The sequence below is a fragment of the Polyangiaceae bacterium genome (assembly GCA_016715885.1).
Lineage (GTDB): Bacteria > Myxococcota_A > Polyangia > Polyangiales > Polyangiaceae > Polyangium.
Map to the genome: position 1 here is coordinate 173,015 of JADJXL010000022.1, position 57,671 is coordinate 230,685.

Annotated in this window: 45 protein-coding genes and 1 pseudogene (1 of these 46 cut by a window edge); 30 read left to right on the plus strand and 16 right to left on the minus strand. The window is 61.2% G+C overall.

Going from position 1 to position 57,671, the window contains the following annotated elements; genetic code table 11:
* From IPM54_32830 to IPM54_32840, 3 genes are all read left to right on the plus strand, one after another.
* Window positions 1-2,463 carry the 3' portion of an AAA family ATPase gene (locus tag IPM54_32830; GenBank protein MBK9264558.1) on the plus strand. The gene continues 1,005 nt to the left of window position 1, outside the view, so only the last 2,463 of its 3,468 coding nucleotides appear in the window; its start codon lies beyond the left edge, outside the window; the stop codon is at window positions 2,461-2,463.
* 117 nt (window positions 2,464-2,580) lie between these two features.
* A complete protein-coding gene (locus tag IPM54_32835) occupies window positions 2,581-3,933 on the plus strand; it encodes an NAD-dependent malic enzyme (protein ID MBK9264559.1) in 1,353 nt (450 codons plus the stop codon).
* 18 nt (window positions 3,934-3,951) lie between these two features.
* Window positions 3,952-4,350, plus strand: coding sequence for a hypothetical protein (locus IPM54_32840; protein MBK9264560.1), 399 nt, complete (start codon window positions 3,952-3,954; stop codon window positions 4,348-4,350).
* A 13-nt stretch (window positions 4,351-4,363) separates the two neighbouring features.
* Here IPM54_32840 and IPM54_32845 read toward each other — a convergent pair whose 3' ends face one another.
* Window positions 4,364-4,864, minus strand: coding sequence for a hypothetical protein (locus IPM54_32845; protein ID MBK9264561.1), 501 nt, complete (start codon window positions 4,862-4,864; stop codon window positions 4,364-4,366).
* A 94-nt stretch (window positions 4,865-4,958) separates the two neighbouring features.
* Here IPM54_32845 and IPM54_32850 point away from each other — a divergent pair, with 94 nt between their 5' ends.
* Both IPM54_32850 and IPM54_32855 read left to right on the plus strand, forming a co-directional pair.
* Window positions 4,959-5,756 carry a hypothetical protein gene (locus tag IPM54_32850; protein ID MBK9264562.1) on the plus strand — a complete coding sequence of 266 codons (798 nt, stop codon included), beginning with the start codon at window positions 4,959-4,961 and terminating at the stop codon, window positions 5,754-5,756.
* 81 nt (window positions 5,757-5,837) lie between these two features.
* Complete coding sequence (locus IPM54_32855) at window positions 5,838-7,163, plus strand: hypothetical protein (GenBank protein MBK9264563.1); 1,326 nt, start codon at window positions 5,838-5,840, stop codon at window positions 7,161-7,163.
* Window positions 7,164-7,182: 19 nt separating this feature from the next.
* On the opposite strand, the gene IPM54_32860 is transcribed toward IPM54_32855, so the two are convergent.
* On the minus strand, window positions 7,183-8,001 hold the full coding sequence (locus IPM54_32860) for a metal-dependent hydrolase (protein MBK9264564.1): 819 nt from the start codon (window positions 7,999-8,001) through the stop codon (window positions 7,183-7,185).
* Window positions 8,002-8,227: 226 nt separating this feature from the next.
* Between IPM54_32860 and IPM54_32865 the strand changes: the two genes are divergently transcribed.
* The 6 genes from IPM54_32865 (at window position 8,228) to IPM54_32890 (ending at window position 18,171) form a co-directional block, all read left to right on the plus strand.
* Window positions 8,228-9,055, plus strand: a complete 828-nt coding sequence (locus tag IPM54_32865) for a Uma2 family endonuclease (GenBank protein ID MBK9264565.1) — start codon at window positions 8,228-8,230, stop codon at window positions 9,053-9,055.
* A 120-nt stretch (window positions 9,056-9,175) separates the two neighbouring features.
* On the plus strand, window positions 9,176-10,699 hold the full coding sequence (locus tag IPM54_32870; protein MBK9264566.1) for a M20/M25/M40 family metallo-hydrolase: 1,524 nt from the start codon (window positions 9,176-9,178) through the stop codon (window positions 10,697-10,699).
* A gap of 91 nt (window positions 10,700-10,790) precedes the next feature.
* Window positions 10,791-11,714 (plus strand): hypothetical protein, encoded by a 924-nt coding sequence (locus tag IPM54_32875; GenBank protein ID MBK9264567.1) that lies wholly within the window; start codon window positions 10,791-10,793, stop codon window positions 11,712-11,714.
* A 332-nt stretch (window positions 11,715-12,046) separates the two neighbouring features.
* Window positions 12,047-12,943, plus strand: coding sequence for a DUF58 domain-containing protein (locus tag IPM54_32880; protein ID MBK9264568.1), 897 nt, complete (start codon window positions 12,047-12,049; stop codon window positions 12,941-12,943).
* The gene (locus IPM54_32885; protein MBK9264569.1) at window positions 12,944-15,016 is read left to right on the plus strand and encodes a VWA domain-containing protein; all 2,073 of its coding nucleotides are present in this window, start codon (window positions 12,944-12,946) and stop codon (window positions 15,014-15,016) included.
* A 128-nt stretch (window positions 15,017-15,144) separates the two neighbouring features.
* Window positions 15,145-18,171: a VWA domain-containing protein gene (locus IPM54_32890; GenBank protein ID MBK9264570.1), complete on the plus strand. Its 3,027-nt coding sequence runs from the start codon at window positions 15,145-15,147 to the stop codon at window positions 18,169-18,171.
* 15 nt (window positions 18,172-18,186) lie between these two features.
* Here IPM54_32890 and IPM54_32895 read toward each other — a convergent pair whose 3' ends face one another.
* Both IPM54_32895 and IPM54_32900 read right to left on the minus strand, forming a co-directional pair.
* Window positions 18,187-19,287, minus strand: coding sequence for a PHP domain-containing protein (locus tag IPM54_32895; protein ID MBK9264571.1), 1,101 nt, complete (start codon window positions 19,285-19,287; stop codon window positions 18,187-18,189).
* Between the two features lie 81 nt (window positions 19,288-19,368).
* Window positions 19,369-19,893 (minus strand): hypothetical protein, encoded by a 525-nt coding sequence (locus IPM54_32900; GenBank protein MBK9264572.1) that lies wholly within the window; start codon window positions 19,891-19,893, stop codon window positions 19,369-19,371.
* Between the two features lie 149 nt (window positions 19,894-20,042).
* Between IPM54_32900 and IPM54_32905 the strand changes: the two genes are divergently transcribed.
* Window positions 20,043-20,648 carry a hypothetical protein gene (locus IPM54_32905; protein ID MBK9264573.1) on the plus strand — a complete coding sequence of 202 codons (606 nt, stop codon included), beginning with the start codon at window positions 20,043-20,045 and terminating at the stop codon, window positions 20,646-20,648.
* Between the two features lie 288 nt (window positions 20,649-20,936).
* Entirely contained in the window at window positions 20,937-21,173 is a 237-nt protein-coding gene (locus IPM54_32910) for a hypothetical protein (protein MBK9264574.1), read from the plus strand.
* 62 nt (window positions 21,174-21,235) lie between these two features.
* Here IPM54_32910 and IPM54_32915 read toward each other — a convergent pair whose 3' ends face one another.
* Window positions 21,236-21,679, minus strand: coding sequence for a universal stress protein (locus IPM54_32915; protein MBK9264575.1), 444 nt, complete (start codon window positions 21,677-21,679; stop codon window positions 21,236-21,238).
* 527 nt (window positions 21,680-22,206) lie between these two features.
* Here IPM54_32915 and IPM54_32920 point away from each other — a divergent pair.
* Window positions 22,207-22,683, plus strand: coding sequence for an RNA-binding protein (locus tag IPM54_32920; protein MBK9264576.1), 477 nt, complete (start codon window positions 22,207-22,209; stop codon window positions 22,681-22,683).
* 105 nt (window positions 22,684-22,788) lie between these two features.
* On the opposite strand, the gene eno is transcribed toward IPM54_32920, so the two are convergent.
* Window positions 22,789-24,063, minus strand: a complete 1,275-nt coding sequence (gene eno / locus IPM54_32925) for a phosphopyruvate hydratase (GenBank protein ID MBK9264577.1) — start codon at window positions 24,061-24,063, stop codon at window positions 22,789-22,791.
* A gap of 128 nt (window positions 24,064-24,191) precedes the next feature.
* Between eno and IPM54_32930 the strand changes: the two genes are divergently transcribed.
* The 3 genes from IPM54_32930 (at window position 24,192) to IPM54_32940 (ending at window position 27,156) form a co-directional block, all read left to right on the plus strand.
* On the plus strand, window positions 24,192-24,827 hold the full coding sequence (locus IPM54_32930; protein ID MBK9264578.1) for a DotU family type IV/VI secretion system protein: 636 nt from the start codon (window positions 24,192-24,194) through the stop codon (window positions 24,825-24,827).
* Entirely contained in the window at window positions 24,827-25,912 is a 1,086-nt protein-coding gene (locus IPM54_32935) for a hypothetical protein (protein MBK9264579.1), read from the plus strand. The genes IPM54_32930 and IPM54_32935 overlap by 1 nt, the downstream gene beginning before the upstream one ends.
* A gap of 71 nt (window positions 25,913-25,983) precedes the next feature.
* Window positions 25,984-27,156 (plus strand): hypothetical protein, encoded by a 1,173-nt coding sequence (locus IPM54_32940; protein ID MBK9264580.1) that lies wholly within the window; start codon window positions 25,984-25,986, stop codon window positions 27,154-27,156.
* 6 nt (window positions 27,157-27,162) lie between these two features.
* On the opposite strand, the gene IPM54_32945 is transcribed toward IPM54_32940, so the two are convergent.
* On the minus strand, window positions 27,163-28,017 hold the full coding sequence (locus tag IPM54_32945) for a thioredoxin domain-containing protein (GenBank protein MBK9264581.1): 855 nt from the start codon (window positions 28,015-28,017) through the stop codon (window positions 27,163-27,165).
* A gap of 81 nt (window positions 28,018-28,098) precedes the next feature.
* Here IPM54_32945 and IPM54_32950 point away from each other — a divergent pair, with 81 nt between their 5' ends.
* From IPM54_32950 to IPM54_32975, 6 genes are all read left to right on the plus strand, one after another.
* Window positions 28,099-29,598, plus strand: coding sequence for a hypothetical protein (locus IPM54_32950; GenBank protein ID MBK9264582.1), 1,500 nt, complete (start codon window positions 28,099-28,101; stop codon window positions 29,596-29,598).
* The gene (locus tag IPM54_32955; protein MBK9264583.1) at window positions 29,595-30,974 is read left to right on the plus strand and encodes a hypothetical protein; all 1,380 of its coding nucleotides are present in this window, start codon (window positions 29,595-29,597) and stop codon (window positions 30,972-30,974) included. Before IPM54_32950 ends, IPM54_32955 begins: the two co-directional genes overlap by 4 nt.
* Before the next feature lie 233 nt (window positions 30,975-31,207).
* On the plus strand, window positions 31,208-32,023 hold the full coding sequence (locus IPM54_32960) for a hypothetical protein (GenBank protein ID MBK9264584.1): 816 nt from the start codon (window positions 31,208-31,210) through the stop codon (window positions 32,021-32,023).
* Between the two features lie 131 nt (window positions 32,024-32,154).
* Window positions 32,155-32,643, plus strand: a complete 489-nt coding sequence (locus IPM54_32965) for a GNAT family N-acetyltransferase (protein ID MBK9264585.1) — start codon at window positions 32,155-32,157, stop codon at window positions 32,641-32,643.
* A gap of 106 nt (window positions 32,644-32,749) precedes the next feature.
* Entirely contained in the window at window positions 32,750-34,339 is a 1,590-nt protein-coding gene (locus IPM54_32970) for a hypothetical protein (protein ID MBK9264586.1), read from the plus strand.
* Between the two features lie 371 nt (window positions 34,340-34,710).
* The gene (locus IPM54_32975) at window positions 34,711-35,211 is read left to right on the plus strand and encodes a hypothetical protein (protein MBK9264587.1); all 501 of its coding nucleotides are present in this window, start codon (window positions 34,711-34,713) and stop codon (window positions 35,209-35,211) included.
* 2 nt (window positions 35,212-35,213) lie between these two features.
* Here IPM54_32975 and IPM54_32980 read toward each other — a convergent pair whose 3' ends face one another.
* Together IPM54_32980 and IPM54_32985 are read right to left on the minus strand one after the other, a co-directional pair.
* Window positions 35,214-35,636 (minus strand): hypothetical protein, encoded by a 423-nt coding sequence (locus IPM54_32980; GenBank protein ID MBK9264588.1) that lies wholly within the window; start codon window positions 35,634-35,636, stop codon window positions 35,214-35,216.
* A 63-nt stretch (window positions 35,637-35,699) separates the two neighbouring features.
* Window positions 35,700-38,054, minus strand: coding sequence for a hypothetical protein (locus IPM54_32985; protein ID MBK9264589.1), 2,355 nt, complete (start codon window positions 38,052-38,054; stop codon window positions 35,700-35,702).
* A 120-nt stretch (window positions 38,055-38,174) separates the two neighbouring features.
* On the opposite strand from IPM54_32985, the gene IPM54_32990 reads away from it, so the two are divergent.
* The 4 genes from IPM54_32990 (at window position 38,175) to IPM54_33005 (ending at window position 43,054) form a co-directional block, all read left to right on the plus strand.
* Window positions 38,175-38,912, plus strand: coding sequence for a hypothetical protein (locus IPM54_32990; GenBank protein MBK9264590.1), 738 nt, complete (start codon window positions 38,175-38,177; stop codon window positions 38,910-38,912).
* A 134-nt stretch (window positions 38,913-39,046) separates the two neighbouring features.
* The gene (locus tag IPM54_32995; GenBank protein ID MBK9264591.1) at window positions 39,047-39,382 is read left to right on the plus strand and encodes a hypothetical protein; all 336 of its coding nucleotides are present in this window, start codon (window positions 39,047-39,049) and stop codon (window positions 39,380-39,382) included.
* Between the two features lie 63 nt (window positions 39,383-39,445).
* Window positions 39,446-40,699 (plus strand): saccharopine dehydrogenase NADP-binding domain-containing protein, encoded by a 1,254-nt coding sequence (locus tag IPM54_33000; protein MBK9264592.1) that lies wholly within the window; start codon window positions 39,446-39,448, stop codon window positions 40,697-40,699.
* Between the two features lie 300 nt (window positions 40,700-40,999).
* Window positions 41,000-43,054 (plus strand): OmpA family protein, encoded by a 2,055-nt coding sequence (locus tag IPM54_33005; GenBank protein ID MBK9264593.1) that lies wholly within the window; start codon window positions 41,000-41,002, stop codon window positions 43,052-43,054.
* 87 nt (window positions 43,055-43,141) lie between these two features.
* Here the strand turns inward: IPM54_33005 and IPM54_33010 are convergent, their stop codons facing one another.
* The 4 genes from IPM54_33010 to IPM54_33025 form a co-directional block, all read right to left on the minus strand.
* Window positions 43,142-43,948: a hypothetical protein gene (locus IPM54_33010; protein MBK9264594.1), complete on the minus strand. Its 807-nt coding sequence runs from the start codon at window positions 43,946-43,948 to the stop codon at window positions 43,142-43,144.
* Between the two features lie 58 nt (window positions 43,949-44,006).
* Window positions 44,007-44,771, minus strand: coding sequence for a GNAT family N-acetyltransferase (locus IPM54_33015; GenBank protein MBK9264595.1), 765 nt, complete (start codon window positions 44,769-44,771; stop codon window positions 44,007-44,009).
* A gap of 17 nt (window positions 44,772-44,788) precedes the next feature.
* On the minus strand, window positions 44,789-45,736 hold the full coding sequence (locus IPM54_33020; protein MBK9264596.1) for a hypothetical protein: 948 nt from the start codon (window positions 45,734-45,736) through the stop codon (window positions 44,789-44,791).
* 76 nt (window positions 45,737-45,812) lie between these two features.
* Window positions 45,813-47,855, minus strand: a complete 2,043-nt coding sequence (locus tag IPM54_33025) for a cation:proton antiporter (GenBank protein MBK9264597.1) — start codon at window positions 47,853-47,855, stop codon at window positions 45,813-45,815.
* Window positions 47,856-47,974: 119 nt separating this feature from the next.
* On the opposite strand from IPM54_33025, the gene IPM54_33030 reads away from it, so the two are divergent.
* Window positions 47,975-49,126, plus strand: a complete 1,152-nt coding sequence (locus IPM54_33030; protein MBK9264598.1) for a dipeptide epimerase — start codon at window positions 47,975-47,977, stop codon at window positions 49,124-49,126.
* A 204-nt stretch (window positions 49,127-49,330) separates the two neighbouring features.
* On the opposite strand, the gene IPM54_33035 is transcribed toward IPM54_33030, so the two are convergent.
* Window positions 49,331-50,515 (minus strand): FAD-binding oxidoreductase, encoded by a 1,185-nt coding sequence (locus IPM54_33035; GenBank protein ID MBK9264599.1) that lies wholly within the window; start codon window positions 50,513-50,515, stop codon window positions 49,331-49,333.
* Between the two features lie 96 nt (window positions 50,516-50,611).
* On the opposite strand from IPM54_33035, the gene IPM54_33040 reads away from it, so the two are divergent.
* Window positions 50,612-52,138 carry a DUF533 domain-containing protein gene (locus IPM54_33040; GenBank protein MBK9264600.1) on the plus strand — a complete coding sequence of 509 codons (1,527 nt, stop codon included), beginning with the start codon at window positions 50,612-50,614 and terminating at the stop codon, window positions 52,136-52,138.
* Window positions 52,139-52,315: 177 nt separating this feature from the next.
* Here the strand turns inward: IPM54_33040 and IPM54_33045 are convergent, their stop codons facing one another.
* Both IPM54_33045 and IPM54_33050 read right to left on the minus strand, forming a co-directional pair.
* Window positions 52,316-52,945, minus strand: coding sequence for a class I SAM-dependent methyltransferase (locus IPM54_33045; protein ID MBK9264601.1), 630 nt, complete (start codon window positions 52,943-52,945; stop codon window positions 52,316-52,318).
* Window positions 52,942-54,540, minus strand: coding sequence for a lipopolysaccharide biosynthesis protein (locus IPM54_33050; protein MBK9264602.1), 1,599 nt, complete (start codon window positions 54,538-54,540; stop codon window positions 52,942-52,944). Before IPM54_33050 ends, IPM54_33045 begins: the two co-directional genes overlap by 4 nt.
* 863 nt (window positions 54,541-55,403) lie before the next feature.
* On the opposite strand from IPM54_33050, the pseudogene IPM54_33055 reads away from it, so the two are divergent.
* Window positions 55,404-56,618, plus strand: a pseudogene (locus IPM54_33055) (FkbM family methyltransferase).
* Window positions 56,619-57,671: the final 1,053 nt, after the last annotated feature.

A 57,671-nucleotide genomic window follows, 5' to 3' on the forward strand; every position in this document is an offset into this window, starting at 1 on the left:
GATCATGCATTGCTCCGACTTTTAACGGCTCCCTTGCCGCTTCCCGGGACATTGGCCGAGCGAGTGAGCGTCATCGTTCGGCATTTTGGCATTCACGCGCTCGTGCCTCTGTTCCGTAACCTCGGCGAAATGGATGGCCCCTCGATTCCGCCCGGGAGCGCGTCCAAGTTTGTCGCGGAACTTTTCGAGTATTGCCGTGACGCACTCGATGTCGCATCGACCATGGATCGTTGCCGGCTTCTTTCATCCTTGCGTGAAGTTTGTATTGATGAACCCGCCGGAATGCTCGAATTGGTCGAATTTGCGCTACAATTGCCACCGCTCACCGATACCGCGCCGAAGTCCCGCGTGCTTTTGTCGGAAACGAGCGTGACGAACGAGTTGTCGCCGATATTGCAGCGAATTGCATTGCATCGGCAACATCTGCCCGAGGCGGTCGATTCGCTGTGGGCGCTCGGTCGCGACGATGTGCGGCTGCAAAGCCCGCATCCGGATCACCCCATGCGCGTGCTACGTGAATTCGCGTCACGAGCGCATACGTTGCCCGTCGGGTTTCACGAGGCGCTGCTCGATGCCGTCGAAAGGTGGCAAATGGTGCCCCATGCCCACGATCACCAGCATTCGCCGCTCGATGTGATCGACACGTTTCTCGCCGAATCGGATGCGCCCATCAGCGACGACGCATTGGCGAGCAGGCAGCGCAGGCTCCGCACGCGAGCGCTCGAATCGCTTGCGCGTGCAGCGGGATCATCCAATCGGCGAGCGGCTCTTGCAGGCGTGCGAGGTCTCGAAGGCGTGCTCACCGATATGGCGACGCATTCGTCTGCGGGGTTTCCCGAGGCGGATTGGCGCGACGGCGAGCGGCTCGAAGTGATTGAAATGCTTCGCAAAACCGCGACGAGTGCCGCCGATCCGGTGGTTCATTTCGCCGTTGCGGACGTACTCCGGTGGGCCGCGCACCGAACGCCGAATGATACCATTTGCATTGCTGCGGAACTGGCGCTCGCTGACGTGCCGGATTCATCGGAACGCCGGCTGTACGAAGCGCTGACGCAAAGGCCGCCCGCACAACGCGCCGGACTCGACCTCGATGCGCCGCCGTCGTCGAGGCTTTTGCCCGAAACGAGGAACAACGAGCCTCGCGGGGCCGAAACTGCGCGAATCGTCATTGATGAATGGATGGCCAAGGGGCCATTGCCCGCGGCATTCGTTCAACAAACGGCCGAAGCGCTGGATACGCTCTCTCTTGCGGGCAAATCGGGTTCACCTCGCGTGCTTTTGCAGGTGCTTTCTCTGAAGCATCCGGAAGCTGCTGCGAAAGCGTGCGAGGTCATCATGCAATCGCCCGATGGGCCTCTCGGGCCGCATGTTGCCGCGCTCCTGCACACATTGCGAGAATCGGCTCCCGAGCGGGCGGCCGGCCTCGTGCAGAATATCGTGACCGGCAGTAATGCGACGCTTTGTGCATCCCTTGCGCAGGCATTTCCTCGCTGGGTCGATAAACCTCGAAATGGTGACCGCGAAGCATTACGCGCGCTCCTTGGGCATCCGGATGGCTTCGTGCGTCGAGCTGCGCTTGGCGTATTGCGTACGCTTGCAAAGACGGCGCCGCACGATGCCGTGGCATTGGCGGTCGAGGTCGATCTTTCCGAGGGGGCCGAGGCTGTCGAAACGCTTTTTGGGGCGCTCGATGGCGGAAAACTTTTCGTCGGCGATGCTCTTTCCGTGGAAGAAATCGTGGCATTTCTGTCGCGTCTTTCCGCTGCGACGAACCTGGAAGGGCACTCCACGATTCGTTTTTTGCACTTTGCGGGAAAACGTTTGCCCGAAGAAACCGCACTCTTGCTCATCGAGCGTATCGAGCGGCTCGTGGGGCCAGGCGTTTTGGCCATCGAGAACTTCGTGGCGCTTCCATCCGAAGGGCTGGGATCGATTTTGGCCCGTCTTCCCGAATCGCCCGAGTGGGTCGCCATTTTGCGGCGTATTCGTCAGCTCGCCCGGTCACGTTCGAATGTGGTGCGGACGCAAGCGGCCCGGCTTTTTCAGGCGGCATCGAAGAATTATTCGCCCGTCGCCATGGACGTATTGTCGGAATGGCTCGAAGCTGCGCGCGCCGAAGAGCTCGAGGCGGTGTCGGCGCTGCTCGAAGAAGCTCCCGCGTCGCTACTTTTCTCGCACGTGAATCTCGTGGCGACACTCTTGCGAAATAGCCACGCATTGGGAGGCGCTCTTTTCGATACCGTGCAAAATGCACTCTTGCCCGTTGCGATGGGGCAGGGGCGAATGCGTGGGAACGGGCCCCAAATGACCGATGCAGCGCTTCGCACGCAAGCGCGTGAGGCCGCGGCAAAACTCGCACCCCGTTCGCCCGAACGCCGATTTTTCGAGGCCATCGTGAAACACACCGAAACGCTCATCGCCGAGGAAACTGCGGCCGAGCACGACGACCTCTTCGACCTGTAAAACACCGAGCAAGGTCGGGCGTCATCACCACGGCTGACTTCGCCGCGTTGCGTCACTTTCTTTTTTGAAACGGAATGGTGTTGCCTGTCTGCATTTCGTGGTAATGTGCCGACCCCCATGCGGAAAACGAGCCTCGATACGGTACTTCGCCTCAAATCCAAGCATCGCGTGGGCCAGCTTGCCCGGCTGGCGACCGCCATTGCGGAACAAGGTGGGCTTCTTGGTGACATCACCACATTGCGTGGCGGCGAGACCGACTCACTGCGCGAAGTCACCATCGAAACGGACGATGAAGAGCATCGCGATCGAGTGATCGAGGCCGTACGCAAGGTCGACGGGGTCGAAGTGCTCGACACGATCGATCGCGTTTTCGATCTGCACCGTGGTGGCAAGCTTCATTCGACGAGCCGCATCGAGCTGCGTCATCAGCGGGATCTGCGATACATCTATACGCCAGGGGTTGCGCGTGTGGCGCGGGCGATTGAGCGCGAGCCCGAGCGAGCGCGACATTTGACGACAATTGGTAATTCGGTTGGTATTTTTACAAATGGCACGCGCGTCTTGGGGTTGGGCAACGTGGGCCCGCTTGCCTCGTTGCCGGTCATGGAAGGCAAGGCCGTTCTTTATGACAAGTTCGTGGGAATCAGCGCCACGCCGATTCTCGTCGATACGCTCGATGTAAACGAGTTTGTCGAAACGGTATCGCGTTTGTCGCTCACGTTTGGTGGGATTCATCTCGAGGACATTCGCATTCCGGATTGTTATCGCATCGAGGAAGCGCTCATCGATCGGTTGGAGAAGCCGGTCATGCATGACGATCAGCATGGAACGGCGACGGTAGCGCTCGCGGCGCTTCTCAATGCGTGCAAAATGACGGGCGTTGCGATCGAAAAGGCGCGCGTTGGTCAGATTGGGCTCGGCGCGGCGGGAAGCGCAATTGCGCGGCTCATGATGACGTACGGAGCGCGGGATGTGCTCGTATGCGACAAGTCCGAAGAATCGATGCAATGGCTGGCGAAGTTTGGAGCGCGCCCCGTGGACCTCGTGACGCTGATGCGCGAAGCGGATATCGTCATTGCTGCGACGGGCAGACCGGGGCTCATCGATCCGAAGTTGATTCGCCCGGGGCAGGTCATTTTTCCCCTTTCGAATCCGGATCCGGAGATCGAGCCTGCGGATGCAATGGCAGCCGGTGCGGCATTCTGCTCGGATGGTCGCAGCATCAACAATGCTCTTGCATTTCCGGGGCTTTTCCGCGCGGCGCTTGCCGTCGAAAGCCGAGCGATCACGCCGGGTATGCGCATTGCCGCGGCGCGTGCCATTGCGTCGTGTGCCGAGCCGGGCGAAGTGGTGCCTTCGCCGCTATTGCGCAACGTGCACGAAGCGGTCGTTGCGGCCGTGAGCGAAGCGGCTCGTGCCGAGGGACTCGAATCGACGGCGCGCCTCACGCGTAGCCGCCCGTCCGTTTGATTCGTTTTCGAGGAACGCATGGCGGCCATCGAGGTTTTTCGTAGCGAGTATACGACGATCTCCATGGATCCGAGAGGGCCACTCGTTCGAATGGTTCGATCGGACCTACAATTCCAATCCCTCGACGCGCTCGAGCGATGCGTCGCAGAGATGATTCGCACGCTCGACTCCATTGGTCGAGATGGCCGCGTGTTGTTCAGTGATTTGCGCGCGGTTCAAGGAAGGAACGATCCCGCGTTCGAGGAGCGCATGGCCAAACTGCGTCCTCGGCTCTACGAAGGGTTTGTCCGCGTTGGTATTCTCGTGAGAAGCTCGGTGGGGGCGCTGCAAATCAGGCGATTGGTCATGCAAGACGGAAGGGCGTGCATGGTCATGACGGACGAGGCGGCGCTGCTCGAGTATTTGTTATACGGGTGATATACCGGCCTTATCAAGGATCGCTTTCACTCGTCACCGCCACGACCACAATGGAATGCGGCTGCACTTTGTAAAGCAATCGCCGCGCGTCTATCCGAAGCTGCATGTGATCGTCTTTGCGACGATGTAATGCGGACGACCCGCGTGGTGCTGGATCGAACGCCAATGCGTCGATTTCGAGCGCAATCTCTTCACGCGTCGCAGCATCGAGCTTGTCGAGGTCTCGTTCGGCTCGCTCGAGCATCCACATTTCACGCACGTCGCGCCCTCGTGCCCGCCGACTTGCCCGAGCGGTTTCCCCGCGCCACGGACGAGGCGGTCGCGTGCCTTGTTCGGCCCATGCCGCAGCCACGGCTTCTTCATCGATGCGTAGCTCCAGCTCTTCGGCGACGCGGGACATCAGATCGGCGGGCAGAAGCTCTTCGCCTCGAGACATGCGCGTTGCGAGCGCCTGCAAGATGCGCGTCTGTCGCACTCGAACATCCGCTTCCGTTTCGAGCGACGGGGTGTTCATCGACGCGATGATAGCAGATGTCGTTCACCGTTTGGCGCGCCGATGGATGCCAAAAAATTTACTTTGGATCAGTCGGCGTGTTACGCTTCTTTTCGTGCGTATTTCATGGGTACTCCTCACGGTGGGGGCGCTTTTCGTGCGCCCGGCGCTCGTATTGGCCGATCCGTCCGTCGCCGAAGCTACGACGACGCCAAACGACGTGAAAGCGGAACGAAGGTGGTGTGCTCCGGAGCTTTTGACGCTACCAAACGAGGTATGTGCGTTTATACCGGACCAACCTTCGGCGGGTCCGCGGACGCTGATCATTCATTTGCATGGCGTGATCCAGCCGGACACGACATCGCAGTGGAATCAGCAGCGAATGGCGGCCAAAGCGGGTGCCGCCTACGGGTTTACGGTGATCATGCCGCGCGGTCGAAAAGGCATTGGGCCGACGGGGACCGAGCATTGGTGGGCATGGCCGACGAACATGGATACTCGTGCCAAGTTTGAAAAGGCGTTGATAGCCGAATGGATGACGGCCAAAGGCGCGCTCGAACAAAAGTTCGGTGCGCCCTTCGAAAGGACGTACGTATTCGGGTTTTCGAATGGCGCCTATTACGCGACGTCGCTCGCGATGCGCGGGCGGATCGACGTGAATGGGTATGCGTTGTTTGCCGGCGGGTCGGGTGCGCCGTATCACGAATACGAGGGGAAAAAGACGAAGAACAGGGTGCCCATTGCGGTGGCCTGGGGTGCGAGGGATCCATCGCATGACAAGCAGGAGGAATTGGTGAAGCTGCTTCAGCGCATGCGCTGGCCGTCGATATCGCTGGGGCACGCGTATACGGGGCATACGATGACGGACATTCAGGTGGCCGAGGCCGTGGGGTACTTGGGGGCGAAGCAGTGAGCACAAAGTTCTCGGAATCAGCCTTATCCGATTTCTGAGAACACATTTTTACCCTCCCGCCCCTTCGCGTGTCTCACCCTCATGCGAAGCACATCCTTCACGTTACACGTAACTTGTGGCCTATTCATTTTCGCGGCCGTTGCCTGCGAAACCGGCAATGTAAAAGATGACCCCGTCAATTCCAGTGGCGGCGGCGGATCCGGCGCCGGCACCGCAAGCGTCGTCGATCCCATGTGCGGTGTCGAAGCGACCGTCGATTCGACGCCGACATATGCCGAAGTCGTTGCACCCATCATCATGAAAAATTGCGCCAATTGCCATCGTGATGGTGGCATTGCGCCATTTACACTGCTCACGTACGAAGAAACCAAGCTGCTCGCGGGCCTCATCAAGGATCGCACGACCGCGCGCGAAATGCCCCCATTCAATCCGAACAACTGCGGCCATTGCAATACATTCCAGGATGCTCGGTGGCTCACGCCTGAAGAAATCGCCATCCTTGCTGCGTGGGCGGATGCCGGAGCGCCCTCCGGCGACTTGGCCAAAGCACCTTCGCCTCCTGCGCCGCCGCAAGGTTTGACCGAAGCGAATGCAACGTGGGACATGGGCGTCGCGTATACGCCGGACGCCAAACTTGCAGACGATTACCGATGTTTCCTCGTCGACGCGCAAACCGCGACGGACAAGTTCCTCACCGGATTCGAAGTGCTGCCTGGCGACGCACGCGTCGTGCATCACGTGATTGCGTACACGCTCGATTCAGACGCTGCGCAGACTCAGGCCGAGGCGCTCGATGCCCAAGATCCGACCCCCGGATACCGATGTTTCGGAGGCGCCGAGGTTGCCAGTCGATTTACCGTCGGCTGGGCGCCGGGCGGTGGTCCGACTCGATTTCCCGCGGGTACGGGATTGCGAGTTCCTGGCGGCCGCAAAATCGTCATGCAAGTTCATTACAACTTGGCGAGCGGCGCGCTCCCGGATCAAACCAAGATCAAAGTCAATCTCGTAGACAAAGTCGACAAGGAGGCGACCATTTCCCAAGTGGGCACCAGCAATATCTTTTTGCCTCCCGGACAACCTCTGGTCGAGGTTTCCCATGAAGAGACGATCCCTTCGCAGGTGCCAACCGTGACCATTTGGGGCGTCGCGCCGCACATGCACGGCGCTGGAAAAACGATGCGCGTCACGACGCAATCGGGTGGGCAATCGCAGTGCCTGATCGACGTGACCAACTGGGATTTCCACTGGCAATCGTTCTCGATGTACGAAACGCCCCTCAAGGCAAGCGGCGGCGATTTGGTCAAGCTGACCTGCGGCTACGATACCACCGGACGCGATGCCGTCACGACGTTCGGCGAAGGCACCGAAGACGAAATGTGTATTGCGTTTTTCTACGTCACGCTGTGAATGCGCCTAAACGATGTAGTTAGGCCATTCCTTTTTGAGCAAGCCATTCTCGAGCGAGCTCGTCCATGTCGTCCATCTGCAAAGGATGGAAATCGGGTCGCAGGTATGCCTTGACCATGCGAAACAGCCTGCGAGGGCGGACGCCAATCGTTTTGAATTTCGCGAAATCGGCGCTGAAGTTCGTGGACTGCCCCCGCGTGTCTTGCCGAATCAGCGTAATCATGGCCGCTGCCCAAAATGCCCCGAGCAGCAATGTGGCCATGGCAAACCCTGCCATACGCAAGCCATAACCAGGAGCAACCTTGTTCAGCACGTCGAAGGCGACCGCGCGGTGCTCGATTTCTTCAGACGCATGCCAATTGAGCAAGTCGCGTAATGCAGGGTGCGCCTTGTCGAGCAGCTTGTAGCGCAAAGCGCTGTGAGCAAGCGCCGCCGTGTAATGTTCCAATGCGGCGGTCGTCGCGAGGCGAAATGCGGCCGGGGCGTTCGGCTCGATGTACTCATAACCGATTTTCTCGTATAGCCGCAGAAATTCACGAATCTCGTACCCTTGCGCTTCCATGCATGCGAAAAAATCTTCGTGCGCGCGGGCGTGACGGCCTTCTTGGCCAAAGAATCCGCGCACTTGCTTTTTCAGCTCGGGGTCTTCGAGTTTGTCCAAGTAATGATGAACGCTGCGGACGAAAAACCGTTCGCCTGCAGGGAAAAGCAAATTTACGCCATTGACCATGTGGCTGGCGAGCATGCTATCGGCGAACCAGTGCTTGGGGATGGTCTCGTCGAAAACGAGGTCCGGATTGCGAGGCTTGATCGCGGGGCGGCTGGCAACGGTTTGCATGGGGAACCTCGATAAGAAGCGTAACGAAAATGCCTTCGCGCGTCAACCGTTTTGACGCACGAGGTCAATGGCGCTCGTGCAATGCAATGGAGGGAGCTGCCGGTTGAGACAAACACTTGGTGTTCCAACGAATTGGCTTAGCTTGTTGAATCCGCTGCGCTGCGAAGCACAAAAGTTTGTCACTACCCACTTTCCTTGCCCTCCGTCGCGTGCTAACTTCGAACGCATGACCGTGCTGCACACGCACATTCCGCGGAGCACTGGACCGATCGAGCTGCGCGATCTCGGGCCGAATGGCAGGCCGCTCGGTACGCGTGCCGATTGTTACGACGGCAGTCCTTGGGAGCTTCATCGCGGAGAGCTGGTTCGGCAGATGAGCAGCAACGGTATCCACTCGATCCTCATGTTTTTGCTTGGAACGCTGTTTCGCACGCATGCGCGAGACGGTCATGACGTCATGGGTGACGTCTATTGCGAGCTCATCGATCCTGACGAGACGTTGTCGATACGCGCTCCGGATGTCGTGCTGGCGCGCTCCGTAAAGCGGCTGAAGGACGGGCCCTTCCAGGGGATCCCAATCGTCGCCGTCGAGATTCGTGCGACGCAGTCGAAAAAGCAGCTCGAGGAAAAGGTCAAGCTGTACCTCGAACACGACTGGCCTTGCATTTGGCTCGTGCACGCGGAGCGCCGAGAGATCGAGATCGTTACGCCGGACGCAGCCCCCGTCGTGTATCGCCATGGCACCGACGTGCCGCTCGTGCCGGAGCTCGATAAGTATGAGCTCAAACGAATTCCCGTCGCAGCGCTGTTCGACAAGGAGAAGTTCAAGTCGTTCTGCGATGGATGGGTTCATCAATTGGCCGCAGCTCGCGCACACGCGCGATCACTCCGCAGCGTGCTCGATGCGCGCAAGTTTGTCGTGGCCACGGACGTGTACCAGCGCATCGTGACCACCAAGGACATCGAAGCGCTCGAACGATGGCTCGTCTTGGCGGCAACCGCGACATCTGCGGAAGCTTTCGAACGAAGCGTTCAAGCGGACGCGCACGCCTAATCTGCCAGCTCGAACCGGGAAACCGGTGACCTTGCGCAGTTCTGCATGCGCTGCGCCAAGTGTATTTTGTCCCGACGCACGTTGGAATCCGCCGCGATTTGCGCCAAACTCGACGGCGCGATGCAACTTCGTTCACCGTTTCTTCTCACCGCCCTCGCTCTCGTGTCGTGCTCGGCGCCCACTGCGCAACCTCGCGCGTCTTCATGTGCGCCATGTCCGCCATGTGCTGCGGCAAGCAATGCGCCGCAGCCCGCAGCGATGACGGGAAGCTCGCCCAACGCCGACCCTTCCGCGGACAAACCCCAAGCGCCAAGCGATCCCATAACGGACAAACTTCAGACGCTCGCGCGCACCGAGTCGCGTGCGTACGACCTCGTGCGATCGCTCGTGGACGAAGCAGGATCGCGTTTGTCCGGGTCAAAGGGGGACAAAGCAGCGGTCGCGTGGGGCGTGCGCACGATGAAGGAGCTCGGGCTGCAAAACGTCCGGGCCGAAAAGGTGATGGTTCCGCATTGGGAACGAGGCGCGGAGAGCGGGAAAATCGTGTCTCCCTCGTCGCATACATTGGTGCTGACGGCGCTCGGAGGAAGCGTATCGACCAAAGGCAAAGGAATCGAAGCCGAAGTCGTCATGGTCGATTCGATGGAGGCGCTGGAAAAAATCGAGGAATCGAAGGTCAAAGGCAAAATCGTCTTTTACTCGACGCGCATGAAGCGATCGAATACGGGTGAAGATTATGGTCGAGTAGGGCCGATTCGAGCGTATGGGGCGATTGCGGCGGCGAAAAAAGGTGCCATTGCGGTGGTCATTCGTTCCGTGGGTACGGATCACGATCGATTTCCGCACACGGGGGGCATGAGGTACGAAAAGGGCGTGCCGGAGATTCCTGCTGCGGCGCTTGCGGTGCCGGACGCCGAGCTTCTCGAGCGATTGGTTTCTGCGGGCAAACCCGTGCGAATGGCGTTATCGCTTGCCAGCAAAACATTTCCGGATGCGGAGAGCGCGAACGTCGTGGGGGAGGTTGTTGGCCGGGAAAAACCCAACGAAATCGTACTTTTGGGTGCGCATCTCGATTCGTGGGACACCGGCGTGGGTGCCGTCGATGATGGTGCGGGCTGTGCGGCAATCATCGAAGCCGCGCGGCTCATGACGACGCTCCCCACGCGTCCGAGGCGCACGGTGCGGGTGGTGCTCTTTGCAAACGAAGAAAATGGGCTTCGCGGGGCCAAGACGTATGCGGTGGACCATGCAGCCGAAATCGATGCGCATCAGCTCGCGGTCGAAATCGATTTGGGATCCGGACGAGTGCATGCATTGAGGTTTTTGGGGGCCGACAGCGCATCTACGATCTTTTCTCGCATTGCAGGCCTCGTCGCGCCGCTCGGGATTACCTACGAGCAAGATCCTGCGAGTGGTGGTGCGGATTTGATTCCGCTAAGGCCGTTCGGCGTGCCCATGGCCGATTTGCAGCAAGATGCGACGAAATATTTCGACGTTCATCACACGGCCAACGACACATTGGCGCAGGTCACGAAGGAGGACCTCGACCAAATCGTAGCGGCTGTGGCAACGGTTGCTTGGGCGGCCGCAGATGCCCCGGATTTTTTGGCGCGCGTGCCCGAGCAGCGGCGCAAGCGCAAATGAAACCACGCGCACGCCCGATATGCATCGCGTTGCGCTATGCACCGACAAATCCCTCTCGACACGCACATGACGTTGCGTTATGAGGCGACTCATGAGAACAGGACAAGCGTTTTTCGTCGTGCTTGCATTGGGTGCTGGCGTGGCTGCCTGCGGTGGCGAATCGACGCCGGATACAAAGACACCGGTCGCGACCACGACACCTCCGGCAGATTCGGCCGTGGCCGCGACACCTCCGCCGGCGGAAAAAAAGGCGCCACCTCCGGTCGTCGAAGACATGAAGCCGAGCGACGACCCGACACCGCTGCCGTCGGTCAAAATCACGTCCCCGAAGAATGACGCATCGGTGGGTGATTTGGCCAAAGCCAAAGACTTCGAAGTGAAGCTCGACGTCAAGGATTGGGCGACGGTCGAAGGCGGCCCTCACGTGCATTTGATTCTCGATGGGCTTCCCTACAAGCCCATTTACGACACGGCGAAGCCCGTGAAGCTTTCCGAGCTTTTGATGGGCACCGAGCTTGCCGAAGGCGAACACACGCTCGTGGCATTTGCGAGCCGAGCGACGCATGAATCGGTCAAGGGTGCCGGGGCGCAGGCGCTCGTGACGTTTTGGGTGGGCAAGAAGGGCAAAGCTGCATTCGATCCGAAAAAGCCGCACTTGGTTTACAGCCGTCCCAAAGGTGAGAACAAGGGGTCGATGGCGCAGGAGCTGCTGCTCGATTTCTACTTGTTCGGCACGAAGCTCGACAACGGCGAAAAGGTGAAATACTCGATCACGGGTGGGGGCCTCGAGGCACCGCTCACGGGTGAATTCACGACTTGGGCGCCGAAAATCGCAAAGCATCTTCCGAAAGGCGATTACGAAGTCACGGTCGAGCTGGTCGACAAGGACGGCAAGGCATTCGAAGGGCCGTTGACGAAGACGACGCGCAAGGGAATCAAGCTGGATCCGGAAGGCGTGGCGGACATGGGGCATGGCGGAGCGCATGGCGCGCCGGCTGCTCCGGAAAAGAAGTAGCAGCGCACGCTTTCCCACGGCCTACTCCATTTGGTTTGTCTTTCGGAAACCATATGGAATGCGACATGTGCGCGTGCTGCACCGCTCGGTGCGCGCATGGAATTGCTCACGTCAATGGCCACATGAATTCGTCATCGCATTGATCATTTACCAATGCGTAGGAAAAACCATTGCAACGAATTCGGCTGGCGATTCCTGGGGTTCGAACAAGCCATTCGTATTGTCTGTTGAATGCTCGGAAATGAAATGTAACCGACCCGTGACGAAATCGGAACGCGACTCGTTCGTCGGATCTCGACGCCGGCGCTCCCCTGGGCCAAAAGTACCCGTCGATGCAAGAGGCACGCTCGGAGCTCGCTTCCAAGCTTCTCGATCCCAAGTTCGTCCGTGAGCTCGAAGTCCTTCGGCGAAGGCTCGAAGTGCGCGCACGATCGGGAGCTTCGGGCGAACACACCGCACGACGCCGCGGAGGCTCCGCGGAATTCCAAGAACATCGCCCGTACAGTCCCGGCGATGACTTGCGCCGCATCGATTGGGCCGCCTATGCGCGCACGGACGAACCCGTCCTGAAACTCTTTCGCGCCGAAGAAGACGTCATCCTCCGCATCGTCGTCGATGCTTCCGCGTCGCTCGATTTCGGAACGCCACCGAAGTTCGAAGCAGCAAGTCGTTTGGCAGCCGCGTTCGGATACATGGCGCTTGCGTCGTCGGAACGCGCGCAAGTCGTTGCGGCCGGCGAAGGCATCGTGCGAGAAGAAACGCCCGTGCGCGGTCGAAATGGCCTCTTGGGGCTACTTCGCGCCCTCGCCGCCATTACCCCGCGTGGTGGAACGGACTTGTCTCGAGCGATCGATACGATCGTTCGAAAAAGCAAGCGCCCAGGCATGATGCTCGTCGTTTCCGATTTTTTCGACGGTGGCCCACTCGTGACCGCAATCAGCCGCGCCGTGGCCGCCGGTCACGATGTGTCCCTCGTTCAAGTCGTCGCTCCCGAAGAAATAGAACCGGTTTACGATGGCGATTGGGCGCTCGAGGATGCCGAGTCAGGAGCAATCGTGGAAGTGACGATGGACGCCGAAGCGCTCGAAGCCTACGCCCTGCGATTTGCCGGTCTTTGCGAAGAATTGCGACAAGTTGCGCGCCGTCATCGAGCCACCTACGTGCGCGCTCGTACGGACGAACCGCTCGAAGGTGTCGTTCGTCGAATCGTATCGAGGAGCATCGACTGAATGAGCCTCGAACGTTTCGACGCGTCGATCGCGGCCCCGACAAACCTTTCCGAAGCGTCGCTTTTTGCGTCCGCGTCGAGCTCGGGGGCACCACTCGACTTGCTCGCGCCCAAAGGCCTTGCGCTGCTTGGACTGCTCGCTCCGCTCATCCTGCTCTACATCCTGAAGGTTCGTCGCAAACGACTGCGCGTCGCATCGACATGGCTTTGGGCTTCGGCCAAGCGAGATCTCATTGCTCGCTCGCCGTGGAAAAAACTCATCACCCAAGTGCCGCTCGTGCTCCAAGCATTGGCCCTCTTGCTACTTGGTCTCGCCCTCGCACGACCTGCGACGCGAGGGCGCGCGATCATGGGCGATCACGTGGCCATCATCATCGATGCGAGCGCGTCGATGTCGGCGGAAAACGTTTTGGATGACAAACCCGCCACGCGTATCGAAATCGCGCGGCGCGTAGCCAAAGACATTCTATCTGCGATGTCGCCCGGCAGTGACGCCATGCTCCTCGAAGCTGGGCGCGAAGCTCGCGTCGTCACACCGCTCGACCGAGACGTCGTGCGCCTCAAAGCCGCGCTCGATACCGTGCGCGCCTACGACGTCGAAGGAGACCTTGGCGCCGCTATCGCACTTGCGGTCGATCGCCTGAAGCAGCTCGGTGGATCGCGACGCATCGTGATCGTGACCGATGGCAACCTCGCATCGCCAGCGGCGCTGAACGGCGTGTCGTTGCCGGTCGAAGTGATCACCGTTGGTACGCCCGTCGAAAATGCCGGGATCGTGCGCGTGGACGTGCGATCGGGGATCGAACCGACGTTGAAGCGCGAGCAAGTCCAAGCGTTCCTCGTCGTGGCGAACTTCGGTGCGTCTCCGCGCGAGCTTTACGTGACGATGCGCGAAGACAACGCCTCCGACGTACTCGCTTCGCGCAAGATCCTGGTTGGTCCGGGCGAACGTCAGCCCGTGGTGCTGGATTTTTTGCCGGCTCCCGGCGATTACCGACGCGGGCTCATCTTCGACATCGCGCCGCACGACAAGATGGAGGTCGACGACATGGCGTATGCTCGCGTGCCCGCCGGGGACAAACTTCCCGTCGTGTATGCGGGTCCGGATCCCGAAAAAGTATCGCCCTGGATCGAACGAGCGATCGTGAGTGATCCTGCCACGACGCTCAAAAAGGTTGCGCTCACGGAGCTGACGAATCCGGGCGTCGTGGAAATGGACGCTTTCGTCGTCGTCGAGGGCGCGTGTCCTTCCGTCATTCCGGGCGGCGATTTGCTCGTCCTCGCTCCTCCTCCCGGACCTTGTTTCGGAACGCTCGTTGGCCGAACGCTCGAACATCCCGCCATCACGTCGTGGGAGAGCGGCGACCCGCGCATGCGATTCTTGTCGCTCGATGGAGTCAGCATTGCGCGGGCCACCGCGCTTGCTCCGGAAGGCCCCACGCAAGAGCTGATTCGTACGCAAGAAGGAACCATCGCGACCGACATTTCCACGCCCTCGCGCACGGCGACGCTGCTTGGATTCGACGTGGGTGATAGCGATTGGCCGCTCAAGGCAAGCTTCGTTTTGTTCATGCGCAACTTGCTCGAACAGGCGCGTGTTCATCGCGCGTTTGGCGTGACCGGGCCTGCTCGTGCGGGGGAACCGCTCCGCGTTCGTCTGCCTGCATCGGCGAAAGACGTCGAAGTCGTCGGGCCCACGGGGGACAAACTCGACGTGTCGATTCGTGCGGGGCTCGCGGTCGTGCCGGAGACGTCGAAGGTGGGTTTGTACAAGTTTGCGTGGACGGGTCCCGAAGCAGGATCGCTGATTGTCCCGGCAAACCTCACGAGCGCACTGGAGAGCAACGTCACCGCCGCGATCACGACGGCTGGCCCTGTGCAAAGCGGGAACGTGGAAGTTCGAGCGGCCGCAGACGAACCGGATGCGCACAACGAATGGACCTGGGTCCTTGCCCTTTGCGCGCTCGGGTTTGTCTTGGCGGATGTTTGGTACGTGACGCGTAGGCCCAGGCAAGCGAACATCGAGCCTTCGATGCCGCGCAAACCTCCTGCACCCGAAAGGAGGGCGGCCTGATTCCCACCGAAGTTCGTCCCTACTTGCCGTTTGTCGCGGTCGCCCTTGGCGTGATCGCCGTCGTCGTGCTCTTTCGATGGGTGATTCTGACGGCAGGCTTGCGGCGCCGCCCCGTGCTGCTCGTCGCCATGATTCTTGGCGCGTTGCCCGCGCTGTACATCGGCCTTGTCTGGACGACGCTCGTGCCGGGCGGTTACCTGCGGCTTGCACGGCCCTGGATGACGCTCGTGTGCATTGCGGCCATGGCGTTCATCGCGCTTCGTTTGGGTACGGGCTTTGCCAATCAGGGACCATGGCGCACGCGCCTCACCGATGCGCTCGCGCAGCTCGCAGCGTTTGTCGCGGCACTCGCTGCTGCGGGACCCGAGCTTGGACGGCCGCTCGATAGGCTCACGGTGCTCGTGGCGATCGACCGCAGTCGGTCGATCGATCTCGTTCCGAACGCCGAACAACGCATCAAGCAAGAGCTCACCGTTGCGGAGCTCGGCATGCGCGACGAAGACCGCATTGGGACGATCATCTTCGGCGCGGACGCTGCGACGGAAGATCCTCCGCGGCCGAAGTCCGACTTGCCCGCACCGCAGCGAGTCAGCGTTGGTCGCGATGGAACGGATCTCGGTGCGGCCATTCGTCGAGGGCTCGCGGAAGTCCCTGCCGACAGTGCTGCGCGCATCGTTCTCTTGTCGGACGGCGTTGCAACGCGCGGCGATACGATGTCCGCCGCAGCCGCAGCCGTTGCAGCGGAAATTCCGGTCGATGTCGTGACGCTCGAACAGCGATCGATCCCCGACATTCGTGTGGTGGCTCTTCGCGCGCCCACGCGAGCGGACGAGGGTGAGCCCATCGATTTGCGGCTCGTGACGTCATCACCGAGTGCTGCGGCGATCGAGGTGCGGCTCTTCCGGGACGGCGATCTCATTGCGAAGGCGGGCGCGAAAATCGCCGCTGGCGAGGATGTGCTGCGCATTCGCGAAAAGGCGCCCGGGCCAGGGTTTCACCGGTACGACGTGGAGATCACGGCTGCCGATCCAGCGCTCGATCAGTCGCCGGAAGACAACGCGGGCAGCGCGTTCATGCGTGTGCGTGGACAAGCCGCGGCGCTCGTGATCGATGGTGACCAGGGCAAGACGGCATTCGTCGCTCGGGCGCTGGAAAACGCTGCGTTTCGTGTCACCGAAGGCAGCACGAGCAGCGTGCCTCATGATCTGGCGGGACTCGTGGGCTTCGACTTGCTCGTGATGGGTGACGTGCGCGCGTCGGATCTGTCGCCGGGGCAGATGGAAGCCATCGCAAGTTACGTGCGAGATCTCGGCGGCGGGCTGCTGCTCATGGGCGGCGATCGCAGCATGGGTCCTGGGGGTTATGCACGCACGCCCATCGAAGAGATTTCCCCCGTTTCATTTGACCTCAAACAAGATCGCCGGCGTGGCAGTTTGGCCGAAGTGATCGGCATCGACATTTCGGGGTCGATGGCGGCATCGGCTGGAGCTCACACGAAACTGGAGCTTGCGAACGAAGCGGCGGCGCGCAGCGCAGCGCTCCTCGGGCCTGGTGACAGGCTTGGCGTGGAGCACGTCGACACGTCGGTGAAGTGGACCGTTCCGCTCGCGCCCGTGACGGACAAGTCGGCGATCGATCGCGCGATTCGCGCGGTAGGTCCGGGTGGAGGCGGCATCTACGTCGACATCACGCTCGAGGCTGGTTACGCGGCGCTGGCCAAAGAAAACGTGAACCTGAAGCACATGCTGCTCTTCGCGGATGGATCGGACGCGGAGCAGATGGGCCCATGTCGCACGATGGTGTCGAACGCGCTTCGTGGGGGCATCACGACGAGCATCGTGGCGCTGGGCAATGGTAGCGACGTGCCCGAGCTCGAAATGCTCTCGCGGCTTGGTGGTGGAAGGTTTTACCTCATCGAGGACGCCAATCGTTTGCCTGCGGTGTTCACGCAAGAAACGATCCTCGCAGCGCGAAGCGCGGTGGTCGAAAAGGAATTTCGAGTCGGTCGTGCGGCTCCCTCGTCGGTCGTTGCAGGCGTGCCTTTCGACGAAGCTCCGGCGCTGCTCGGGTACGTCGTGACAATCCCCAAGGGTCGAGCGAGCGTGCTTCTCACGGGGCCCGATGGCGATCCGGTTCTTTCGGTTTGGTCGGCGGGCGTCGGTCGATCGGCGGCGTTCACGAGCGATCTGAAGGATCGCTGGGGCGTTCGCTGGACCGAATGGAGTGGTGCGGCAAGGCTCGTTGCGCAGCTTGGCCGCGACATCACGCGCAAGGGTGAAGACGGGCGAGTGCGCGTCGAAGCCGATGCGTCGGGAGGAGAGCTCCACGTGCGTGCGACGGTCGTGGGAGACGACGGCCGAGCGCAGTCGTTCCGGCGGCTCATGGTGCGCGTCGCGGGGCCGGAGGGTTTTTCCCGCGAAACGGCGCTCGAAGCGACGGGCGCCGGCGCGTATGCAGCTTCGATTGGTTTGTCGCGTCCCGGTACGTACATCGCGATTGCGAAGGACGAGCAGTCGGGAGACGTCGTGGGAACGGCCGGCGCGGCCCTGACGGCGGGGGAAGAACTGCGACCCACGGGGAGCGATCGCGCGCTGCTCGGTCGCATCGCGGACATGACGGGAGGAAAGCGGCGCGACACGCTTGCGGGCATTTTTGGCGATCGCGCGTCGCGACGATTTGCGTACCAAGACATCACGTCGCTGCTCATCGTGTGCGCCGGGTTTTTCCTGCTCTTTGCGGTTGCTGCGCGCAGGTTTGCCATTCCGGAACCCGTCCTCGACTTCGTGCGACGAACGCGTGCAGCGCTGAAGCCTCGTCACGTAGAAGCCGACGCCGTCGATGCGCGGTCGCCCGATGCCGTGGTCGGAGCACTGCTTCAGGCCAAGGAGCGAGCTGCGCGTGAGCGGGCCGTGGAAGCGCGTCCCATCACGCAGCCTGCCGTGTCGTCGCACGCGAATGCTCCCGCGCCGCATCGCGTTCCTGCAAATGCCCCGCGTATTCCAAGCGGCGCGGCGCACGGCATGCGCGCGTCATCCGCGACGTCCACGCATGCGACGGCAACCGCGCCCCAGGCAAACCCAACCGCGCCGGCACCAAGACCGCTCACGGCAGCCGAGATCTTGCTCGCACGCCGAAAAGGGCCGCCGCGCTCCTAATCGTTGGCTCCCCAATCAGTTTGTTGCCACATTCGTTCGATACGCCTGCGTCCAAGCCTTTTTGCCGTCAGGCAACGTGATCCTCGCCCGCACGTACCGTTCGGTCCCGCGAAGTTGATACGTCGTTTCCCCATCGGCGCTGCGTTCCTTTTTCTCGAACACCTTGCCGCCATCCCCGATGAACTCGACCGTCGCGCCTTGGTCTTTCGGCCACACGCTGAGCGCATCGGCCGTGACACGAATGCGCGAAAGGGTCGCTCCCGATGACGAATAAAGCTGCTTGTTGCGCAAGGCCTCGCAAATCACGTTGCGATCGAGCCTCGAGGCAAACACTTCGACCCATCCGAGACCCGGTTTGGCGGGGTTGGACGTGTTGGGTTTGTCCGCGTTGAAGTAGTGCGCATCGTCGACGGCGACGCCTCCGATGTCTTCGCCCTGATCAAGCAGCGCGTCCCACATGGCTTCGTGTGATGGGCGCTGTGCATCGCCTTCGGAGTTCACATGCGGATGGCTGCTGTAAATTTCGATCAGCTCGGCGCCTTTGGCGTTGCGGATGTCATCGGCAGTAAGAGCCCAATCGAAGTTCGGGTGGTTGATGAGAGCGACGCCGCCTTGGGCATGCACGTGTTCGATGGCGTGCACGAGCGCGGCGCGGATGGAGGGTTGTCTGCCTCCGCCGATGGTTTTCTTCGTACACAAACCGTTGACGTGAACGCGCTTGTTCGCGACGCTCATCGTCAGTTCTTCACCGGCAATGATGACGAACGACTTTTTCTCGAGTGCTTTGAACGTCTGCGGGCTGGTGCGCGAGTTGTGATCCGTGATCGCCACGAACGCGAAGCCGTGGTTGCGATACCAAATGTAGACGTCGCGGGGAGGGCGATCGCCGTCGCTCCACGAGCTGTGCGCGTGGATGTTTCCACGTTGAAAGGTGGACACGTCCAGCGTCGTGTCGAAGGTGCGTCGAGCAATTACGGGCGGAAAGGGAAGCGCGTCTGTCGTCTGGGGTAGCTCGGGCGGAGGTAGCGCAGGTTGTCGTCGACCAACGAGCACGGCTGCGACGATGACGAGCGCAATTGCACCGATCGCGGCGCTAACGGCGCCTCGCACTCCGATCGATCGCAACAGAACTCTCTCTGCGTTCAGAAACCCTCGGTAGCTCGCTGCTGGAGCAACGGCGGAAGTTTGTCCGTGTGTTCACTCGTCGAGGATGAGCCGTGCTTTGACGGCGATTTTGATGCCACCCGGAGGCCACGCCAAGAACGATGGATTGGTCTTTCCAGTCCACTCGATGCGCACCTTGTGCCCGTCTTCGAAAAACGGGCGGACGTCCCCTTCGTGGAGAAGGTCGAGGATCACGTTGGGTTCGTTCTTGGGAAAACCGTCCTGCTTCACGATGGGCGTGCGTTCTTTGCTGGTTACGGCTTCACCGAAAACGGACGACAGGAACGTGAGGTCTTCGGCGGGAGGGGCAGCATCGAGACGCACGAAGCCGAGGCGAGCGCTTCCGTACGAGTTCACGTCGCTCTCCAGGGTGATTTCGTTCCACCAGAAGAACGTGCCATCGACCTTGGGGGACACGGTGAAGTCGGCGTCGACGTCGTATTCGCTGATGACCGACGAACATCCGAACGATCCGGCGGTGAGCGAGAGTGCCAGGAGCAGTGTGGCGCGTCGCGACGCACGGCCACGGCTTGCGTTGGAATCGATGAAGCCATCCATCTTCTGAGGGTAGCACGCGGCGCGGCGCGATCTGGGCTGACGACGCGACCCAAGGCCGCGGCGGCAAGTGCATCCAAGGCAGGTCGACGCGGCAGGGGCAGGGCTCGTTCTGTCGCGATTCGCCTTTGGACAGCAAGGAGTCGTCGCCGATGGCCACGATGCAGCAAGGCCCCCTCCTTTTTTCGTTGAGGCATCTGTCGGGCAGCGAAAAAAAGTCCGCTCACGAGGAAGAAACCGAACGTGTTTTCGAGGAAGCCAGACGCTGCGCCATTGACGCAGCGCTTGCACGGACGCGCGCAGATGCCGAACGCAAAGCCCGCGAAGATGCCGAGCGCCGTGCCGAACGGATGCAGGCTGAAGCGGCCTATGTCGTGGCCATCGAGCGCGTGCGAGCCGAGGCGGAAATGGCGGCACGCATCGAAGCTTCGCGCATCGCGCTCGAGCACGAACGCGCGCTTGCTGCGATCAATGCGGACGTGCAGAAAAGGCGTCTCGCGCAAGCCGTGCGAGTCGGGATCATCGGCCCGGTGCTGCTGTTCGTCACGACGATGGGCATTTACTTCGGCAAGGTCAAACCCGACGCCGAAGCACGGATGATCAGTCAACAAGCCGATATCGCACGGTGGAACGAAGAAGTTCGGCAGCTTCGGGCGCAGGTCGCTGCACGTGACGCGCGCATTCGTGACGCCGAACGGGTGCTCGCAGGCATCCATGCCCGAGCGAAACGAAGCGACGAGAGCCGCGATAGCCGCTGAGCATCGTGTCCGCCATCTTGGGGCTGGAGAGTGTTCGCAAAATTGTGGCGTGATACTGATGCGAATTACATGAGAATCGAAGACGCGGTTGCGTTCTTGCTATGCCGCGACGGTTCTGATACTTGAATCGGGCTGGTCAATGTGGCCAGTAGCTGGATCCACGCAGGTTTTGGCTGCATTGGTCGAACGCGTTTTGCCTGGGCGACGGGATAGCAACGATCCGATATCGGGCATCGCTACGCGTTCGTTCGGCACGAAGTCTCGATCGCGCGGTATTGCCATCCGAACATGAGCCCGCCGGTAACCCTCTACGACAAAGTCATCGCCGCCAGCGGACTTTCCGAGGTGTTTGCGCGCGGGACGATCAAGCGAGCGTGTTCGCGCGTTGGGGTCAACGCCGAAACGATGAGCCCGTCGGAGCTTGCCCGGGCACTTCCGTCGATCGAGCAAGCGCTCGGCGTGTTCTTGCCGGCTGATCAGAAAGATTCACGCATGCAAGCGATTCGCGCGCTGTCGCGGGGATGAGCGCGATCGCGTGATCATGCGATCACTCGATGCACTCGCTGGCAGAGCGTGACCGAGCGAAGTTACTCGGTGCCAGAGCGGACGGTCATCACGGGGACGGTTGCTTGCCGCAAGACGGCTTCAGCGACGCTGCCGAGCAGAGTTCGTCCAATCAAACCTCGGCCATGGGTGCCCATCACGATCAGATCGGCACCCATGTCGGTTGCGGCGGCGCAAACTTCGTCCGCCGTGCGTCCTTCGCGAAGCAGCGCTGCTACCGACACGCCTTCCGAGCGCCTTTTCGACACGAAGGCATCGAGCTGTTCTCGAGCGCCTTTCTTGACGTTTTCGATGACTTCCGGAGTTGGGATGTACGACCCATCGGGGTAGTTGTAGACGGGCAAGCCGTAGACGTGCAGCACCGTGACGCGCGCGCCGAGCGTGCTTGCAAGTGACACGGCTCGTTCGAGTGCATGATCGGAGGTTTCGTCGAAATCGATCGGGACGAGGATGTTGCGAAACGGCATGACGACCTCTTGCAGCGAGCGCGTTGTCGTAGCTCGCCGCATTCCCGATACCACGACGAACGCTGCGTCAGCATGTCCATCGCTCGTTTCGGTTCGAACTTTGGCCCGCGCCCACCGTTTGGGACGGGCGAGCGGCTTTGGGCGTGATTTTTTTCACGCTGGCCGCATGCGGCAGCTTTGCTCGCGATTGTCGAGATATGGGGAGGCTCGGGGTTGTCGCCGAGATTTGGCCATGTGCCGATTGGCGTTTCGACCGCAAAACTCACGGGCTTGCCCGCCAGCCTGAATTTTTGCGCAAGTCTGTCAGACTCTCATAACCAATCGACTTGCGCAAACTGGGGTGGGGCGTTAGCCTGCGATCGCCCTAGGCTCGTTCGTCGTCGTACCGGAAAGCCCGCCCTGCTTGCGGAAGCTCGAACTGTATCGGCTGACGGTCGCTCGTCTGTGGTCTCGAAGCGATCCGATGCACGGCCCGGGTCGCGTCCGGGGATGGTCAAGCAGAGGCGCGTGCATCGGGTGGTTCGAGGATGAGCAAGCGACTGTACGTGGGCAATTTGGCCTTTCACTCCACGGAGGACAGCGTGCGCAGCGCTTTCCAAGCTGCAGGAGTGGAGGTGCTCGCTGTCCAAGTCATGACCGATCGAGTGACCGGGCAATCACGCGGGTTCGGGTTCGTAGATGTGGCGGGCGACAAGGAAGCGCAAGCTGCAATTGATGCACTTCATGGCAAGCCGCTCGACGGCCGTTCGTTGACCGTCAACGAAGCGCGTGAGCGCACGCCCGGCGGCGGTGGCGGCGGTGGCGGCGGCTTCCGTGGCGGCGGCGGCGGCGGCATGGGCGGTGGCGGCGGTGGCGGCTACGGCGGCGGCGGTGGCGGCGGCGGCGGCCGCGGCGGCGGCGGCGGCCGAGGCGGCGGCGGTGGCGGCGGCCGAGGCGGTGGCGGCGGTGGCCGCGATCGTCGAGGTGGTCGCGATCGTGATCGTGGCGACCGCGGCGGCTGGTGATTTCTCGATAGGCAGCTCGACTCTCGTCGCTGCTGCTGATTCTCCAGCAAACGAAAACGCCCTGGAAATTCCAGGGCGTTTTCGTTTCGAACGTGCGCGATCCCTTCAGCGCTTGAACACGCTGCGACCCGCGAACACTTGACCCGAACCAAGCTCGAACGCGATCCGCAAGAGCTGGTTGTACTTCGCTACGCGATCCGAACGCGATGCCGATCCCGTCTTGATCTGCCCAGCATTCGTCGCGACCGCGAGGTCCGCAATGAACGTGTCTTCCGTCTCCCCAGATCGATGCGAAATGACCGATCGATACCCACCTTCGGTTGCAGTGCGGATGCAGTCGAGCGTCTCGGTGACCGTTCCGATCTGGTTCAGCTTGATCAAGATCGAGTTGGCGATTCCTTGCGACATGCCGCGCGCGAGACGTTCAGGGTTGGTCACGAAAAGATCGTCACCCACGAGCTGCACTTTCTTGCCAAGTCGTTCTGAGACGAGTTTCCACCCTTTGTCGTCGTTCTCCGCGCACCCGTCTTCGATCGACACGATCGGATAGCGCTTCACGAGATCCTCGTAGACCGCGACGAGCTCTTCGGGCGACTTCGGTCCTTTGTCGAACGTGTACATGCCCTTCTTGGCATCGAAGAACTCGCTCATGGCGCAATCGAGCGCCAGGCTGATGTCTTCGCCCGGCCGATAACCAGCCGCTTCGATCGCGCGCATCACTTCGACGAGCGCCGACTCGTTCGTTGCAAGCCGCGGGGCAAACCCGCCCTCATCACCCACGGCCGTGACATGACCGCCCTTCTTCAAGATCGACTTCAGCGTGTGAAACACCTCGACGCCCATGCGCAGCGCATCGGCAAACGACGCCCCGCCATGTGGCACGATCATGAACTCTTGCACTTCCAAGCCGTTGTCGGCGTGCACGCCGCCGTTCAAGATGTTCATGAGCGGCGTCGGAAGAACACGCGCCGCTGCACCTCCAAGGTATCGCCACAGCGGCAGATCCACCGTGTCTGCTGCAGCGCGAGCGACCGCCATCGACACCGCCAGGATCGCGTTTGCTCCAAGCGTTCCTTTGTTCGGTGATCCATCGGCTTCACACAGCACGCGATCGATCTCTGCTTGGTCGAGTGCGTCCATCCCGACGACCGCCGGCCCCAGCCGCGTTTCCACGTTGTGCACGGCCTTCTGCACGCCCTTGCCCAAGTACCGACGCTTGTCCCCGTCACGCAGCTCGACCGCTTCGTACATGCCCGTCGATGCCCCGCTTGGGACAGCCGCACGCCCGTGACCCTCGGTCGTGAACACTTCCACTTCCACCGTGGGGTTGCCCCGCGAGTCGAGGACCTCGCGCGCAATCACGCTCTCGATTTCCGACATGAGACTCTCCTTCGACGCATTTCGGGCTTTTAGAAGCCCCGCTTTGGCGCCGGCAGCATAGCCCTTCGATGCTGCCATGGAGATCCCTTTCTCCTTTCCCCGCGACTCCGGTATGCTCCGCGCCCAGCGTGGAACGGTCGATAGGTGTCTACGGTGAAGAAGTGCTGCTCTGGGTCTGCGCGTTGCGACAATCACCGCGCCGTCCGTCTCCAGAGCATTTGCTGCACCAAGCAAATACGCTCTTGAACGAGCTGAAGATCTCGAAGGCCTCGGACGCACTTCCCGTCGTGTCCGCCGACGATGGTCAGTTTGCCATCGCGGCGCTCATCGACGAAATCGCGATGGGTTTTCCCGATCTGCGGCCGCTCTGGTCACAATACTCGCTTCAGGCAACGCGGTGGAGCACCACGAACGCCGGCGTTGAGTTCTACCAGCGGCTCGATCGCGTCAAGCAAGGCCCGCGTAATGTCTTGGCGACGTATTACGTCGTGCTGGGCCTCGGCTTCCTCGGTCGCTTCGGTTTGCCTGGAGCGGTCCAGTACGGCGCGACGCAGACGCGCATCGATATCGCACGCATCTTGGGCGTCGATCCGGATCGCGACTGGCACGCCGGAGCACTTCGTCCCGTTCGCGAAGAGGCCGTCACACCCATCGCGTTCCAGGTGCCTTGGTATCGGTCCTTGTGGATGGGCCGCGGCATTGCTCTGTTGATGCTCCTCTTCGGCGCGGCGCTGCTCGTATCAGCGCTTTCGCGGGGGTCCTGATGAGCGGCGAAGGCGGACCGTTTGCGGCAGAAATCGACGCGATGCTCGCGGCCGTCGCGCGCAAGCATCCCGACAAGAAACCTCCCTACCAAGTCCCCGTTTATCTCGTCGTCGGTGATCCCGGTTCGGGCCGATCGACTGCCATTCGATCGCAAATGGTCACGTGGTCTTCGGGCGATGGACCTCTTCCGCCGGCATCGACGACTCCATTTTGCACGTATTGGATGGCGGACGAGGCGGTATTCATCGAACCCGAAGCGCACGTCATGGGTCCGCGTCGCGATCCGGCCATGCTCCAAGCATTGTGTGAAGAGCTCATTCGCAAAAGGCCACGCGAACCGCTCGATGGCATTCTGCTCGTCCTCAATGCCACCGTCTTTGCCGACGCCGACGAAGCCAATGTGCAAGCCTATGCGAAGGGCATGCGTGAGATCCTCGTCGAAGTCGGGCGTCATTTGGGCGTCGACGTGCCGACGTACGTGTTTCTCACGAGGCTCGATACGCTTTGGGGATTTGCGGACGTCTTTGCTTGGACGCCGGAACGCAATCGCGAAGACCCGTGGGGTTTTACATTGCCGCAAGAAACGGCTGCCGTCGATGCTCTTCCCAAAATCAAAGAAGAAATCGACGGCCTTCATGCCCGTTTTGAAATGTTTTGCTTCGCCAAACTTTCCGGTGAAGAGCCTGTCGAGACGCGTATTCGATCCTATCAGCACCTCGTCGAAGTGCGGGAATTCCTCGACCGTGTGCGCGTGCTTTTCAATGTTTTGGCCATGGCAAACGCCTACGAACGAGTGCCCTGGTATCGAGCGCTCGCGATTGGTAGCGCATATCCCGGCATAGGCGATCGTCAACGAGCGGGCGTCGGCAAATTCCAAAGCATGGGTCTTTATCCGCCGCCCGTACCGCAAGGAATGCGTCCCGGTGGTTTGCCCATTCATGCGCTCGTCAAGACCGTCGTTTTACCAGAAAAAGACCTCGTGCCTTTGCGCGTGCGCTGGCGTGACGATCTCGTGATTTGGATCATCGCGGGACTCGCTGTCCTCGTGTGGATCGTCGCGATCATCGTCGCCGCCACGCGATGAATCTTCGCCTGCGGACACCTCGAGGCTTGACGTTTCGGCTCCGCGCGCAATCATGACGACGCGTGGACGATATGGATTTTGGCATCGGTGCTTCGGGCAAGCTCAAGGCTTTTCTGCTGACGGCGCTCGCTGTGTTCATGTCGTCGCTTGCGTTCGGCATCGTGAGCGCTCCGATGGGCAAGATGCACCCCGTGCTGGGGTTTTTGCTGAAGAGTTTTATTTTGCTCGTGTTCGGGGGCATCTCCGCGTTTTGCATGGGCTTTGCCATTCAATCGCTGCGCGGAGGACCCAAGCTGCCGCCCGACGTGTTATTGCGCTGCCCCACGTGTGGTGAAAAGACGCCCGGCGACCTCGTTTGTCCCGTCTGTGGCGAATTGCCGCACGATAGAAAACTCGTCTATCGCATCGAATCCGAGGGGCTGTGGGGGCATGCGATTGGCGCAATCATCTTGGCCGGCGTCGGGTGCCTTGGGCTCTTCATCATGATTGGCCCGTACCTCGATGGCGAACGTCGATTGTGGGCGCTCATTGCATTCGCTGCGCTCGGCCTCCTCATGCTGGCCGTTGGTGTCGTTGGCGTTTTTGGTTTTTTATTAATTTTATGGGAAAGAGTTGGAGGAAGTCAAACCATTACGTTTTCCTGCAAAGGTCCTGATCGGTATACGCATGGAAGCGGGAAATCGAGGTGGGGAAAGGTCATTGGCCTGGAAGGACACGGCCAAGTCACCGCGCCGCTTGCGCCTCGAGGCCGCAGTGAAGGTGGTTATCGCGCCGCGCAAGGAGACGTCGAATTGGCCGAAGCGATTGCCACATTCGATGCCGCGGGTATCGTCGACCTTGGCCATGTCACGACGTACGAATGGCGAGTGGGTGATCCATCTGGAAAAACCCGGTCAAAGCATCCGGAATTTCATCGCACGATCGATCGCCTGATCATGATGATTCTTTGCAATGTGACGGAACCGGTATTCGATCCGGAGGATGATGACGCGGAGATCGATGCGGTTCAGCGTGTTCCCATAGAATCGCCCGACAAGCCCGATTCCGCCATTCTAAGGTTTCTCGGCAAATTCATTGTCCTACCCATGGACGTTCGAGCATTCAAGAGCAAGCTCGACGCAGACCCGATTCATCGCACGCAAACGATCATGCATGCGCGCGTATTGCGCGACCGAGGGATTGTCGTATCGAATGAATTGGTGGAGGCGGTGGTGGAAGGGTTTGCTGAGCAGAAGACGGTGTGAGCCTTTTCACTTCCCCTTCGCCAGCTCGATCTCCATCGTCACCCACGCATCCAAATCCGGCTCTGCTTGAAACAACCGAAGGTCGAACTCGCGACCGTTGATCAAGACAAACGGCGTGCCCGAAAGCCCCAAGCGCTCCGCGTCCGCCATGTCTCGCTCGATCACCTGCTTCGCCGCTTCGCCCTCCATGTCCGCCTTCACCTGATCCATCTTCAACCCAAGGCTTTGGGCGAACTCCAAAATCGTTTGTTCTCCAAGCTTGTCCTGGTTCTCGAAGAGCAGCCGCTCCATCTCCCAGTACTTGCCTTGCCGCTGCGCCGCATACGCAGCTTTGGCCGCAAACTTCGCCACCGTGTGCCGCGGGATCGGGTAAAACTTGTGCACGAGACGCACGTCCCCAGGGTGAGCTTCGACGAGCCGCTCCACGATCGGCACGACGTGCTTGCAGTGCGGACATTCGAAGTCCGACCACACGACGATCGTCACTGGCGCGTTTGCCGGCCCCAGCGTCGGCGAATCGGCAACGTCCACCTGCTTGGGCTCGCCCCCGAATCGAACTTGATACGCCTTGCGAATCGCTGGCTTGTCGAGCCCCGCCTTCACCCGCTCAGCCACGAAGTTCGCGGCCGACGTGCACGCCTTGCAGGCCCGTTTCTCCTGCAAGCACACGTCGAGCGTCACGGCCTCCGATGCACACGGCGCGAGCATCTCGTCGACGATGCGCTCGAACGTCGCCCGCTCGCGCGTCGACAAGTCGCTCACGTCCACCGCGCTCTTGCTCTTCTGCGGCGGAGTGCTCGCCCCACATCCGCTTGCGACCACGCTCGAAAGGATTGCTGCTGCGATTGTCCGGAACGTCACGGCGCGTATCCTACACGCCGCCGTGGGCATGTGCATGGCCCCTCGACGCTCGGCCCCGGTTGATGGTATTCAGGCAACCTCGTGCTCGACCAACCGTCCACGTCCGCTGCTGCCACCGATGCCCCGGCGCCCAAGCCCAAGAGTGCGCCCGCGGCGGATGCCGGCAAAAAGCGCGTGCGGTGTCATACGTGCCTCGAAGTCGTCACGCCCGAAGGGGAACTGTGTCCCGGATGCGCGGAACCCCTGATCGCCACGCGGAGTTTTTTCTTCCGCCCCGGTGTTTCGGGGGGCAAACCGCCCACGTGGCTCGCGCTTCACTGGCGGCCGCTCGTCATCGCGCTCGTGATGGCCGTCGTGTTCGGGACGGGGATTGCCCTGCGAAACCTTGCACCCACGCCGTTTTCCATCCCGAAAGCCGCGTCGCGCGCGTCGCTGCCAGCAGGTCCCTCGAAAGCTTGCTCGTCGCCGTGCTGGAACGGTGAAGCCTGCCAGCTCGGGCAGTGCATCTGGCAAAAGCCGAACGACGTAGCGCACCTTGGAGCGCAGCCGATCGTCGCAGGCCCGTTCAACCTGCCGAAAGACGTCTCGGACGCGCTGCCGCTCGATGCAGACAGGTTTGCCCTGGCGCTGCTCACGGGCATGCAAGTGCTCGACGCGCGCACGGGCGCGGCCATCACGCTCGTCAGCGATGCGCCGCAACTTCGCGCGCTCTACCGCGTCGGCGAACATGTTTACGGCACGTCGCCGCAACGCATCTACGTCATCGATCCAGCATCGACGGGCCTCTTGAAGACCATCGATCTCGGCGCTTTGGTCGGCCAAGTGTCTGTCGGGGCAAACGGGCGCAGGGCGCTCGTGTCGCTTCCGAGCGTGCATGCCGTGGCGATTTTGGCGACCGAGTATCACGCGGAGATCGATCGCATCCACTTCGGTGACGATGCCGTAGGTCCGATGGGTGTCGACGACACGGGCACGCGAGCGCTCACGGCGACCGGGCAGATTCCGCTGCTTGGCCTGCGTGATCCTGCGGGAGGCGTCGTGTATGCGTTCGATCCGAGTCGTCTCGCATCGCAGCAAGATCGCGTGCGCACGTCGATGCTCGGCAACCCCGTCAGCGTGCTCATGACGCCCGATGGATCGTGGAGTTACGTTGCGCTGCGCGCCGAAAACGCGATCGTTCCGCTCGAGTGGTTGCCATCGGGAGCGGTTCGTCGGAGCGAACGGATCGAGACATGCCGCGAGCCCGAGCAGATCGAGCTGCTTCGACATGGCCGCAGGGCGCTCGTCCGGTGTCACGAAGGTCGAGCCGTCGAAGTGTTCGATCTGCGCAAGAACACGCTCATTCGTCGCGTTGCGTTCAATGGTCGCGCGACGGATCTCGTCGTTTCGCCCGATGGTGAACAAGCGCTCGTGACGCTCACGAACGACGGTTCAGGGGGCCTCGCGCTCATGGACTTGAGGTCGTACGCGGTCACGGTGTTGCCTCTTTCGGCCGAGCCGACGCGCGTGCGTCTCACGCCTGATGGCCGCATGGCGCTCGTGCTTTCCGATCGTGCGAAGGTGGCGTGGGTGGTTCGATGACCCAGCGCCGATTGCCTTGCCCCGTGTGCACCAAGCCGCTCATCGAGGGAGCGCGCAAGTGCCCTCATTGTCGAAGTTGGCTTGTCGAACGCGTCGAGCCGCGGGCGCCGCGGGCGATTGTCGTGGGAATCGGCGTCGTCGGGACGATCTTCGCGATTGCCGTTGGAGGTCGCAAATCACCCGTGGCAGAAGCTCCGCCGCTCACGGCGCTATCGGCCGAAAGTGCCAAGGGTTCTGCGACCGAAGCGCGCCCTGGGTCGTTTGGGCCCGAAATCGAGCCCGAACCCGAGCCCGAGCCTCCGGATCCCAAAAAGCTTTGGCGAGCCCGAAAAATCGTCATTGGGGACGTTCACCCGCTCGATGTCGTGTTTCATCCCAAAGGCACGAGCGTGTATGTGAGCGCCGATGATGCGACGCTACGCGAATATCGATTGAAGACGGGCGAGCTCATCCACAAGGCGTCAATGCCGGCGCAAGGTGACGACATTCGTCTTCTTTTCGATCGGTACGTGGCGGTGCTTCGTCATCAGGAGGCAGCGCGCATTCCGGTCATGGACACGGCCGCGTGGGATCGCGATCCGGTGCTGCTCGAAGTTGGGCGATCGCCTGGTGAAATCATCGCGATGCCCGATGGTCGCACGGTGCTCGCGGCGACGATGGATGGCAAACGTCTCGTGCGATTCGACTTGCCGACGGGCGTGCATTTGGCGGACATGACGCTTCCGCATGCGACGGGGCAGCTATTTCTCGTACGCGCCGAGGATCGACCGTACGTGGCGGCCATGGGTACGCTTTCGCATGGTGGTCGAGCTGCGGGGGCGTGGGTCGATTTGTTCGATCCGAGCGAAGAGCCTTTTGGTGCGACGAGGCGCAGCATCTACGTGGGTCGCGAGCCGCGTGCCGGAGCCATTTCGCGCAGCGGTGAAACGCTGTTTTTCCCGGACCGAGTTTCCAATCGGGCGGTGCAGCTCATCGTTGCCGGCACGACCACGGTGCGATCCACGGCGGTTGGCGCCAGTCCCGAGCAAGGGTTTTTCATGAACGACGATCGTCATGGCGTAACGCTCGACAGCAAGGGGCGCACGGTGTCCATCGTCGACTTGGCCACGATGAAGGTTGAAACCACGCTCATGCTCGACGGCGTGCCTACGACGGGCGCGGTTTCTCCTGACGGACGCACGTTATTCGTATCGCTTGGCGGTTCGGAATGGCCTCCCAAAGGAAGCGGTGTTGCCGTCATTGCTGGCGATCCTCCACGCATCGTGTCCACGCTCGAGACCGACCAAGGGGCGAGCGCCGTGGATGTTTCCCGTGATGGCGCTCGTGCCGTCGTCGCGTCGTATTACGGCAAGTCCATCTTTGTCCTGGAGCAGTGATTCGAGAACGGGCCAGGGCTTGCACCCTCGCTTCGCGCGCGTGGGAAGCGCGCTTCGCGAGTCTAGTTCACTAGTTCACGATGGGGGGCCGAGGCTCGGCCCCGGCTCGGCCCCCCCATACCCCCCGGGGAGCCACGCGTAGCCCCCCGAAATGGCACATCTTTCATATTGTTCAGCGCTCTCGTTTCAGATTCGGCACCTTCTTTGCTGCCCGGCAAGCCCAGGAGGTCGTCGTGTCATTCCTACGCACTTGCCTCGTAACGCTCGCGCTTGCCTCGGCTTCGCTTTTCGGCTGCAAAAGCACCGATTCTTTCGAGACTGGCAACTCGGTCGACGTTGACGACGCGCCCGACGGGCTCCTTCAGGGCACGCGGTTGTCTACCAATTCGACCTACTACATTGCGCGGCACGATACGCGAAGGTGCGCTGCCCCGATGTGTGGTGGGATTTTCGTTTCCGCCGTCAATCAAACGACCACGCGCTGCCCTGGCGGTACATGGGAAGAGGAATGCTACATATCCAGCATTGACTTTTCCAGCTTCGCCGGTTCGACCAAAGTCGTACCGACCGTTCGGGACGCCATTGGATACGATTCGAGCACGACGCGCGTGGTTTTACTGGGCACGCTCCATCCAACCCTGCTCGGCTTTGGCACCATGCGCGTGCAAATGGCCTGGGTCGCGCTCGATCAGAAGCCGATTACGGGCAGCTTCTTCAAAGCTCGTGAAAATGGCATCGTGTGTGTAGCTGCGCCTTGCCCGAGCTACGATGAGGAATTGCTGAATCGTGGTACCATCACGATGTTTCACGGCATCGACTTTCGAGACGTCGAGCCTCATGCGGATGACAGCACCTTCACCGGACCTGCTCTTCGTTCCAATTATGGGTTGATCGTATCCGGCGAAAACTACCAAGTCGAAGATGCGGGACCTGCAGGCGATGCCACCTACCTCCTACCATCGCAGGTATTCCTCCCCATGGACGCGCCCGGAAGGCTCGTGCTCGGACGGATCGACAATGCCGTGGGCGTTCTTCCGCTCGCTCAATGACGCAGCGTTGAAATCGTCTTTTTTCGCCGCGTCGCGTCGGTCGAGAAAGCTTGCGAAATGCCCTCTGCTCTGAGAAATTGCATTTCGTGCCCTGCTCGACGATCAACACAAACCGCCTGCAGATGGTTCCCATGACCGTGGACCTCGTCGAAGCTGTGCTCGACGGGCGTCGCGCGGATACCGAGGCGCTCATCGGGGCCAAGATGCCGACTGCGTGGCCTGGCCGAGCGCTCGTCGAACGCGCGTTTCTTGCGCGACTCGAGGAAATTCGCGCCAATCCGGATCATCGTTTGTGGGGCGATCGCGTGGCAATCACGCGGGATTCCGAGCCGCGGGTCATCGGCAGCGTGATTTTTCACGGTGGCCCGGACAAACAGGGGGCCGTCGAAGTCGCCTACGGCATCGAGGAAGAGTCGCAACGGCAGGGTTTTGGTTATGAAGCCGTGTACGCCGCCGTTTCGTGGGCGTTCGGCGAGCCGCACGTGCGGATCGTTCGCGCATCCACGTTCACTTGGCACGCCGCTTCTCGTCGAATCCTCGAAAAGATTGGTTTCCGCATCGTCGGCACCTCGAACGACATCCTCGGCGAAATGCTCGAATACGAAGTCGCCAAGTTCTAATCGTAACGCAAGCCACAAATTCCAGCGCGCAGATTCGTCAAGACACGTCGTTGTCTCTGGTTTTTCCCGATGGGCTTGGGGTAAGCTCGGTCGAGACGGGACGAGCATGCCGAGCGACAATCGATTTGGGCATCGGGGCGGGACGTGGTTCGTGGTGGCGTTTGCCGCCGCTTTTGGTTCTGTTGCGGGCGCTTCTGCGGCGTGGGCGCAGGAGGTGCCGGCTCCGCCGCCCTTGGGGGAGGGCGTCAATCCGAGCGAGGTGGCGGTTGACCCGACGCCGCTCCCTCCGCCGCCGCCCCCGCCGCCGGTGTACGTTCCACCACCGCCACCCCCGCCGCCATACATTCCGCCACCTTTGCCTCCAAAGCCCAACCATCGGTACTTTTTGCAGGTGGGGATCACGCCCGAGGCCGATCGATTTACGGGCATCGCGCAGTTCGGGCTCTTGACGCCGAAGGCGCGCGATGCGTACGCCGCATTGCAGTTTGGTTTCTTTTCGAGTGAAGCGGCGGAATTCACGGGATTTACGCAGGTGGGTTTACTTTTGACCGAGACGCAGGAAGTCTTTCGCGGCGGTGCGCAAGTCACGCTGGGTCGGAACTTGGCGGAAGAGTTTTATGGCGGCATGCAGGTAGCGATATACCGCAATGTCGTTACGGATCTGTTCGCGGGCGTGGCGCAAATCGGGATCATTCGCAATGATACGCGTCGATTTGCGGGCCTTTTGCAAATGGGCGGCCGCAACAGCACGGATGCATTCATTGGCGCGATGCAGCTCGGAGCGTACAACGTCATTGGTAATGGTCTCGAATACAACGAAGACGAATATGGTTATGGTGGTCGGCGCGGGGGTGGGTTCGTCGGCGGCTTTCAGGTTGGCGCGTACAACAAGGTCGAGCAGGGCAATTTCAGTGGTTTGTTTCAGATTGGCGGTGGCAACAACCTGGCGCACGGGAGTTTTCGTGGCGTCGCACAATTGGGGCTGCTCAATGGGGTCGATCGTGGGTTTTACGGGGTCGCGCAGATTGGCCTTGCGAGTTACGCAGGCGATGGGTTTCGCGGTCTTGGCCAATTCGGCGTGCTCAACATGGTCGAGGACGGCTTTTACGGCGTAGCCCAAGCGGGCGTCGTCAATCTCGTCGTGGATGACAACTTCAGGGGTTTTGGTCAATTCGGCGCATTCAACTACGTCGAGGAAGAATTCGGGGGCGTCCTACAAATCGGCGCGCTTGGCAATGTCGTGCGCGATGACTTCAAGGGTCTTGTGCAAATTGGCGGCATTTTCAATTACGGGCGCGACGACTTCGAGGGCCTATTTCAGATTGGTGGGTTCAACGTCGTCAAAGAAGACTTTTCGGGTGTGGCCCAAATCGGTGCCGTCAACTTTACGGGCGACGAGCACATCGGGGCGCAGCTCGGCGCGGTCAACATGGTCGACGATCGGTTTTATGGGCTTCAAGCGGGCGTGTTTTCGACGGCCGAAGAGGTCGAAGGTGCGCAGATTGGCGCGGTCAACATGACCGAGCGCTTGAAGGGTGCGACCATTGGCATCTTCAACAGCGCCAAGCAGATGCGCGGCGTGCAGGTGGGGCTCATCAACAAGACGGAACGGCTACGCGGCGTGCAAATCGGATTGATCAACGTGTCCAAACACGGAGGCCTTCCGGTGTTTCCGGTGATGAATATCGGGCTGTGAGTGTAGATCAAACACGAACGCCTTTTGCACCTCACCCCCCGACCCCATAAGCGCTAACATAACGCAATTGTCGCCCCGCCCCGGGTTAAAGAGATCGTCTCATAACTCGAGCCAAAGTGCGTCACCGCACGCCCGCGCGGGGTTTCAACCCCGCGCGGGCGTGCAAAACGGGTGAAGTGAGCGCTTCTGGGGTCGTGGGGAGGCACTGGGTGAGCATGCATCCCACTATCCATGCTAATCACAAAAATTTTGTCGTCTCGCATCGACTTCACGTAGAATGAGCACGATTCCCATGAATCCGCTTCTCGCACATTGCAGAGCCGTCAATACCCGGGTCGCACGATCCAGGGACCAAGAATCGAGGCAGGAACATGAAGCGCAAGTCGAGCACGTGGATGCGGATGCAACGCGTGACCGGTGCCCTCTCCGCAGTATCGACATCGCCGCAGGATCCCGCGACGGAAATTGAAGCGATCGTGGCGGAGCTGTCGCCTCACGGCCGCACCGCTTTGCTCACGCACGCGCGCACCATTCGTGACGAAGAGCGTCGTCGTGGATCTCGTCCACCGCTCATGTCGCTGTCACTTCGCGACTTCGTTTCGCGCGTTCAAGAAGCAGCGGACGATGCCATCTCGGGCATGTACGGCAACAAGGTATTCGTCACGGCGCTTTATCGCATGTTCGAGGAACGCGGCGAGGCATCGGGTTGTAGTCTTGCCGAGTTCAAAGAGCGATTGCTGCTGGCCCAACGGGCCAATCTGCTGATGCTCGACCGTTGCGAAGGGCTCGATCGCAACGATGCCAACGTGGCGAAATCGGAGATCAAGCATTTGGGCGCCACGTACCATGTCGTCGTGCGACGAGCCAAGTAACGCTAGCTAATCCCGTACCACTTTTTGGTTTCCGGCTTCATCCACACGATGAGCAGCGGAATCGTGATGGGTAAGCAACACGTATTCCACAGCATGCTCATGCCAATCAACACGACCGCCAGCGTGTACACCCACTTCGATCGACCTGCGAACAGCACGATCGCGTGCGGCACGATGAAAAAAACCGCAATGCCCGCAATGATGAACCCCCCAATCCATTCACCAGGCCTTACCGTGCCGTACCCTTTCATCAGCGGTTCGAGCATCATCCACAAGCCCATGCCGAAGAAGCCGAGCAGCGACAGAATCATGACGATGCCGTAAATGCGAAAATAATATACCGCCTCGGGAGGCCGTTCGTCCTCCATGAGCAGTGGCGTCCCCGGGGGCGCACCTTGCGGAATGAAGTACGGACCGTGGTTCATGCGGCGCCATCATCCCCTGACGAGCGCCCGTTGTCCATCCCGCCTTGCGTAATCGAGATCACTCTATCCGGCGATTTCTTTCGCTCGACCCACGCTTGGATCCTCGCTGTCCAGCACTTCGCGGGCCAGTGGATCGGCTTTCTTCAAGTCGTCGAGCAATTGTTTCAGGCCTCTGCGCGAACCGTAATAATTCGACGCATCGTGATCGGCTTCGGTGATGCATGCCCGCACGAGCGACCGTGAAATGGATGGAAAACGCAACGTTTCGAGCGCCATCGTCCATAGCCCATCGATGAAGTTTTGGTCCGCTGGGAATTCCAAGAGCCCAGCGAGCATCAGGAGCACTCCGGCACGTTTGTGCGCAATCGTTTCGAAGCACGTGTCGGACAGGAGATTGGTATCGAATGCGCGCCACATGGCGTCGGCGGCACACAGAAGTCGCTTGAATTCCTTGCCCGCATGCGAAAGCCGTGCGTGGAACATGATTTCGGCTTGCACGCTCGCATGCCCGTTCGCAATTCGCAGATACCGGCAAACCGCGGGCAATTTGCCAACGCTTTCACCTCGCAAACCGCCCTCGACGTCGACCGGCATTTCAATTTCGCTATAAAAACCACCCGGTGCAAACGCGTAGAAGAGCTCGGTTTGTCCAGGGAGACTTTCCCACAAATTCGAGTATTGCGTGACGCGATTCATGCTCCCCGCAGCCCACGCCAAACCCGTGGCCGCATCACCTCCGATTTGAGATGCAGAGACCCCCGGATCACGCGGCGTGACGGAATTTCGCACATCTTCTGCGATTTGTGCGATCGTGAAGTCCAAGAAACCATCGTACAAATCCGCTTTGCCGTCATGATTGACGTCCTGAAAGCGCTGGAAAACGAGCGGGTTGCCGGGACCCACGAACTGCGAAAAGCCGGGGAACCGACCTTGCTTGTGATACCACTGAACCTTTCGCATTCGAGCTTCGATTTGCTGATGCGTTTCACGAGCGCACATGCCTTGGAGCATCGCGTGAAAACAATCGGCTCCTTCCGAATCCGACAGCTTGCCGCTCGAGTCCGTCCGGAAGTACGTCGAATCCCAGGACGAATAGATGTCGGCGTCGGGAAAAATGCGCGAAATCGCAAATCGAGTCGTCAGGCCCGCGCATTGCGAATTCAGCATCAGCTTGTAACCAACTTGCTGCACCTTGGTCATCGACGCGCGCATGTCGTACGCTCCAAGCTGCGCGTGGCGATTGATCGTCACCCCGGTGAAAAACTCGACCCCCATTTCATGATTTTCGTCGCTCGGGCTCGCCGATCGCGAATAAAGCAAAATGGACTTGCCGTGAGGATTCTTGAACGGCGCTTCGAGCACTCGGTACTTGCTGCCCCAAGGCGGCGCTGGCGATCCTTCCGGTAATTCGATGTCTCGAAAACCGTATTTCTTGACAAAAATATCCGCCTCGCCTTCGTGGAAATCGTGCGCCGAACACATCGCAAATCGCCACGGACCAGTTAATTCGTCATAAGGCGGAGCTTCCCGCACGAGCGATTTCACCAGCAGCCGCGCTTTGTCGGCGTCAGCCTCGGATAGAGCAGGCGCACGCATCGAGAGCAGCGCAATCGCGTGCGCTCGTAATGCCGGCATGGAGCTCGGCCCGTGCTCGCGTTCGACCAGCGAAAACATTTCGGCCGCGGCTTCGTCCGCCACACCGCGAAATCCAGGGTCGCGCAATGCCGTGGCGACGATGTGCGACAGCACGGTCAATGCCGCCGATCGAATCTGAGCGGCCTCCGTAACGTTTTCCTTTGCAAACGCTTCCTCGACGGCGGCTGCTTGGAGGGCGCTGCGCAGTTGCTTCAGCAATCCTCGAGCCTGTTCGGCCGTCAATCGCTCCGGCCGCAGGGGTTCGTCCGGGTGAAACGCGCTCGGCGCAAAGAGCCGTTCGAATGTGGTGGTTCGCCGGGACGATATCCATCGAGCAGCCGTCACGAGCGCTGGGCCTGCAGCGTTCCCTTGGACCGTGTTGCTGCGATCGGTCGAAAACGAGCCATCGGCAAGCAGCCACAACGGGGCCGCGTTGGTGCGGCCATCCGTTAAATCGACGGCTTCGGGGGCCACCGCTTCGGGCGTTTTCGATACCACGATCAGGTCTTCGAGCCTTCGGCGCACCGCGGGTCTGCCTGGGAACACGACGCGCACGGCTTTGCGCCTTCGCCCTTCGAGCAGCTCGATGGCATTGTCTGCAATCGGTTGCTGTAGCGTTACGGCGTAATCGCGGTCGCCCACGAGCAAAAGGTGCGTACCGGGAGTTTGGCGAAGTTCGGTCCACGCTGCGGCCGTTTCGGGCCCTCTAGCAACGAGCGTCACGGCCAAGTTCACCACGGAGCCATGATCATCGAGAATGCGAACGAACGCGCTGTCCGGCATGCTGGGCCTCCCGGCCCGAGCGTCTCGCAACCGGCCCGAGCGATCAACGGAAAACCACGCGAGCGCAAGAATTGGTCGCGGGCTGGATTTGGACGCGCGCTTTGCGCTACCGTGCGCGCCATGGATGTCACCACCATCGGACCGCTTCGCGTGCATGCGCGCGGGGGCAGTGATCGTCAGGGCGGCGGAAATGGCCCCGCCATTTTGCTTTGTCACGGTTTCGGCGCGCCCGGAAACGACCTCGTCAGCCTCGCACGCGTCGTCGATGCAGGCCGCGACGTGCGTTGGTTCTTTCCCGAAGCGCCGCTCGAAGTCCCCGTGGGTCCGGGCATGTACGGCCGCGCGTGGTGGGACATCGGCATGGATCAGTTGATGATGCACCTCATGCGAGGCGACATCGATGCCGCGATGAAGCGTCTCGATGAAAACCCCCCAGGCCTCGAACAGGCCAAACAAGCGCTCCTGGGCACGCTCGAAGCCCTCGAGAAAGACCACGGCGTCACGCGCGACAGGCTCGTCATCGGCGGGTTTTCTCAAGGGTCGATGCTCGCGACCGAGGTATTCGTTTCGTCGTCCCAGCCGTTTGCGGGTCTCGTCGTGCTTTCGGGAACGCGGCTCGGAGGCGACATGTGGTGCGAAGGTTTGTCTCGGCACGGAGCCCATTTGCACGCGCTCGTCACGCATGGCCGGCGCGATCCGCTTTTGCCTTTTGTTCGAGCGGAAGCATTGCGGGATATGATGAAAGCCGCGGGGGCGAACGTCACGTGGGTGCCTCATGGTGGCGCACATGAAATTCCTGCAGTTTGTCTAGATGCACTCGGGGCGTTTGCACGAGCGCGTCTTGGCGCAACTTCGTAGCCTCCCGTTTTCCCGCATTCGTGCGGTACATTTTCGTCTTTGAATTCGTGCGGCTCTTGCGCAGGTCACGAGTGCGCTCGGCCTGAACGCTGGGCGCGTTTCCTGCATTCGTGCCGAGCGGGAGGGGCGCTCGTATGTGGAGTCGTTATGTGGCCGCCGCCATGCTCGTCGCGGGAGCGGGATTGTTTGCGAGTGCTTGTGCGGTGACGGTGGATGATGGTGCAGAGGACGAGGAAGAAGTGGACGTGGGCCTTGCCGAAGAACGATTCATGTGGCGCCCGCGGATCATCCGCCCGACGCTCATCGATCCGGGATGGCGTCTCTTCCGCTGTTTGCCCGATCCTCGCAAGCGGTTCATTGGTCGCGACCCGGAGGCTTGTGCGGCCATTCGGTTCTTTTGTGCCGTAGGCGAAGAACCGTTTTTCGATCGTTGCGGGTGCGGATGCGTGCTGAGTTCTCCGGCACAATAGCCTATGGACAAACGCTTGGGCGGGGGGTATAGCGTCGGGCCTTCTCGTAACGAGTGAGAACCGATGCAGACCAAAAGCGATCAAGCAAGCCGCGAATTCGATGTGGTCATCTGGGGCGCGACGGGATTCGTCGGTCGCCTGATCGCCGAATACATGGCGCGCTCGAACTTCCCCGTGCGTTGGGCGATGGCGGGACGTAGCCACGACAAACTCGAACGCGTGCGCAAGGAAATCGCGGCAGAATTTCCTGCCGCCGCGGACGTGCCGCTGCTCGAGGCCAACGCCGACGATGAAGCGTCGCTCGAAGCGCTTGCGTCGAAGACGAAAGTCATTGCCACGACCGTGGGACCGTATGGTCTTTACGGCAAGAAATTGGTCGCTGCGTGTGTGCATCGAGGCACCGATTATTGTGACTTGACGGGCGAAGTGCACTTCATGCGTTGGGCCATCGACGAATTCCACGAAAAGGCCAAAGCATCGAATACGCGTATCGTTCCCGCGTGCGGTTTCGATTCGATTCCATCGGACCTTGGTGTGTTTTTCTTGGCCGATGAAGCGCGAAGGCGCGGCAAACCATTGGCCGAGGTTCGTGGGTTCGTCACGGATTCGAAGGGCGGCGTGAGCGGCGGGACAGTGGCCAGCATGCTGCTCGTCAGTGAGCTCATGATGCACGATCCTGACGCTCGGCGCCTGTTGGCTGACCCTTATGCATTGAGCCCCGATCGCGCGAGCGAACCGAATACGGACGAGGGTGATCGCATGACACCTCGATTCGATACCACGCTCGATGCGTGGGCGGCACCGTGGCTCATGGCGAGCGTCAACATGCGGGTCGTGCGCCGTTCGAATGCGCTCTTGGGTCATTCGTATGGACGCATGTTCAAATACACGGAAGAGCTTGCCATGCCCGGGGGTCGTTGGGGGTTTGTCCCGGCCGGCCTCATGACGGGAGGGATCATCCTCGGCATGTCGCTCTTGGCATTGCCGCCTGCAAGGAAACTCATTAGCGAAAAAATTGCTCCCGGCGACGGGCCGTCCAAGGAAGCGCGTGAGAATGGCCGTTTCACGCTGCGCTTCTTGGGGCGATTGGAAGGCGACGAGACGCCGACGATTGCGGTGCGCGTTTCGGGACGGGGTGATCCGGGCTATTTGGCGACGTCGCGGATGATTGGGCAATCGGCCCTTTGTTTGGCGCTCGATACGCCACAACCGGGTTTCGAAGGCGGCGTGCTCACGCCTGCAACCGCCATGGGCATGCGGCTCGTCGAGCGTCTCCGTACGGCCGAAATGACGTTCGAGGTTGAACAGGTGCGGTAGTTTGGGACACGCCGTGCCTCAGCGGTGCAAGCCATCCCGATTGCTGCTTGCTCTGTGGCGTTGCGGAAAACCGTCACGCGTTTGGCACGGATGATTTCTCACCAAAATTTGCAGCGAAGCTTCTTGCGTCTTGTGTATGACCTGGGCGAAGATGCCGCGCATGCATCGGTCCGGCCGCTGCTTCGCAAGGAAGACCGCGAGCCGGGTATCAGTGTGACTTGGGTGCTGTTTCAGGAGTGGATCGTGATTCAAATGCGTAGGGGAAAAAGCTCGTTTCATAACCGCTCGGTTCGACGCTCGATGGCGGCGACGTGCATGCTTGCGCTTGCTAGCTTGACGGCTGGCGCGTCGGCACAGGATGCACCGGTATCACCGGGGCTCGCGCTGAACCGATTCAATCCCGCGCCCGCTGGCGATCGGATGTTCGGCGTGCAGTCTCCCTACGTTGCAGGTGATCTGACACCGCACGCCTCGCTTCTGTTCGACTACGGCCGCGATCCGTTGGTGCTCAAGCAGGCGGACGGCACGCGGATCGGCGCGATCGTCAGCGACCAACTGTTTTTGCATCTGAACGCTGGCTTTGCGTTTGGACAGAAGGTGATGGTGAACGTCGCGTTCCCCGTCGCGCTCATGCAAGCTGGCGAAAGCCCGTCGGGCGGCGGCATGTCGTTCACGTCGCCGAGCTCTGCGGCGATCGGTGACTTGCGCTTCGGCGCTCGCGTGAGCTTGATCGGCACGTACTGGGATCCATTCCAGTTGGCGATCGGTGGCTACGTGTGGCTGCCGACGGGCGATGCGAGTGAAGGATCGTTCGTGGGCGAAGGCGCGCGAGCGCTTCCGCAAGTGATCGCCGGCGGTCGCGTGAAAGAAAGATTCGTGTGGTCGTTCGACTTGGGTCCCGATCTTCGTCGCGCAGTGATCTACGGCGGCCCGGACGGCGTGGCGCAAGGCACGACGCTACGCACGGGAGCAGGCGTTGGCATCCTGCTCGGTGAAGAGCGAAACTTCCAAATTGGCCCCGAGATCACGGCGGGGTTTGTCTTGGACAATGACAATGATACGCCGCTGAAGCGAGCGACGAACTTGGAAGCGATGCTCGATGCTCGTTACCGGTTCTTGGAGAATTTCGAGGCAGGTGTCGGCGTTGGTACGGGTTTGTCCGCGGGCATCGGTACGCCGCAAGTGCGCGTCGTGGGCATGATTTCGTATACGCCACAGATGAAGAAGCCCGAGCCTCCGAAGCCGAAGGATACGGATGAGGATGGGATCATCGACGATCAAGACGCTTGCAAGGAAGTCAAGGGCGTAACGAACGCCGATCCGGCGAAGAATGGCTGTCCGCCGGACAGCGACAACGATGGCATCATGGACGCGCAGGATGCGTGCCCGCAGGTGCCGGGCGTTGGGAGTGACAACCCGGCGAAGAATGGCTGCCCGCCGGATGCCGACGATGACGGCATCATCGATGCCGAAGATGCGTGCCCGCAAGTGAAGGGTGTTGCGCATCCGGACAAGGCGAAGAACGGCTGCCCGTCGGACAAGGATGAGGACGGCGTGATCGACGCGGAAGACGCGTGCGTGGACATCAAGGGCCTGAAGACGTCCGATCCGGCGACGAACGGTTGTCCGGGCGATACCGACGGCGACACGATTCGCGACGACAAGGACGCGTGTCCGAACGAGAAGGGCAAGGCCGATCCGGATCCGACGAAGAACGGTTGCCCCGTGGCCGTTCGCGTGACGGAGACGGAGGTCATCATCTTGCAGCAGGTGCAGTTCGACACCGCGAAGGCAACGATCAAGAAGGTGTCGGATCCGTTGCTCGACGAAGTCGCGGGCGTGTTGAAGGAGCACCCGGAGATCAAGAAGCTCGAGGTGCAAGGGCACACGGACAACAAGGGCTCCGCGTTCCTCAACAAGCGGCTCTCGCAGTCGCGCGCCGACAGCGTGAAGAAGGCGCTCGTGAGCCGCGGCATCGAAGCAGATCGGCTCGTGACGCAAGGGTACGGTCCTGACAAACCGATCGGCGACAACACGACGGAAGAGGGTCGTCAGCAGAACCGCCGCGTGCAGTTCGTGATCGTGGAGAAGGTCCCGAAGGGCTCGGTCACCGCACCGACGTCTGCTGCGCCTGCACCCGCGACGCCCGCTCCAGCGAAGCCTGGCGATACCGCTCCGGCGACGCCCGCTCCGGCGACGCCCGCTCCGGCCAAGATTCCGGTGCCCGCGAAGGCTCCTGCGCCCGCCAAGGCAGCGCCCGCGCCCGCGAAGGCTCCCGCGCCCGCCAAGGCAGCGCCCGCGCCCGCCAAGGCAGCGCCTGCGCCCGCCAAGGCACCCACGCCGCCGAAGAAGTGACGTCTCGAGTTGCCGACGACGTAACGCTCGTCGGCAACGCACGCTTCCAGTTGCTGCGCCGCATGCGAGTGCGGTGCAGCAAGCTTGTCAGAAGCCCTGCCGAAACGCTCCTCCCACCACCAAGCTCGCGCCGAACGATTCGCGAAAGTCGGTGACTCGGTACCCCGACAAACAGCCATCGCAGCGCATTCGATCGGGCGCCCATGCGCGCACCACGAACCACGGAACGATTCCGATGAGCACGTAGCCCGAATCGAACGGTGCGCCGATCGCTACACTCGGCAGAAAACGAACCTCGCGCCGAGTCACTTGCGCATGTTGCGGAGCACCGTCCGTGATGAGCGCATCTTCTGGGCGAGGCGGCAGATTGAGCACGAAGGCGTGCGCTTCGCTTCCATACGTTGCGTAAAGGTTTGTCATGACGAGCAGCGATCGAGCTCGTCGGCTGATGTCGATACCTGCTCGCAACCACGGACCTTCGCGATCGAAAAACGGTTGAAGACCTCCGGCGAACGCAATCGCTACCGACACTGCATCTCGTCGTCGTTCGGCTAGCAAACCGAAGCGCGTTTCACCTGCAAGTCGCAACGGTGATGCAATCGCTGCGACTTCCAACCGTTCTGTCAAGCCAAACCTACCGGTGACTTCCGGTATGAACGTTGGCATCGGCCCACCGGCTTCTTCTACGTTTCCGCCCGCGCCGCGGAACGTGCTTTCCTTGCCCGCAGGATCGAGCACGCGAGCTTCGTTTGCGCTGAGCGCCAAGAGTGACGCGTTCGCTTCGACGGCAAAGCGTTTGGCTGGCGCCGTATCTGCTGGCCGCGGATACACCGAGCTCGTGCAAGCCGTCAAAAGCGACGCAAGCAGCGCAAAGAGCGCTCGCACGTGAATCATGAAGCGGGAATTTTGCCGCGCATGTGCATGACCTCGAAGAGCACTTTCCCGCCCGCATTTACGAAGAGTCGTTTGAGACCCGCATCATTTTCCACGAAGATGTTGATGTAGTCGAACGTTGGCAGGGCATGCGGGCGAGCTGCATCGAGCAGCACGCGAGCGAGGTCTGGTCGGGCGACGCGAATGGGAAACAGCCTGGGAATTGCGGCTGAAAGCAAGTGAATCCGATGCCGTAGTCGTCGGGGTTCATTGGATCTTCCAGGCGCATGAGGATCCAGCCATTTTGCAGGCGCACATTTGCGATTCTATTTTTCAACAAATTGAAGGCTCGCTCGACGAGTTCATCTTCCCGCCTTTCGATGAGGCGTGCTGAATACCCTGCCTCGCTGGGAAGGTGCTCCACGACGTCCCACGCAAGCCGCATGGACGCCGAATCATATTCCTTTTCGAATCCTATCGATGAATAAAGTCGTATTGCCGGGACGTTGTCCACTTTCACGTTGAGCACCCAATCGGTGCAACCAGCAGCGCGCATGCGCCTGGCAATCTCGCGCATGATGAAACGCCCTACGCCTCGTCCGCGAGCGTTTTTCGCGACGACCACGTGTCGTACATAAGCGACGTCGCCCATCGGGACAATCCAAGCGTATCCGACGACGACTCCATTTTCCTCGAAAAGGAGCGTCCCAGGCATCAATTCCGCGGACCAGCGAGCAGGTTCCAGAATAGGGTCGTCCACGCCCAGCTCGGGGAGCATGGCCGCGTAATGCCCGTGGTCCGAAATGGTTGCTGCGCGTGCCGAGATCGATGAAGTTGCGTCCATGTTCATCCCATTTCCAGTCAGCGTGCATTCCTCGCAAAGGGGCCGAGCAGCCGCTTCAGTGTTTCGTAATGGCCGAGCGACTCGTCGTAGCCCGATTTTCCTCGAACGGCGAGCGAGTGTTTGATTCGGCTCCATTGCGTTGCGAATTCCCGCAGCCGCGTCAGCTCCGCTTCTTCGCGCTGCCTCGAAAACACTTCACGACCATGCGCGATGTCCTTTTCGATGCAATCGAACGTGAACACCGGCGCGTCGTGACCATAATGCGCTTGATACCAATGTTCGAGCGCACCTTGCCACGGTTCGAGGTAATTGCAGTAGCCCGTGTCCGGATCCATATTTCCCACGGGTGACGACCAATCCAGGTGAATGTCGTCGAGCTTCACTGGGCGATCGTCCTCGGGTCCGCGCAAATCGCCTTTACCGACGCAGAAATGCACGGCCACTTTCATGGGCATGTCCACTTCGCGCCATGTATCGGCATCCGGAGGTTCGGCACGGGGATCGAGCATTCCGTGCAGCAGCAAATGGGCAGGCTTCATTTGATGATCGAGCGCGCCGATGTAGGTGTCTCGTGCAACGCGATTGCCGTGCCTGCCCGATGACAATCCATCCAAACGAAAACGCATGGCCGCAGGATTCCAATAGGCGACTTTGATGCCTGCGCTGCCTCCCCACCATTGATTACGAATCCAGCGAATTTGCTTCCACGTTTCGCCCGTTTCGTCGATACCGTCGATGCGATCGTAAAGCTGTACGAGCAAATTCACGGCCATGAGGCCCAAGTTATCGAGCGCTTCCCAGGGCGTTTTCGGAGCTGGGTCGCGAAAACCGAACATCAAGTTGTCCTGCGCTCCAGGCGTTCCGGAAACTCGATCGAGGAACGACCGAATGATCGTTTCGCGTAGCGGTTTGGGCAGATGCGCATAAGCCGAGCCGTCGGGTGGGGGATGGTTCGACGCAGCCATGGTATGGATATTATACGAAGATCATCCAATTTGTCCGTGGAAAATCGTCAGGCGAGCTTCATGCGCGGAGCACCTATCAATCGGCCACGGCTTCTGCTGCCTCGGCACCTTCCGCCGGAGCCGCTTTTCGCGTGAGCAGATCCACCGCCTGCTTGACGCCATCCGTCGTGCCCGCCAGGTACACGACATCGCCCGTGACAAACGGATTGTTCGGATCGAACTGGTCGAGCAGCTTGCCGTCGCGACGAATCGCAATGATGAGCGCTCCTGTCGTGCGTCGCACGTCGAGCGCGGCTGCCGAGTGTCCTGCCGCAGGACTCGTGGGCGTCACGAGCGCGCTGTCGATTTTCAAATCGGCCAAGCCTCCCTGCTCCTCCAAAGATCGACGTGGAATCTTCATCGTACGTTCGGTCGTCTGCGTCGACGCACGCGCTTCATCGATGCGGTCCTCGATGATGTTTCGTGGCGCATCGAGCCATCGCAAGAGCCGAGCGAGAATCTCCACGCCTCCCTCGACTTCTTCAGCGACCACATCCGTCGCGCCCATGTCGAGCAATTGTTGTTTTTCGAGCAGATACCGCGCGCGCATGAGGATCCGCACGCCGGGCGCGACGCGTTTGGCCGTATCCACGACGCGTTTGGCTGCATCGGGATCATTCATCAGCAAAAGCAGCGCTCGTGCCTTTTCCAAATGGGCGTGGCCGAGCGCCTCTTCGCTCGTAGCATCGCCATAATAGACGCGTTCTCCGGCAGCTCGCGCCTTGCGCACCGTGTCTGCATTCAATTCCAGCACGACAAAAGGAATGTCGCAGGCCGCAAGAGCTCGCCCAACGAGCTTTCCGGCAACACCGAATCCCACAATCACCACATGATCTGAAAGCCCATGCTCTTCGCCGCCATCGGCTTCGTCGATGCTGCGAGCGCCAATCAGCTTTTCGAGCGGCGCAAGCAATCGTTGTCCTGCCGTCAGGTGCGGCGCGACGCGAACGAATACCGGCGTGAGGAACATGCTCACGATACCCGCAGCCAGCAGCGGCTTCGTCGCCTCCGCATCGATGACCCCAGTGGATTCACCGAGTCGGCACAAGACGAACCCGAATTCGCCGAATTGCGCCAGCCCAACGCCTGCCAGCCACGCGACGCGCGCCGGAAACCGCATTGCAAATGCCGCCAGCGTCGCGAGAAACCCCTTGGCGACGAAAAATCCCACCAGGAGTAGCGCCACGAGCAGTGGTTTTTCCGCGACCACTCGAATGTCGAAGAGCATCCCGAGCGACACGAAAAACAGGCTCACGAATGCGTCTCGCAAGGGAAGCATGTCCCCCATTGCACGATGCCCGTAATCGGTATCGGCGACGATCATTCCGCCAAGAAATGCTCCGAGCGCAAGCGACAACCCCGCTTTTGCCGTGAGCCATGCGGTGCCAATGCACAGCGCCAAAACTGCCAACAAAAATACTTCACGACTGCGACTCGCCGCCACCCATCCGAGCGCTCGCGGGACGATGAGGCGCGCAACCAAAATCGTGATAATCACGACTGCCGTGGCTTTCCCCAGCGCGAGACCAATGAGTGACGCGGAATCAGCGCCTCCCGACACTGCTTTTCCGAGCATGGGCACGATGAGCACCATGGGCACGACGCATAGATCCTGAAAAATCAAGGTACCCACGATGAACCGGCCATGTGGAGCGTCGAGCTCGCGCCGTTCGGCCAGCGCGCGCAGTACGATCGCCGTGCTCGAAAGCGTAAAGACGAACCCATAAAAAATGCACCGGCCCATGGGTTCGCCCAATTCGTACGCGACGAACGCCGTAACCGCAGTCGTCAGACCCACTTGAATGAATCCGCCCAGCGCAACCTGCCGAAAAATGCTTTTCAGCCGGCTCAGCGAAAATTCCAAGCCGATGGTGAAGAGCAGCAAAACAACGCCGATTTCCGCCAAGATCTCGATCGAATGAATCGAGTGGACCAGCTTGAACCCGAAGGGCCCAACGAGTGCGCCGGAAAACAAGAGCCCCGCCACCGTGGGCAGCCGCAATCGCGATAAAATGACGGTAACGAGAACTCCGAGCGCTGCAATGATGGCGATCTCGTCGAGCAGCGGGATTTCACCCAAGCGTACCTCCCGTTCGTCAGTGACGAAGCCAAACCTGTGTACACCAGTGATGACGCCGGTGTCAACCGTCCACCGTGTTCATTTGCGTGCTCGTAGGCATGCGCTATCTTCGCGCGCGCATGGTTTACTCGAGTCACCACATTGCCGACGTCGAAATTGTCCCTCTATCGGTGCCGCTGTGCGAGCCGTTCGTGATCGCGACGGGGCGTGTGGACGTGACGCGCGCCGCGCAAGTGAAGGTGACGCTCGTGGATGAGCGGACAGGACAAACTGGATGGGGCCTCGGAGAAGGCGCGGCGCTCTGGCCCGTGACGAACGAGGATCAGCCGCATGTTTTGGAGGCGCTCGGTAAAGCGTGCAGTCGTCTGCCCGGGGAGCGGTTCGGACTTCCAAACATCGATGGCAACGCTGCGCTCGATTTGCAGCCGCTTGCCGATTTGACGGCGCTGCTCGATGAGGCGTTCCCGGCGTCGCCGGTTGCTCGAGCGGCATTCGAAACGGCCGTGTGTGATGCGTGGGCGCGCCTCCTGGGTTTGCCTTTGCGAACGCTCTTGGGTGGAATCATTGGAAAATCGACGCGGAGGCTGGAAACCGACATGACGATTCCCATTGCCGAGCCATTCCGCATGGCCGAACGCGCTCGCGCTTGGGCCGATCAGGGTTTTACGCATTTCAAAATCAAAGTGGGGAAAGATTTGGATTCGGACGTGGCAGCGCTTCACGCGATATTCGATGCGGTGCCCAAGGCGCGATTTCGCATCGATGCCAATGCGGGGTTTTCCGCGGCCGAAGCCATCGCTCTCGTGCGGGCCATCGAGGCGCAGAAGATGATCGTCGAATGTTACGAGCAACCTTGTGCAGCCGATGATCTGGAAGCGATGGCTCATGTGACGGCAGCGCTCGACATACCCATCATTGCGGATGAATCGGTCAAGAGCGTGGCGGACCTCGAGCGCGTCGTCGATGCTCGGGCCGCCAATGGAGTGAACCTGAAGCTCGTAAAATCAGGCGGGCCGCTTGGGTGTCTAGCGATTGGTCGAGCCGCAAAAGCGCGAGGAATGCCGCTGATGATTGGCGGCATGGTGGAGACGCGTCTTGGGATGACCGCCGCGGCGCACGTTGCCGCGGCGCTGGGAGGTGTCGAATTCGTGGATTTGGATACTGCGTGGTTATTGGCGGCTGATCCTTACGAAGGGCGGGGGTATTTGGCGGAGGGACCGCGGTACGAATTGCCGGACGAACCGGGGCTTGGACTGAATGAGGCGAGATGACGGGCCAGAGCGCCGATCAGGTTGAATCCAGGCCAGTATTTGCATGCTCGCTTCGCGCGCGTGGGACGCGCGCTCGCGAGAGTCTTGTTTACGATGGGGGGGCCGAGGCTCGCCTCCCGGTGTTTTTGCGCTGCGCACAAAAACACGGCGAGGCTCGGCCCCCCCATACCCCCCGAATTTGCCTCAATCCAGATGAGTGGCGCACTAAAGTCTATCAGAAGCCTCGATCAAATCTCCCTCGACAAACCTGCTCGGACGAAGCGCAGACGTGTCGAGCGTCGATGTTTTCCCGTCCACGATCATTTCTGCAAGCAACTTTCCGAGCGCTGGGGCATGCATGACACCGTGCCCGGACGAACCATTGACCAAGTACAAGTTCTGACACCCAGGCGCCGGCCCTAAAATGGCATGTTTGTCGGGGCTCATTTCGTAAAGACCCGCCCATGAACGCGCGGAATCGATACGGACGCCGGCCAGGCAAGGAATTCGCTCCGGTGCGATTTCTGCAATTCGTTCGAGCCAGTCCGGATCGACGTCCGTGCAAAATGGATCGCCTGTTCGTCCTGGCGTGGGCCACAGCAACATCACACGCCCGTCGCGCACTCGCAGGTGAAACCCGTCGTTCATGAATATCGTGAGCGGCATGTCGTCCGGCAATCGATTGCATGGTTCCGTGAGCGCCACTTGCCTGCGGAGCGGCACCACGGGAAGGTCGACGTCCGCGAATTTTGCAATGCTCTGCGCCCACGCTCCGCCCGCATCGACCACGGCATTGGCTTGGATGACGCGACCGTCATGTGCGAGAAGGGTGTGAATTTTACCGTCCACAGATCGATCGAATCCCGCAATGGTCACATCGGGTAAAAATTTCACGCCGAGCCGTTTGGCTGCTTCGACATATCCGCGCAAAATGTCGAGCGGCCTGATGAATCCATCCGTTTGGCAAAACGCACCTCCAACGATAGTACGCCGGTGAACGAACGGGTTTTTCTCATGTACTTCTTTTGAATTCAGCAGGATCGCTTCGTCGAGGCCGCACGTTTTTTGCAGAGCGTTTGCACGAGCCAAGTCGTCGAATTCCTCCGAAGTCGTAGCAATCCACAAATATCCCACGGGTCGATAGCCGGGATCGACACCGGTTTCATCGGAAAAACGGCGCAAAGCTTCACGAGCGACGAGCGATAGCCGAATATTGATTTCGGTGCTGTATTGTGCGCGATATCCACCCGTGGCGCGGCCCGTACTTCCGAGGCCCGGGGATGCTTCGCGGTCGACGACCAAAATCGATCCAGCTCGTCGTCGAGCGAGGTGGTATGCGACGCTTGCACCGATGACTCCCGCGCCGATGACGACGACATCGGCACGTTCTACGAAAGGCGGCTCGATCACGGCGGCACCGTAGCGAACCACGCCGTTTCGTGCAAGTCGACCCGAGCATGATTCCGAGCTTGAAAAACGCTGGCGACTTCTGCGAACATGGAGAGCATGTTCGACGCGCAGCGGATCTTGGGAGCTTTGGTTTCGGACGGTCTTGGCGGAGGAGGCGTTCGCCATTCGCGAGGTCGTCGTGATCGTGACGAAGGATTTTTCAATCGCGATCGTAATGACTATCGTCGTAATGACGACGGCATCTTGGATGGCGTTGGGGTTGGTACGGCCGTTGCCGGGGCGGCGGGGCTTGCCGCTGCCGGCGGTCTTGCGTACATGGCCTATAAGCACTTTTCGCAACCATCGGCGCCAGCCGTGCCTGGAGCGCCTGGGGCGCCCGGAATGCCTGGAGCGCCAGCGCAACCGGGATTTTTCAATCAGCTCTTGGGGAGTTCGTCGGGGCCGATTCCTCCTGGGGGCGCGCCCGCAATGGGCGCAGGACCGGGATATCCGGGTGCCGCCATGCCAGGAGCGCCGCCTGCCGGCGGTGTGTCCAATTATGGCGTTCCGACGTGGCATAACGATCCGTCGACGTGGGGTTCGAGTGCTCCGGCACCGCAGCAGCAATGGGGAGGCGCGCCAAACCCGTCACCACAACAATGGGGCGCCGCGCCAACGGCTGCACCGCCGCAAGCAGCGCCACCGCAGCAGCAATGGGGAGGCCCCGCGACGCCGCCGCCAACGCAATGGGGCGCCGCGCCAACGGCTGCCCCGCCGCAAGCAGCGCCACCGCAACAGCAATGGGGAGGCCCCGCGACGCCGCCGCCAACGCAATGGGGCGGCGCGCCGACGGCTGCACCGCCGCACGCTGCGCCAGCGCAACAGCAATGGGGCGGCCCCGCAACGCCGCCGCCAACGCAATGGGGCGCCGCGCCGACGGCTGCACCGCCGCAAGCTGCGCCACCGCAGCAGCAATGGGGAGGCCCCGCGACGCCGCCGCCAACGCAATGGGGTGCTCCGACAAACTCGGCTCCCGCCGGTCCTATGCCGCCTTCTGCGCAGCCGGCGGCGCCGCAATACCTTCCGCAACAATCTCCGGCGGCGCCTCCTCCGCAATGGAACGCCGCGCCAAACCCTCCAGCGCCCGCGCCCATGGTCGCTGCGCCCGCACCTCTTGCCGCGCCAAACCCACCCGCGCCTATCGCCGCCGAGCCGCCGGTCGCACCAGCAACTCCGCCACCGCAGCCGCCGCAACCTCCCGCAACGGCCGCGCCGTCACCGGAAGCGCAAGCCGATGCGCTCTTGCTCATCCGTGCGATGATTACCGCCGCATTCATCGATGGCCAAATCGACCCCGAGGAACGCGCGCGCATCATGAGTCGCCTTGCCGCCGCAGGCCTTGGTCCGGAAGATCAAGCCGCACTCGCCCGCGAATTCGATGCGCCACAGCCGCCGTTTGCCCTCGTCGGGCAAATTCGTTCAACCCAAATCGCCGAACAGTTTTACCTCGTGTCGATTCTCGGTGCAGGCACGGAAACCGAAGCCGAGCGCGCATATCTCAAAGGGCTCCCTCCCATGCTCGGATTGAAGCCGGATGATGTCGCGCGTTTGCACCAGAGCCTTGGGATTCCCCCAATTCCATAACAAACCTGACTCGACCTCGGGGACGTTTGATTTCTCGGCGCTCGTGGGGGGCCCCGCTGTTTGAGCGCGCGCAGCGCGCGAGCTCGGGGGGCACCGCGAGTGCCGAGAAATCAAATGTCTCCGAGGTGGCCAACAAATAACGCAGAGAGGGACACCCCGTCCGCTCACCCCCTCCGCTTACCGCACCTGCAAACGAGCCCGCACGATCATGCTCTTCCACAAATAGGGAAGGCGCCCCGCCCCGCGAAAATCGGTCACTTTGAAGTCGAATTCTTCGAGCAACGTCGTCAGCGTCTGGCGCGACCAAAACTTGATGTGCCCGCCATCCCAAAGCGCCGTGTAATGGTGATCCATCTTGTTCGCCAGTGCCATCGCTACATTCTTCAAATACCCGTGATATGGCGTCGACAGAATCACGTCGCCCCGTTTCGCCTCCAAGGTTTTTTGCACCAAACGCATGTAAGCCCGTGGCGCATAAAGATGCTCGATGACCTCCGTCGATACGACGATATCAAAAGGTTTGTCCCCGAGCTCGGCAGGCAATTTGTCTTGGGATACGTCGTGCACGAAGAATCTGCCCGGGTTTTTTCGATTTGCGATTTCGACGCCCGTATGCGACGCATCCACCCCCATCACGTCGAATCCATCGGCAATCAAAAGATTCGCTATTTCCCCATTGCCGCAACCCATGTCCAAAATTCGTTTGCTCTTGTCGTACCGCAACATGTGGCGCAGCACCGGATAGATGTATCCCGTCGATTGCACGGACCTGTCGTTCCACCCGTAATCCTGATATCCGCCGCTCATGAGCTCGTTTCCTTTCCCGCTATTCGACGGAAGGGAAGTCGGTGCCGAATTTTGTCGAGCATCCGCAAACATAACGCCCGCTCTTCAGGCAAAAGCGAAATCCACAAAAGGGGTAGGGCCATCACCAAAAATACGACGGGCGTCACGAGCGCTCGCGCCGCACCCGCAGGCAATACCACATACGCGCCTGCACTCATGAGCGCCGGGGCCACGAGGCCCAGCCCGATCGCCAAAAACACTTCGCGGACAAACCCCAGCGGTTTGTCACCGAGCGCAATGCATGCCGCTCGAGGAATCGCCCACACTGCAATCACACAATCCGCCACGAGCATCGAAACCGCGGCTCCTCGAATTCCCATCGACGGCACGAGAAGCACACATAAACTCATGGAAATAAACGCATTTATCGCAAGCAGCCACACGAGGCGCCCTTGGCGATTGGTCGCCATCAGCACCGTCCAGCCCGCATACCAAACGCCCCACAAGATCGTTTGCAGAATGAAGATGCCTAGAATGACCGCATCGAGCGACAATTCGCGCATCGTCCACGCCTGGTACACCCAAGCGCTCATCGGGAAAAACGCCAAAAGCGGAATGCCCGCCATGAATGCCACGAGTTTCGCTGCGGTCCGATGCAATCGAATGATGCGCTCTTTGTCCCCAAGCGCCTCCAGCGACGTGAGCTCGGGCCAAATCGCCGATGCAAGCTGCGTCGCCACGATCTTCCCCATGCTCGCAATCGTCCGATGCGTGGCGAGTTGCGCTACGGCAATGCCACCAAGCGCTCCTTGAATGATCATCAGATTCCCTTGGTTTGCCAAGTAATCCGCGAGAGCCGCCAGCAAAAAGAGCGCGCCCGACGGAAGCATCGCCAGGCCGTCTCGAGCATTGCCCCCGAGCGGGCGCAGGGAAAACCACGAAAAACGCCGGTGAAGATCGCGAATCACCAGACTGTAGAGCACCAGCACCATAAGCACGCGGCCCACGGCCACGGCCCAAAATGGCGCTCGGCAAAGCATCAATACCGAAAGCAAAACCACTTCGATGACGCGTTTAATCGTAAAAATCACGGCCGCTCGAGGGAGCTGCTGCGCCGCACGATACGTGCTGCTCACCACGCCGAATGGCACGTTCAAAAGCAGCTCGGCACCAAAAATGATGACCGTGAGATACGTTTCGAGCGTCGTGGCCGTGCGAATTCCAAGCCACGATTGCAGGGGCAAAAAGTAAAATGCCACTGCACCGATGGTCCACACCACGATCGCCAAAGGACCTTGGATGCGCAGCGCGCTGTGCAGCTCGTGCAGCATCTCGTCCGTCTTGCCACGCGCATAATGCGCGTTCATTTTGTTGACGACGTGCGTTTGAACGCCCAAATCCGTCAAATTCAAAAACATCACGAGCGCTGATATCGACAGCCATTCCCCCCAGCGCTCTTTTTGCCACGTCGCCATGCCAATGGGCACGACGATGATTTGTCCCAGAATGTGAATGACCGCGCCGAGCGACAAGGCAATCGTGCTCGCCAATACGCGATCGGCAAGGCCGCTTGTTTTTGCGCGAGATTCGTTCGGGGTGACTGCAGCTTCCGACATGACGCTCACGAAGCTTTGGAAACCGCCTTCGCGGCCCGGACGAACCCTTCGGCGGTGTGCGGAATGTCCCACGCTCCGATGTGTTTACGCGATGCGGCTGCTTTGCGGGACAAAAGGTCTTTGTCGTCGAGCGCCGCGTCGAGGACCCCCGCGAGCGCTTGCACGTTTCCCGCGGGGAAAACCCACCCATTGTCGGGTAAAACCAAATCCGGTACGGCCCCGACTTGATCGGATGCAACGATGGGCAGCCCGAGACACATCGCTTCGTTGATGGCCAAACCCCACGGCTCGTAATGCGACGGCAGCACGAAGAGATCCCCCACGGCATATGCTGCCGGCATACGCTGTTGATTGACGAACCCCAAAAAATGCACCCGCGAAGGCGCAAGGCGCTCGGCGAGCTCCTTGTATCGATCGCGCTCGGGCCCATCACCCACGATGACGAGATGCGCGTTTTTCCGCGGACGCGCACCGAAAGCTCGGATCAAGTCCGCACAACCTTTGTGCGGCAAGAGTTTGGCAGCAAAAACCACGGCCACATCCGTTTCGGCAATGCCGAGCTGCGATCGGATGGCTCGAGCCTCCTGCCGCGCGTCCGCTTCGCGACCGTGGAAAAACGCATTGTCTACGGTAAATGGTGCGTGAAAAATGCGATCCTCGGGAACTCCGTAATGCGCATAATACCGAGCATTCAGCGCTCCAGAGGCGAGGGCTCCGGCAACGCTGGCAAACAAGGGCGTCAGCAAAAGTCGCTTCGCCGCGAGAACGTGTGCCGGTCGCGGATGAAGCAGCGACGAGTCGCCTCGCAAAAGCACGGGAATGCCCCAGAGCCGTGACGCAGCCAAAACTTCGATTTCCGTGAAATGACCGTAGCCGTGCACGACGAGCGCATCGGGCTGGAAGTTGCGAATTTCGAGCGGCGCCTTCGGATTGAGCAAACCCATGAAATGGTTTGTCCCTGGATGACGCGAAAGGTTCGGGACGAGCTCGTAGTCGTACCCATCGAGCAGCGGGATATCCCAAGCGAACGAGCGGCCGAATCCCGGATCGACGGTTTCCTTGATGCCGAAATCCCAGCAGAAAAACACCTTGAGCGTGACGTCGTTTCGTGCGGCGAGGGCCCGAAAAAGTGGCGCTTGGTACTGTATCGGATGGCTTGCAAGAATGGCCAATCGAAGCATGTTGTGTGTTACCCTACTCCGCGACGCGTGCTGCAAGCTCCTTTTCGCACGTACGGAGAGCGAACGCAACTGCCGTGTGCGATCTGTAAAGTCTTTGACAACGCGTCGCTCACGCGCGACAACTCGACCGCACGACGCGCTTGCCAAATCATCGCGAGATCACTCATGAGCCTACTCGACACCATTCGTTTCGTACTTCGGCATCCGCTTGGGCAGGAGCATCCGGCGCTGGCGCTTGCGCGTTTTGCGCGTTGGCAGCTTGCGAGCCGAGTGGGTTTTGGTCCGAGTGTCGTGCCGTACGTGGAAGACGCGCACCTCATCGTTTCGCGCGGAATGACGGGCGCGACGGGCAATGTTTACGTGGGCTTGCACGAATACGACGACATGGCTTTCGTGTTGCATTTGCTTCGGCCGGATGATTTGTTCGTCGACATTGGCGCCAACATCGGCACGTATACGATTTTAGCCGCAAAGGTGGTCGGAGCACAGTGCATTTCGATCGAACCATTGCCGTCGACATTTGCTCACCTCGAAAACAATATACATTACAATCGCATCGGGAATCTCGTAGAAGTGAAAAATGTGGGTTTGGCGGCAGAGCGCGGCAATTTGCGTTTTTCTGCGAACCTCGATACGATGAACCACGTCGTCGATGAAACCTATGCGGGGCCGCAGGTGCGCGTGGATGTTTTGCCGCTCGACGAATTGCTCGACGGGCGTGTGCCTTTTGCGATGAAAATCGACGTCGAAGGTTTCGAGAGGCAAGTTCTCGCGGGCGCATCGCGAACGCTCTCCGCGCCGGGCTTGCAGGCGATCGTCATCGAAGTGAACGATCATCAGGAACGTTATGGCATTTCGGAAAAAACCGCGCTCGATGTGCTCCGCGATGCCGGGTTTGGCTCGTACAGGTACGATGTGCGCGAAAGGCGAATCATCGCGGATGACAAGTGTTCGCCGTACGGCAATTATGTGTTCGTGCGCAACGCGGGGGGGGGGTCGCCGGGGGGGGGGGCGGCCCGCCGGACTCGGGGGGGGCCGGGGGGGGGGGGGGGGGGCCCCGGGGGGGCCCCACCAAACGCGGCGCCCCCCCCCCCCCCCCCCCGCCGGGGCCCCCGCCCCCCCCTCGGTTGTTTTTCCCCCCCCGCCGGGGCGGGGGGGGGGGGGGGCCCCCCCGGCGCCAAAGGCACCCCCCCGGGGGGTGGGGGCCGGGGGGGCGCCCCCGCGCGCCCGCGGGGGGGGCGGGGGGGGGCTGCGGTTTGCCCCCCCCCCCGCGGGGGGGGGGATGGCGGGACCGCGGATGGATCCTCGGCGGGCCGGCGGGGGGCGGCGCGGGGGCGGGGGGGGGGGCCGGGCCGGGCCGGGCCCGGGTATCGCAGCGACGGTTGGACGTCACGACGCATATCGTCGCTCTGTCTTTTGAACGCGCTCGCTGATAGGAGGGTGCGCTTGGAGCGGGATTTGCCGGGACGCTTGCGATTTCGTCGCGGGCGGAACAACCCGCCGATTGCACCAACGATGGCTCCACCGACGCCGGCGTTTTGCGCGGCGCGGGGGGCGGGGGGGCGGGGGCGCGGGCGGGCGGGGGCGGCGGCGCGGGGGGGCGGGGGGGCGGGGGGGCGGGGGGCGGGGGCCGGGGGGGGGCGGGCCGGTGGGGCCGGGGGCGGGGCGGCGGCCGCGGCGGGCGGAGCGGCGGGGGGGGGGGGGGGCCGGGGGGGGGCCGCGGGGGGGGCCCGGGGGGGGCGGCGGCCGGGCCGGCGTCCAGCGCCCCGCCCGCCGCCGCGGGCCGCGGGGCGGGCGGGGCGGCCGGGGGGGGGGGGGCGCCGGCGCGGGGGGGGGGGGGGGCGCGGGCGCGGGGGGGGGGGGGGCGGGGGGGGGGCGCGGGGGGGGGGGGGGGGGGGGGGGGGGGGGGGGGGGGGGGTGGGGGGGGGGGGGGGGGGGGGGGGGGGTGGG

Bases quoted from the DNA above. Each gene is read 5' to 3' on its own strand.
- IPM54_33030 (MBK9264598.1), top strand. From the start codon at position 47,975: ATGGTTTACTCGAGTCACCACATTGCCGACGTCGAAATTGTCCCTCTA.
- IPM54_33000 (MBK9264592.1), top strand. From the start codon at position 39,446: ATGCAGACCAAAAGCGATCAAGCAAGCCGCGAATTCGATGTGGTCATC.
- IPM54_32980 (MBK9264588.1), bottom strand. From the start codon at position 35,636: ATGAACCACGGTCCGTACTTCATTCCGCAAGGTGCGCCCCCGGGGACG.
- IPM54_33015 (MBK9264595.1), bottom strand. From the start codon at position 44,771: ATGGACGCAACTTCATCGATCTCGGCACGCGCAGCAACCATTTCGGAC.
- IPM54_32890 (MBK9264570.1), top strand. From the start codon at position 15,145: ATGATTCTTGGCGCGTTGCCCGCGCTGTACATCGGCCTTGTCTGGACG.
- IPM54_32865 (MBK9264565.1), top strand. From the start codon at position 8,228: ATGACCGTGCTGCACACGCACATTCCGCGGAGCACTGGACCGATCGAG.
- IPM54_32940 (MBK9264580.1), top strand. From the start codon at position 25,984: ATGGATTTTGGCATCGGTGCTTCGGGCAAGCTCAAGGCTTTTCTGCTG.
- IPM54_32995 (MBK9264591.1), top strand. From the start codon at position 39,047: ATGTGGAGTCGTTATGTGGCCGCCGCCATGCTCGTCGCGGGAGCGGGA.
- IPM54_32845 (MBK9264561.1), bottom strand. From the start codon at position 4,864: ATGAACACCCCGTCGCTCGAAACGGAAGCGGATGTTCGAGTGCGACAG.
- IPM54_32910 (MBK9264574.1), top strand. From the start codon at position 20,937: ATGAGCCCGCCGGTAACCCTCTACGACAAAGTCATCGCCGCCAGCGGA.
- IPM54_32935 (MBK9264579.1), top strand. From the start codon at position 24,827: ATGAGCGGCGAAGGCGGACCGTTTGCGGCAGAAATCGACGCGATGCTC.
- IPM54_32915 (MBK9264575.1), bottom strand. From the start codon at position 21,679: ATGCCGTTTCGCAACATCCTCGTCCCGATCGATTTCGACGAAACCTCC.
- IPM54_32985 (MBK9264589.1), bottom strand. From the start codon at position 38,054: ATGCCGGACAGCGCGTTCGTTCGCATTCTCGATGATCATGGCTCCGTG.
- IPM54_32835 (MBK9264559.1), top strand. From the start codon at position 2,581: ATGCGGAAAACGAGCCTCGATACGGTACTTCGCCTCAAATCCAAGCAT.
- IPM54_32870 (MBK9264566.1), top strand. From the start codon at position 9,176: ATGCAACTTCGTTCACCGTTTCTTCTCACCGCCCTCGCTCTCGTGTCG.
- IPM54_32970 (MBK9264586.1), top strand. From the start codon at position 32,750: ATGCCGAGCGACAATCGATTTGGGCATCGGGGCGGGACGTGGTTCGTG.
- eno (MBK9264577.1), bottom strand. From the start codon at position 24,063: ATGTCGGAAATCGAGAGCGTGATTGCGCGCGAGGTCCTCGACTCGCGG.
- IPM54_32875 (MBK9264567.1), top strand. From the start codon at position 10,791: ATGAGAACAGGACAAGCGTTTTTCGTCGTGCTTGCATTGGGTGCTGGC.
- IPM54_33040 (MBK9264600.1), top strand. From the start codon at position 50,612: ATGTTCGACGCGCAGCGGATCTTGGGAGCTTTGGTTTCGGACGGTCTT.
- IPM54_32905 (MBK9264573.1), top strand. From the start codon at position 20,043: ATGGCCACGATGCAGCAAGGCCCCCTCCTTTTTTCGTTGAGGCATCTG.
- IPM54_33005 (MBK9264593.1), top strand. From the start codon at position 41,000: ATGGCGGCGACGTGCATGCTTGCGCTTGCTAGCTTGACGGCTGGCGCG.
- IPM54_32860 (MBK9264564.1), bottom strand. From the start codon at position 8,001: ATGCAAACCGTTGCCAGCCGCCCCGCGATCAAGCCTCGCAATCCGGAC.
- IPM54_32920 (MBK9264576.1), top strand. From the start codon at position 22,207: ATGAGCAAGCGACTGTACGTGGGCAATTTGGCCTTTCACTCCACGGAG.
- IPM54_32885 (MBK9264569.1), top strand. From the start codon at position 12,944: ATGAGCCTCGAACGTTTCGACGCGTCGATCGCGGCCCCGACAAACCTT.
- IPM54_32900 (MBK9264572.1), bottom strand. From the start codon at position 19,893: ATGGATGGCTTCATCGATTCCAACGCAAGCCGTGGCCGTGCGTCGCGA.
- IPM54_32965 (MBK9264585.1), top strand. From the start codon at position 32,155: ATGACCGTGGACCTCGTCGAAGCTGTGCTCGACGGGCGTCGCGCGGAT.
- IPM54_32955 (MBK9264583.1), top strand. From the start codon at position 29,595: ATGACCCAGCGCCGATTGCCTTGCCCCGTGTGCACCAAGCCGCTCATC.
- IPM54_32855 (MBK9264563.1), top strand. From the start codon at position 5,838: ATGCGAAGCACATCCTTCACGTTACACGTAACTTGTGGCCTATTCATT.
- IPM54_32975 (MBK9264587.1), top strand. From the start codon at position 34,711: ATGAAGCGCAAGTCGAGCACGTGGATGCGGATGCAACGCGTGACCGGT.
- IPM54_32880 (MBK9264568.1), top strand. From the start codon at position 12,047: ATGCAAGAGGCACGCTCGGAGCTCGCTTCCAAGCTTCTCGATCCCAAG.
- IPM54_32840 (MBK9264560.1), top strand. From the start codon at position 3,952: ATGGCGGCCATCGAGGTTTTTCGTAGCGAGTATACGACGATCTCCATG.
- IPM54_33045 (MBK9264601.1), bottom strand. From the start codon at position 52,945: ATGAGCGGCGGATATCAGGATTACGGGTGGAACGACAGGTCCGTGCAA.
- IPM54_32990 (MBK9264590.1), top strand. From the start codon at position 38,175: ATGGATGTCACCACCATCGGACCGCTTCGCGTGCATGCGCGCGGGGGC.
- IPM54_33020 (MBK9264596.1), bottom strand. From the start codon at position 45,736: ATGGCTGCGTCGAACCATCCCCCACCCGACGGCTCGGCTTATGCGCAT.
- IPM54_33010 (MBK9264594.1), bottom strand. From the start codon at position 43,948: ATGATTCACGTGCGAGCGCTCTTTGCGCTGCTTGCGTCGCTTTTGACG.
- IPM54_33050 (MBK9264602.1), bottom strand. From the start codon at position 54,540: ATGTCGGAAGCTGCAGTCACCCCGAACGAATCTCGCGCAAAAACAAGC.